The 54,046-nt window shown below is 51.3% G+C and carries 48 protein-coding genes and 1 tRNA gene (1 of these 49 running past the window's edge); 25 read left to right on the forward strand and 24 right to left on the reverse strand.

What is annotated here, in order from left to right:
* From IPG80_RS18370 to IPG80_RS18380, 3 genes are all read right to left on the reverse strand, one after another.
* Positions 1-258 carry the 5' portion of a CBS domain-containing protein gene (locus IPG80_RS18370; protein ID WP_345110010.1) on the reverse strand. Its footprint begins 180 nt before the window's first position, so the window shows 258 of its 438 coding nt (coding positions 1-258); the start codon lies at positions 256-258; its stop codon lies beyond the left edge, outside the window.
* 136 nt (positions 259-394) lie between these two features.
* Entirely contained in the window at positions 395-2,281 is a 1,887-nt protein-coding gene (locus IPG80_RS18375; RefSeq protein WP_345110013.1) for an ATP-binding protein, read from the reverse strand.
* A gap of 12 nt (positions 2,282-2,293) precedes the next feature.
* Positions 2,294-4,906, reverse strand: coding sequence for a chemotaxis protein CheB (locus IPG80_RS18380; protein WP_345110015.1), 2,613 nt, complete (start codon positions 4,904-4,906; stop codon positions 2,294-2,296).
* Positions 4,907-5,128: 222 nt separating this feature from the next.
* Between IPG80_RS18380 and IPG80_RS18385 the strand changes: the two genes are divergently transcribed.
* The 12 genes from IPG80_RS18385 to IPG80_RS18440 all read left to right on the forward strand — a co-directional run bounded on the left by IPG80_RS18385 (position 5,129) and on the right by IPG80_RS18440 (position 22,591).
* A complete protein-coding gene (locus IPG80_RS18385; protein ID WP_345110018.1) occupies positions 5,129-6,265 on the forward strand; it encodes a polysaccharide pyruvyl transferase family protein in 1,137 nt (378 codons plus the stop codon).
* Complete coding sequence (locus tag IPG80_RS18390; RefSeq protein WP_345110021.1) at positions 6,234-9,245, forward strand: hypothetical protein; 3,012 nt, start codon at positions 6,234-6,236, stop codon at positions 9,243-9,245. Before IPG80_RS18385 ends, IPG80_RS18390 begins: the two co-directional genes overlap by 32 nt.
* A 287-nt stretch (positions 9,246-9,532) precedes the next feature.
* Complete coding sequence (locus IPG80_RS18395) at positions 9,533-12,019, forward strand: hypothetical protein (RefSeq protein WP_345110024.1); 2,487 nt, start codon at positions 9,533-9,535, stop codon at positions 12,017-12,019.
* Complete coding sequence (locus IPG80_RS18400; RefSeq protein ID WP_345110027.1) at positions 12,016-13,182, forward strand: mannosyltransferase family protein; 1,167 nt, start codon at positions 12,016-12,018, stop codon at positions 13,180-13,182. The genes IPG80_RS18395 and IPG80_RS18400 overlap by 4 nt, the downstream gene beginning before the upstream one ends.
* Before the next feature lie 54 nt (positions 13,183-13,236).
* Entirely contained in the window at positions 13,237-14,001 is a 765-nt protein-coding gene (locus tag IPG80_RS18405; protein WP_345110029.1) for a dolichyl-phosphate beta-glucosyltransferase, read from the forward strand.
* A gap of 10 nt (positions 14,002-14,011) precedes the next feature.
* Positions 14,012-15,196, forward strand: a complete 1,185-nt coding sequence (locus IPG80_RS18410) for a glycosyltransferase (protein ID WP_345110032.1) — start codon at positions 14,012-14,014, stop codon at positions 15,194-15,196.
* 15 nt (positions 15,197-15,211) lie between these two features.
* Complete coding sequence (locus IPG80_RS18415; RefSeq protein ID WP_345110034.1) at positions 15,212-15,544, forward strand: STAS domain-containing protein; 333 nt, start codon at positions 15,212-15,214, stop codon at positions 15,542-15,544.
* Positions 15,544-17,466: a SpoIIE family protein phosphatase gene (locus IPG80_RS18420; RefSeq protein WP_345110037.1), complete on the forward strand. Its 1,923-nt coding sequence runs from the start codon at positions 15,544-15,546 to the stop codon at positions 17,464-17,466. Before IPG80_RS18415 ends, IPG80_RS18420 begins: the two co-directional genes overlap by 1 nt.
* 15 nt (positions 17,467-17,481) lie before the next feature.
* Positions 17,482-17,826: an STAS domain-containing protein gene (locus IPG80_RS18425; RefSeq protein ID WP_345110040.1), complete on the forward strand. Its 345-nt coding sequence runs from the start codon at positions 17,482-17,484 to the stop codon at positions 17,824-17,826.
* Positions 17,827-17,828: 2 nt separating this feature from the next.
* Positions 17,829-18,212: a response regulator gene (locus IPG80_RS18430; RefSeq protein ID WP_345110042.1), complete on the forward strand. Its 384-nt coding sequence runs from the start codon at positions 17,829-17,831 to the stop codon at positions 18,210-18,212.
* The gene (locus tag IPG80_RS18435; protein WP_345110045.1) at positions 18,199-19,479 is read left to right on the forward strand and encodes an oligosaccharide flippase family protein; all 1,281 of its coding nucleotides are present in this window, start codon (positions 18,199-18,201) and stop codon (positions 19,477-19,479) included. Before IPG80_RS18430 ends, IPG80_RS18435 begins: the two co-directional genes overlap by 14 nt.
* On the forward strand, positions 19,472-22,591 hold the full coding sequence (locus tag IPG80_RS18440; protein WP_345110047.1) for a PAS domain S-box protein: 3,120 nt from the start codon (positions 19,472-19,474) through the stop codon (positions 22,589-22,591). Before IPG80_RS18435 ends, IPG80_RS18440 begins: the two co-directional genes overlap by 8 nt.
* A gap of 25 nt (positions 22,592-22,616) precedes the next feature.
* Here the strand turns inward: IPG80_RS18440 and IPG80_RS18445 are convergent, their stop codons facing one another.
* From IPG80_RS18445 to IPG80_RS18525, 17 genes are all read right to left on the reverse strand, one after another.
* Positions 22,617-23,156, reverse strand: coding sequence for a hydrogenase 3 maturation endopeptidase HyCI (locus IPG80_RS18445; protein ID WP_345110050.1), 540 nt, complete (start codon positions 23,154-23,156; stop codon positions 22,617-22,619).
* Positions 23,095-23,520: a 4Fe-4S dicluster domain-containing protein gene (locus IPG80_RS18450; protein ID WP_345110053.1), complete on the reverse strand. Its 426-nt coding sequence runs from the start codon at positions 23,518-23,520 to the stop codon at positions 23,095-23,097. Before IPG80_RS18450 ends, IPG80_RS18445 begins: the two co-directional genes overlap by 62 nt.
* Positions 23,517-24,440, reverse strand: coding sequence for a complex I subunit 1 family protein (locus tag IPG80_RS18455; protein ID WP_345110056.1), 924 nt, complete (start codon positions 24,438-24,440; stop codon positions 23,517-23,519). The genes IPG80_RS18450 and IPG80_RS18455 overlap by 4 nt, the downstream gene beginning before the upstream one ends.
* Complete coding sequence (locus IPG80_RS18460) at positions 24,437-26,116, reverse strand: NADH-quinone oxidoreductase subunit C (RefSeq protein WP_345110059.1); 1,680 nt, start codon at positions 26,114-26,116, stop codon at positions 24,437-24,439. Before IPG80_RS18460 ends, IPG80_RS18455 begins: the two co-directional genes overlap by 4 nt.
* Positions 26,113-26,613, reverse strand: coding sequence for an NADH-quinone oxidoreductase subunit B family protein (locus tag IPG80_RS18465; protein ID WP_345110062.1), 501 nt, complete (start codon positions 26,611-26,613; stop codon positions 26,113-26,115). The genes IPG80_RS18460 and IPG80_RS18465 overlap by 4 nt, the downstream gene beginning before the upstream one ends.
* 13 nt (positions 26,614-26,626) lie before the next feature.
* Positions 26,627-26,941 (reverse strand): hypothetical protein, encoded by a 315-nt coding sequence (locus IPG80_RS18470; RefSeq protein WP_345110065.1) that lies wholly within the window; start codon positions 26,939-26,941, stop codon positions 26,627-26,629.
* Between the two features lie 11 nt (positions 26,942-26,952).
* Positions 26,953-28,476, reverse strand: a complete 1,524-nt coding sequence (locus tag IPG80_RS18475) for a proton-conducting transporter membrane subunit (protein WP_345110068.1) — start codon at positions 28,474-28,476, stop codon at positions 26,953-26,955.
* 1 nt (position 28,477) lies between these two features.
* The gene (locus IPG80_RS18480) at positions 28,478-30,226 is read right to left on the reverse strand and encodes an NADH-quinone oxidoreductase subunit L (RefSeq protein WP_345110070.1); all 1,749 of its coding nucleotides are present in this window, start codon (positions 30,224-30,226) and stop codon (positions 28,478-28,480) included.
* Between the two features lies 1 nt (position 30,227).
* The gene (locus tag IPG80_RS18485) at positions 30,228-31,073 is read right to left on the reverse strand and encodes an NADH-quinone oxidoreductase subunit K (RefSeq protein ID WP_345110073.1); all 846 of its coding nucleotides are present in this window, start codon (positions 31,071-31,073) and stop codon (positions 30,228-30,230) included.
* Positions 31,074-31,525: 452 nt separating this feature from the next.
* On the reverse strand, positions 31,526-32,002 hold the full coding sequence (locus tag IPG80_RS18490) for a hypothetical protein (RefSeq protein WP_345110076.1): 477 nt from the start codon (positions 32,000-32,002) through the stop codon (positions 31,526-31,528).
* 103 nt (positions 32,003-32,105) lie between these two features.
* Positions 32,106-32,179 (reverse strand) — tRNA-Pro (locus IPG80_RS18495).
* A gap of 65 nt (positions 32,180-32,244) precedes the next feature.
* Positions 32,245-33,171 carry a hypothetical protein gene (locus tag IPG80_RS18500; RefSeq protein ID WP_345110078.1) on the reverse strand — a complete coding sequence of 309 codons (927 nt, stop codon included), beginning with the start codon at positions 33,169-33,171 and terminating at the stop codon, positions 32,245-32,247.
* 54 nt (positions 33,172-33,225) lie between these two features.
* On the reverse strand, positions 33,226-34,722 hold the full coding sequence (locus IPG80_RS18505; protein ID WP_345110080.1) for a carboxypeptidase M32: 1,497 nt from the start codon (positions 34,720-34,722) through the stop codon (positions 33,226-33,228).
* A gap of 143 nt (positions 34,723-34,865) precedes the next feature.
* Positions 34,866-35,582 carry a hypothetical protein gene (locus tag IPG80_RS18510; RefSeq protein WP_345110083.1) on the reverse strand — a complete coding sequence of 239 codons (717 nt, stop codon included), beginning with the start codon at positions 35,580-35,582 and terminating at the stop codon, positions 34,866-34,868.
* 3 nt (positions 35,583-35,585) lie between these two features.
* Positions 35,586-36,848 (reverse strand): ABC transporter permease, encoded by a 1,263-nt coding sequence (locus IPG80_RS18515; RefSeq protein ID WP_345110085.1) that lies wholly within the window; start codon positions 36,846-36,848, stop codon positions 35,586-35,588.
* A gap of 1 nt (position 36,849) precedes the next feature.
* The gene (locus IPG80_RS18520; protein WP_345110088.1) at positions 36,850-37,542 is read right to left on the reverse strand and encodes an ABC transporter ATP-binding protein; all 693 of its coding nucleotides are present in this window, start codon (positions 37,540-37,542) and stop codon (positions 36,850-36,852) included.
* Between the two features lies 1 nt (position 37,543).
* Positions 37,544-38,806: an efflux RND transporter periplasmic adaptor subunit gene (locus tag IPG80_RS18525; protein ID WP_345110090.1), complete on the reverse strand. Its 1,263-nt coding sequence runs from the start codon at positions 38,804-38,806 to the stop codon at positions 37,544-37,546.
* A gap of 284 nt (positions 38,807-39,090) precedes the next feature.
* Here IPG80_RS18525 and IPG80_RS18530 point away from each other — a divergent pair, with 284 nt between their 5' ends.
* The 10 genes from IPG80_RS18530 to IPG80_RS18575 all read left to right on the forward strand — a co-directional run bounded on the left by IPG80_RS18530 (position 39,091) and on the right by IPG80_RS18575 (position 48,072).
* Positions 39,091-40,530, forward strand: coding sequence for an NAD(P)-dependent oxidoreductase (locus IPG80_RS18530; RefSeq protein WP_345110093.1), 1,440 nt, complete (start codon positions 39,091-39,093; stop codon positions 40,528-40,530).
* A gap of 181 nt (positions 40,531-40,711) precedes the next feature.
* A complete protein-coding gene (locus IPG80_RS18535; protein ID WP_345110095.1) occupies positions 40,712-40,969 on the forward strand; it encodes a hypothetical protein in 258 nt (85 codons plus the stop codon).
* A gap of 43 nt (positions 40,970-41,012) precedes the next feature.
* The gene (locus IPG80_RS18540; protein ID WP_345110098.1) at positions 41,013-41,435 is read left to right on the forward strand and encodes a nitroreductase/quinone reductase family protein; all 423 of its coding nucleotides are present in this window, start codon (positions 41,013-41,015) and stop codon (positions 41,433-41,435) included.
* Positions 41,432-42,172 carry a class I SAM-dependent methyltransferase gene (locus tag IPG80_RS18545; RefSeq protein ID WP_345110101.1) on the forward strand — a complete coding sequence of 247 codons (741 nt, stop codon included), beginning with the start codon at positions 41,432-41,434 and terminating at the stop codon, positions 42,170-42,172. Before IPG80_RS18540 ends, IPG80_RS18545 begins: the two co-directional genes overlap by 4 nt.
* Before the next feature lie 81 nt (positions 42,173-42,253).
* Positions 42,254-43,528, forward strand: coding sequence for a hypothetical protein (locus IPG80_RS18550; protein ID WP_345110103.1), 1,275 nt, complete (start codon positions 42,254-42,256; stop codon positions 43,526-43,528).
* Positions 43,528-44,763 (forward strand): peptidylprolyl isomerase, encoded by a 1,236-nt coding sequence (locus tag IPG80_RS18555; RefSeq protein ID WP_345110105.1) that lies wholly within the window; start codon positions 43,528-43,530, stop codon positions 44,761-44,763. Before IPG80_RS18550 ends, IPG80_RS18555 begins: the two co-directional genes overlap by 1 nt.
* Positions 44,763-46,010, forward strand: coding sequence for a PrsW family glutamic-type intramembrane protease (locus IPG80_RS18560; protein WP_345110107.1), 1,248 nt, complete (start codon positions 44,763-44,765; stop codon positions 46,008-46,010). The genes IPG80_RS18555 and IPG80_RS18560 overlap by 1 nt, the downstream gene beginning before the upstream one ends.
* Before the next feature lie 77 nt (positions 46,011-46,087).
* Positions 46,088-46,927, forward strand: a complete 840-nt coding sequence (locus tag IPG80_RS18565; protein WP_345110110.1) for a tRNA (adenine-N1)-methyltransferase — start codon at positions 46,088-46,090, stop codon at positions 46,925-46,927.
* 1 nt (position 46,928) lies between these two features.
* Positions 46,929-47,471, forward strand: a complete 543-nt coding sequence (locus tag IPG80_RS18570; RefSeq protein WP_345110113.1) for a hypothetical protein — start codon at positions 46,929-46,931, stop codon at positions 47,469-47,471.
* A 1-nt stretch (position 47,472) separates the two neighbouring features.
* Complete coding sequence (locus tag IPG80_RS18575) at positions 47,473-48,072, forward strand: CoA pyrophosphatase (protein WP_345110116.1); 600 nt, start codon at positions 47,473-47,475, stop codon at positions 48,070-48,072.
* A gap of 61 nt (positions 48,073-48,133) precedes the next feature.
* Here the strand turns inward: IPG80_RS18575 and IPG80_RS18580 are convergent, their stop codons facing one another.
* From IPG80_RS18580 to IPG80_RS18590, 3 genes are all read right to left on the reverse strand, one after another.
* Positions 48,134-48,781, reverse strand: coding sequence for a 50S ribosomal protein L25 (locus IPG80_RS18580; protein ID WP_345110119.1), 648 nt, complete (start codon positions 48,779-48,781; stop codon positions 48,134-48,136).
* 105 nt (positions 48,782-48,886) lie between these two features.
* Complete coding sequence (locus IPG80_RS18585; protein WP_345110122.1) at positions 48,887-49,405, reverse strand: hypothetical protein; 519 nt, start codon at positions 49,403-49,405, stop codon at positions 48,887-48,889.
* A 148-nt stretch (positions 49,406-49,553) separates the two neighbouring features.
* Positions 49,554-50,162 (reverse strand): FMN-binding negative transcriptional regulator, encoded by a 609-nt coding sequence (locus IPG80_RS18590; RefSeq protein ID WP_345110124.1) that lies wholly within the window; start codon positions 50,160-50,162, stop codon positions 49,554-49,556.
* Positions 50,163-50,586: 424 nt separating this feature from the next.
* Here IPG80_RS18590 and IPG80_RS18595 point away from each other — a divergent pair, with 424 nt between their 5' ends.
* The 3 genes from IPG80_RS18595 (at position 50,587) to IPG80_RS18605 (ending at position 52,973) form a co-directional block, all read left to right on the forward strand.
* On the forward strand, positions 50,587-51,228 hold the full coding sequence (locus IPG80_RS18595; protein ID WP_345110127.1) for a hemolysin III family protein: 642 nt from the start codon (positions 50,587-50,589) through the stop codon (positions 51,226-51,228).
* Between the two features lie 101 nt (positions 51,229-51,329).
* Entirely contained in the window at positions 51,330-52,715 is a 1,386-nt protein-coding gene (locus IPG80_RS18600; RefSeq protein WP_345110130.1) for a hypothetical protein, read from the forward strand.
* Positions 52,716-52,805: 90 nt separating this feature from the next.
* A complete protein-coding gene (locus IPG80_RS18605; RefSeq protein ID WP_345110133.1) occupies positions 52,806-52,973 on the forward strand; it encodes a hypothetical protein in 168 nt (55 codons plus the stop codon).
* Between the two features lie 4 nt (positions 52,974-52,977).
* On the opposite strand, the gene IPG80_RS18610 is transcribed toward IPG80_RS18605, so the two are convergent.
* On the reverse strand, positions 52,978-53,955 hold the full coding sequence (locus IPG80_RS18610) for an integron integrase (protein ID WP_345110136.1): 978 nt from the start codon (positions 53,953-53,955) through the stop codon (positions 52,978-52,980).
* Between the last annotated feature and the right edge of the window lie 91 nt (positions 53,956-54,046).

The following is a 54,046-nucleotide window of genomic DNA, read 5'->3' on the forward strand; positions in this document are numbered from 1 at the left end:
ACTTGCTTCCACGTAAATGACTTTGCTGGTCATGATCTCGCTGACCTTGGTGGTCTTTGGCGATCTGCCTTCAAGGTCCATTTTTCGCACGCAATCCCTTTCAGAAATAATACCTTCCACTTTTCCGTTTTGGACCACCATGAGAGCCCCGGAGTTGTGTTTTGCCATAATGGTCAACACATCATATACGGTCGCATCCGGTGCAATGGAGAACACTTCACTACCCTTCTTGCGGATCATATCGCGCACTGTGGACATTGTCATCTCCTTGGCGTGGTTTAAATTTCTCACAGTATAGACAAGAATTGTCAGAATGACAAGCACAAACAGAAGAGCGGTCTACCTTGCATGGATATGTCCTATGTGCGAAAAAATCAAATCTCCAAAACACGCTCTAATGCGCCAGGGGCAACGTTATGGAAAAACGACTGCCTACACCAAGGTCACTCTCTACTTCGATCCTGCCGTTATGAAGCTCAACAAAATGTTTTACCAGAGAGAGACCCAGCCCCGTACCGGCATATTCACGGGCGAGGCTCGTATCGATCTGGGTAAACGGCTTGAAAAGTTTCACAATATTCTCCGGGCTAATGCCAATGCCTTTATCCCAGACCATAATGATTACACTCTCATTCCCTGTGCCCATCTCCACATTCAATCCCAGATCTCCTGAAACAGGGGTAAATTTTATTGCATTGCTCAAAAGGTTCACCAACGCCTGCTTAAAACGCAGCGCATCGGCATGAATAAGAATCGGCTGGACAGGAAAGACAACATGCACATGCTGTTTCCTCTTTTCTGCCATGCCCTTCACCAATTTCAGACTGGCATTACAGATCTCTTCGAGTGAACACGGCGCCAGTCTTACCTCCATGGAACCGGCGTTCACCTTGGAAAGATCAAGAATGTCATTGATCAAATTCAATAAATGCTGTCCGCTCTCCTCGATCGAACGAATGACTTTGGATTGCCCTTCATTCAGTGTCTCGTAAGTATTCTCCTGTAAAGACTCGGAATATCCAAGGATGTCCGTCAGCGGTGTGCGTAATTCATGGCTCATGCTGGTAAGAAATTCATTTTTTGCACGGAGCGCCTTCACCAGATCCACGGTGCGTTCTTCCACCCGGGCGGCAAGCTGATTTTTTTCGTCGGCAAGAAGTTGTTCAACCCTCGCTCTTTCCTTTAGTTCTGTTTGAGCTATTTGAAAAAGCCTGGCATTTTCCAACACAGCCCCTGCCTGACTCGCCAGTGTGTAAACAAGACGCTCGTCATTTTCTGAAAAAGCGTTCGGTTTGCGGTTTTCAATGCTGATCACCCCGACCGAATTTTTTCCGGAGAGGATGGGAACATACAGTCCCGAGTGCATGCCCCTGAATTTTGCGATGTGCTGGGGTTCTTTTTCGAGTTGCCCGCTGCGAATGACCTGTTGAGATTGAAATGCCGCACGGCTGAGCCCCATCCCCGGCAGGGAGACCTTCATATTCAAAGTTTTCAACGCATCTGCGTCTATCGGGACTTCAATTGCATCAGCGTAGCGCACTTCCAGCACTTCGAACGAATCTTTCGAAGGCTCATACAACAGGATAAGAATATGGTGCCAGTCCATGCGCAGTTCCAGCAGATCAGCAATCCTTGCGCCGATCTTTTGTAGATCAAGCAGCCGATTCAGAACCAGCCCGCTCTCGTAAAGCAGTTCAAGTTCGGTTACCCGCTGGTGCAGGTTTTTTTCTGAATGCTTGTACCCATTAATATCCGTTAACGCAGCGCGGCTCGTTTCTCCACCTTCAAAACATGTGGCTTCCAACTGCACCCAAAAAGGTTCGCCGTTTCGATCCAGTGCCAATTCGCAGGATCGTTTCCCTTTTCCGGCATCCAGTTTTTCAAGGAAATTCCCAAACTCGAGCAGGTATTCCTGCTTTAGATAACCAAGAAAACGACTGCCCAGCAGTCTGGAACGCTCCACACCGAGCATTTTGGTCAGCGTCAGGTTGGCTTCCTTGATCATGCCATTATGAGTCATGGAAAAATAACCAACGGGCGCAAAATCATACAAGTCTGAATAACGATAGAGTGCCGCTTCCATTTCCGCCCGAGCCTGGATCAATTCTTCGTTCTGTAACTCCAACTCGATCTGATGCACCTCCAACTCGTGGATCAGGCTCAGATTATCGCTCATGCTGGCGGAGCGATTCGCGGTGTCCGTCTTCCGTTCGATCAATATCCCCTCTGCTTGGTGGCGCATACTGGTTTTATTCATCGAGTGTACGGAATTCGTTTTCATGGCGGGTACCTTCTATTCTTTTGGATCCGATTGGAAGGACGGTCTTTCTTCGGTCTTCTTCAGTTCTTCTTCCAGTTTCTTATAAGCGGTGATGTCTGAAAAAGTGACCACCACTCCATCGATCATATTCTCGAATGTGCGATACGGCAGAATGCGCGCCGCATACCAGCGTCCATTTTGAGTTGGAATCTGTTTTTCTACCTTGATCAAAGTCCGCAAGACTTCAAGGGCATCTTCCGCCAGCTCGGGGTAAAGCAGCGCGGAGGCAATGTCTGTAATCGGTCGCCCAATATCGCCGGAGATCAGCTTGGTGATCTTTCCGGTTTCGCTGGTAAAACGACGTACCCGCAAATTACCATCCAGAAACAAGGTGGCAATATCTGTGCTATCGAGCAAATTCTTCAAGTCGTTGTTCGCATGCGAAAGCTCATCCAGCCGGGCTTGCAGTTCCTGATTAACCGTGTGCATCTCTTCATTTATGGATTGCAGTTCTTCCTTCGAGGTCGTTAATTCTTCATTGGTAGATTGCAATTCCTCGTTCGTGGATTGCAGTTCTTCATTCGCAGATTTAAGTTCCTCCTGCGAGGTCTGCATCTCTTCCCGGATACTTTGCGTTTCCTGAAGCGCACGGTCGAGATCCTGTTCCAACTCCATGACGCGCTCGGTATCTTTGTGCAAACCGCGCGATTTTGCTTTTACTGCTTTGGGTTTCAAGAGAACATCGGAAAAAACGATCAAGACATTCTCTTTAAGATGACTCGCTCCTTTTATAGGTTGAATGGTGATATCTACGGTCTGTTTGCCTTCAGCCGTATCCACTTCCAAATTCTTGAGAACGACAGTCTCTTTTAAGTGAACTGCCTTTTGGAAGGCATTGGTCAGACCGTAGCGCAGTCCTTCCCGCACCATGACAAAAATATTCCAATTCGCCTTACCCGAGGCTGGTTCCAAATATCTCCCGGTGCGCCCATTAATAAACAAAATATCTCCGCCCTCATTGGTCAATATCGCTGCCGGGGAATAATTCTGCAGGATCAATTCTTCCGCTATTGATTGCAGGTTATTATTTAATCCGGGAAGTTTGGCAGGGGCATCTGCTTGAAGCAGGGAGAAGGCTGTAGGAAACTCGGGCAATCCGGAGGTCAGCTTTGATGCGCTGCGCTGATATAAGCGGTTCTTTCCAGTCAATGGAGAAAAAAGATGGGTGAATGAGCCTATCGTTTCAGCATTGCCTAAAAACAAAAAGCCGCCTGGCTTCAAGCTGTAATGAAAGAGAGGCAATAATTTCTTTTGCAGTTCGGGGGTCAGATAGATCAGCAAGTTACGACAACTGATCAGATCCAGCTTGGTAAAGGGCGGATCCATGATGATGTTTTGCGGTGCAAAAATGATCATCTCACGAATGGCTTTTACCACTTGATATCCGCGATCCACCTTGGTGAAATATCGTGACAGCCGTTTCGCCGAAACATCGGCGGCGATATTCGCGGGAAAAATCCCCTCGCGTCCTTTTTCGATCGCGTTCAGATCCAGGTCGGTCGCAAAGATCTGCAAAGTGATCTTCCGGGCAGGCTTGACCTGTTCCAGAACCTCTTTAAACAGAATTGCCAGTGAGTAAGCTTCTTCACCCGTGGAGCAGGCTGGCACCCAGGCACGCAACATTCGATTGGTATCTGCTCCGGCGATCAGCTTTGGCAGGATATCCTTTTTCAACTGCTCCCAGGCTTCCGGGTCGCGAAAGAAATTCGTCACCCCGATCAACAGCTCCTGAAACAGGATCTTTAATTCCTGCGGATTCTCGCGCAGAAAACGCACATACATTTCGATGCGAGTGATCTGATGCAGACCCATCCGCCGTTCAATGCGGCGCTGGATCGTGGTCTTTTTATAAAGTGAAAAATCATGTCCCGTCTGCGCCCGCAGCAGAATCACGACTTTCTCCAATGAACTATCCAGCTTCTCTTCTATTTTCCCTACGGGTTTAACCGGCAAGCCAGGGTGTCTTAAATAAGAAAGGATCCTGCCCGGCAGATCCGCTATCGGGGCAATGACATCTGCTACGCCAGCGTCAATTGCGCTTTGCGGCATTCCTTCAAACTTAGCCGAAAGCGGGTCTTGCACAAAAACAGCCCCCCCTTTTTCCTTGATGGCGCCCAACCCCAGCATCCCATCGGAACCCATTCCTGAAAGGATCACCCCAATACTGCGCTCCTGCTGATCATCTGCCAAAGCGCGAAAGAAAAAATCGATCGGATGACGCAACCCGCGCGGAGCCACCGGCTCCAGCAAATGGAGCGCACCATTCAAAATGGAAAGATCCCTGTCGGGCGGAATGATGTAAACACAATCCGGCTTTACTTTCATCCGGTCTTTGACTTGAACGACCGGCATGGGCGTTTCGCGCTGAAGCAATTCCGCCATCACCCCTTTATGAGTGGGGTCAAGATGTTGAATAATGACAAAAGCCAGTCCGCTTTTTTCGGGCACATTTGCCAGGAATACCCCCAATGCCTCCAACCCACCTGCCGATGCGCCAATGCCAACAATGGGAAAAACACTACGACGCACCGGTTTTCCGTTCGTCTTTTTTTCCTTACTGGCTTTGGGCTTGGATACGTTTGGCATGGTGAGGGTCCTTAATCAAAGAGGTACAAAACGCCCTCAAATAAATAAATCGTCTAAACCATTATATCGCTTTCACCCGTTAAAAACACGCGAAATTCGCCAGTCACCCAGAGTGTTCATACCGCATCCACTTTTCAATTACGCAAAATAAATTGTAACCTTCCTGTCAGGTGCTTTTTTAAATGAAGTGAGTATCATCAAGTCATAAAAAGGCTGACATCTATGAAAATCCTCTTCCTCGGCACACATGGACAATTCAATCTCGGCGACGAACTTCTGCTTGAGACCTTTCTCTCCCAACTAGGCGAAGAGCATACCTATGCCGTCAACTCCTACGACCCGGCATTCACCCAAAACGCCATGCGCCCCAAATTCAACGTGGAGTCTTTTCACACCACACGTGAACTGCCGCGCTTCCTCAAGTATCTTCTCACCAGTAAAGTCATCTTTTTTGGCGGCGGCAGTATCATCAAAGAACTTTATGCCAGCGTCGGGCGCAACCCCTACTCCACCCTGCTGATGATCCTCGCCACAGTCACTTTCGCAAAGCAGGTCGCTCGCAAAAAAGTAATCATGAGTAACATCGGCGTCGGTCCGTTGATGACTCCCCGCGGAGAAATGCTCGCTCGTTGGATATTAAGCCAGGTGGATTTCCTCTCCGTCCGCGACGAGAAATCGCATCGCACCACGCTCAAACTGGGTCTTTCTCCATTGAAAGTAAACCTCGTCCCGGATGCTGTTTTTGCCAACCCGCCCGAGGTCTTCATCTCAACCCCCAAGCCGCTGCCCCGATCAGACAAGATCCGCATTGCCCTAAACCTGAACTACGACATTGAAAAACCCGAAGCCTGGGAACCATTCCAGGCGAACCTTGCCGCCTCACTGAAAGAACTGCACGCAGCCACACCTCTGGAGATCCACGCCCTGCCCATGCAGAGCAAATTCAAAGCTCATGACGATCTTTCGATATTAAAGGAATTTTCCAAAAAGATTCCCGACATCCCATTCATCCTGCATGACCCGCAAACCGCACAGGAAGCCGCAGAGATCATCGCCAGTGTAGACATGGTTCTCGCTGAACGCCTGCATACACTGGTCATTTCATCGATCCTGGGGAAACCGTTCTACGGGCTGATCTACGATGTGAAGGTGCAAGAGTTGGTGGATTATCTCGGCATGAACACATACGCCCGAAACATCAACGACTCCTTCTGCTCAGAAGACCTGACAGCAGGGATTCGATCTGTCCTTTCCGCATACGATGAGATCGGCATGCATCTGATCGAACGCAGCACACTCCTGCGCATGAAACTGGGGAGATACTTCGATGACCTCAAAGCCAAGGCAATCCCGCGCTAAGCGGAAAACTGCCTCTCCCTCGATCAACGCTCTGGCGCTTCAACCGCCGGTTGTTGTTGAGGTTCCCAAACCTGCCGCCTGGGTACAGCGACTCTCCGCAACCCAGCGGATCGCGCTCATAGTGGGCGTGATCTATTTTTCACTCTCTTTCTTTACCTTTCGCCATGTCATTGCCAACATTCCACTGGTTTTGAATGGTGAAGCTGTCATCAACGGTGACGAGCTCGTGCCATTTTTTAACCCCAACAGTCAGTTGATCGACCAAGCCGCTGGCAAATTCAACCAGCTCACCAACGGATACGAGTTCCGCGTTCGATACTCGATCCTGACGACCTGGCTGCGCTACTACAAAGTCCTGCCGTTTGCGCTTGTGCTGGTCGTACCGGGGGTGACGTATCTCTCCTATCTATTTGTCGCCTTGCTTTTAGTACGCATCCTGCCGCAATACAAACCCGAAGCCGTGTATCAATTAACAGCAGCCCCTGTGTTGATGATCTTCATCATTATGGCGTATGCCAAGATCACGCATTTTTACACGCTTATCCTTGGTTTTTCGTTATGCCTTGTCTCGATCACACTGATGACATACGGCTTGATCTTCCCGCAAAAGAATCCATATAAACCGATCATCGCAGCGTGTGTCATCACACTCTTCAACCCCGCCGTTCATTATCTGATCCTTTTTGCGCTGTATATGGCATTTGCCGTGCTCACGCTCGTCGTCATGGACGGCATTGCAGTATTCAAAGACGGTTCATGGCGCAATATTTACCGTCCGCGCATGTGGTGGAACGGATGGCAAATCTTCAAAAAAGATTGGCGCAGGCTGTTCCGGGAAGTGCGTTTTTGGCGGTGCGTGGGCGCTTTTGCCATGCTCGGGTTGGGCACGCTGCTACCCTACGCTCTCTTTGTAAAATTCTACGCCTTGCGCGGCGTGCCGAATCTCTCCGAGACTGTACCCGGAGATTTTTACTTTATTCAAGATGCGTCCATTTCACTTGGGCATGTACTCGCCTTCGATATGGCAGGCATTATGGACAAGGAATTCACAGGCGATTATCTCGCCAAAGTGCCGCGCTATTCGAACATGATCTACATGCTGCTGCTCTTCATTCCGTTGTTCCTGAAGCGCGCACGGGATGAGATATTCCATACCGCCGAGCTAAAAGCCTTCATGAATGTGATGTACGTGGTCACATTCTTCACCATGTGGGCAACCCTGGGGTATTCCGGTCCGTCCTGGTTGCCGACCTTTCACCGAACAATGGCATTTATCAGCGTGATCGCGAACAAGCTCCAATCCGGCGTCGGTGACCTGGTCGTCAAACTCATGGGGACGATCGTACAAGTACTGCGATTCCCACATCGCTTTGAACTGGTCACCTTCATGGTGGCGACCATCCTGATCTCCATTTCCATCATCTGGCTGCACGATACCTTCATGAAAAAAGGCTTCGGCGAAGTCGTTTGGGTTCTAACGGGAAAACGAATCGGCGAAGCAAAAAGCAAACTGAAACAGAAGCAAACCGCAGTTAAGAAAGAAGCGGGGCGCTTCGTCCCGGTGATGATGGTTCTGTTGTTCATGGTACCGATCTTCTCGAACGAGTCATACCGCATCGTTTTTACATCGGGAGATTTTCACCACTTTCTCACACCTTACCCGGTGGGTCCTTTAAAGGAAGTGAAAGAGGCACTGTTGCAGCTGCCGCCCGGCAAGGTGGTGGTATTGCCGCCAACCGAGACCGCCAAGGTGATCGTGGATATCAACGGTGTGGAGCACAAGTTCATTGATAAGTTCCACATTTATTATCTTGACCTGCCAAGTTATTACTACGGACTGACCGGCGACTCGGATAATAAGCATGAGTTCTTTTTGATGCTGCGAGCGTTGTATTACCAGCAACCCTGGTGGATCAACATTGCCCGTGATCTCGATCTGAAATATATTGTGGTGAATAAAGAACTGGTGGCAAACACGGTGGGCGGACAGGAATATTTACGCGAGGTGGAACGCATTCTGATCCCTGAATTGGATTCGCGTGACGGGTACGTGAAGAAGTTGATGGAGAACGAAAGTTATGTGCTCTATGAATTCACCGATCTGCCTACTGCCGAGCGTGTGCCGCTCTATCTGGATGTGGACTGGAATTCGTTCATCCGCATTTTGTCATCCAACCTGGAGTTGACCCGTTATTACGACCTGCGCCATACGATGGTGGTGGGCGACCTGGAATCATTCGACTCGCTGACTCTAGTCACCGACGACGAACACGAATCGGCGCTGGACCTGTACCTGAAAGCCAACAAGACACAGTTCGCCCGCCCGAGCAGCGTCATCCTCCCCTTTGACCCGGAACAGATCTCCAGTTCGTACTACCTCTCACCCATGTTTCGGCTGTTTCAATTTTTCTCGGATAGCAAATACAACCGGTTGGATATGATCACACCCGGGCTGTGGGGCACCATCGAAGGCGGCTTCATTGGCGTGCCGCGTGAAGCACCCTTCCGTATTGATGTGACCCTGCCCGAAGCTGGCGAATATCACCTGTTGATGCGCGGCGCGATATCGGCTGTGGATATGGAAATGGAATCAAAGTTATTCGCCGAGCCGCTGCGTATTTCGCTCGCGTCAGACCCATCCAATCTGGCATTCTTCGACAAGCGTCTGGTCTTCTCTTCCAGCCGAACGCCCTTGGATGTAAGCCAGTACACGCTTAAAGAATTGGGGCAGCTCATTCCCACCGATGTGGTGGTGGTGAATTACCAATACCAATTCTTCGACCTTGGTGTGGTAACTGCCGGTAAGGGCAAGTACCCGATCTACTTTTCAAAGCTCAACGATGCTCCCATGCTGGTCGAGGGTATTTTGGTCATTCCAGAAGAGGCATATCAGAATCTGGCATTGCCCGCCAATGTGACGGTTGTTCAGCCAAACGAGTTGTGTTGCGGCTCGGTCATTATGCAGGGAGAAGAACCATAAATAACCCGAGTTGCTACCCACAACTCGTTATGTCATGCTGAGGGGCGTTTTTTTGCCCCGAAGCATCTCTACAGGGTTGTGCCAGAGACCCTTCGGTCGCGAAAACCGCGCTCCCTCAGGGTGACACAGCCTATTATTATGAAGGTAGCAACTTGAGTTAAATCAGACTATTAAAGTACAAAATTGCCGCCAACCAGAATTTGCAGAAAGGTAAGAATTTTGAGAACGAGAATGAAACGCGGCATACAAGCCATTCGTCATAAAATCTACTCAGGAAATCCCAAACCATGATGTCTTTCATAAAACCCTACATCGAAAAGATAAGACCTCTCATCACCCGTCTAAATGAGATGCTAAACAGACTGCGGACAAAGATCCCCGGACTGCCATCGAATCGCGTATTGATCTCTGCCGCAGCACTGGTGAGTGTAGCAGTGATGATCTTCGCAGCATTGCAGATCCTGGTGGCACCTGAACAACCCGTCACTACATACACTCTGCCTTATACCCAAACCTTTGACGATGTTAACCTCAAACGCTGGTTCTCGCCCTCTGGTGTGTGGACGCTTCGCACCGGAACGTTGATGCAAACTGTCGGCGGAGAAGAAGCCGGGCAGCTGCACATTCCGCTCAAGGTCCCTGAAGATGCGCCGTATCATGTCAGCGTATTCATCACCTTGAAAAAAGACACGAAGCAATCAGGGCTTTCCTTCAACGCGCAATATCCCGACTTGATCGCAAAACAACACAGGGCATATATCGATCGCATCAACGCGGAAACGCTGGAATTGGTTGCCGGGTACATGGACGAAACCGGGGCATTCGTCACACAGGCGCGAGTTCCACTCAGCATGAACACCACCGAATTCCGGTTGGATATCTATGTATACAGCAATTCCTATCTGGTGCAGGTCAATGGACAGCGCATGATCGAAAATCGCCCGCTCTTTTATAAGAACGGCATGCTCGGTTTTTATGCGCTGGGTTCCTCTGTATTTGATAATTACAAATTAACCACTGCTGATAATCAAAACCCCGGCGACATGGTCTACACCAGCGACTTTGACCAGGAACCGGGCGGCGCAGGCTGGGTTCCCATCAGCGGTTCGTGGCAGATCGCTTCGAAACAAATGCTGCAAAGCGACTCGACCTTCACCGATGCCGCGATCGGGTATGAAACCAGCACCTTTGAAAATTACACCCTGCGAGCTACTTTCAATCATCTCACCGGGCAAGGCGCGGGGGTGTTCTTTAACATGCCCTCGCCGTATTCCATTAATGGCGCTCACCTGGTGCGATATTCAGACGAGACCGATTCGATCATTTGGGGATACTACGACTCGAAAGGTGTTTTCACCCGCCAGGGCTTTGTAGACGCTTCACACCCGGGCAAAGAAGCTCACATCCTTCAGATCTTTTCAGGCACCGACAGTTACGACATCTTTCTTGACGAAGAAATGATCGCGCGCGATGTGCCACTTGTATCCATTCAAGGTGCTGTTGGTCTGGTCACTTCGCGCTCTTCGGCAGCCTTTTCGGATGTGGAAGTCTTCCCCTTATTCGGCACGACCTCGAATCCGGTCACGGCAAATCAACCTAGCGCCACGCCGCAACCGACCAAGGCAGCCACACAAACAACACCTACTACAGCAGCGCCTACAAAACAACCGACAAAGGCAGTTGGCGCAACGCCTACCCCAATCGCCTCAATCGGCGGCTCAGACGCTCCCTATCGCGGTGTCTTCGATGGAAAATTATCCGATGCGGGCTGGAAGATCCTCAATGGTGACTGGAAATTCGCGGATGGCAATTTTGTCCAAACCAAAGTGGATGGGTTCGACTTCGCCACGGTATATACAAAGACAGCTTTTCAAAACTTCAGCATTCAAACCGGCTTTGTGCATGTGGAAGGCAGTGGTGCAGGCATCCTTTTCAACATGCCGAGCACAGAGCGGCTTGCGGGCGGCTCAATGGTGCGCTATTCTGACAAGCGCGATAACGCCATTGTCTGGGGATATTTTGACGAGAATGGCGTATACCAAAACCAGGGCTACGCCGATGTACCTAACGCCGGAACAGATCGGCACACACTGCGCATCATCGGCAGTGAAAAAACCTACAGCATTTATCTCGACGACCGTTTGATCGTTCAGGCAGTTCCATATAAATCAGGACATAACGCCGGGTACTTTGGCTTGGTTACTTCACGCGCACACGTCACCTACGACGAAGTAGTTGTGGATGGTGTTGGAGCAGTATTCCAGGGTACCTACGACAGCATGGATGGCTTCACTGACCAACGCATCATCAGCGGCAAATGGACGATCGAAAATGCCAAAGCCATACAAACCGTCAGCGATGTTTCGGATTATGTCTGGAACACAGGTGTGCAGGCTTCAGAATACACCATCAGTGCAAAGATCAGCCTGCCCGCTGCAGACGATTCGGGCGGTGGCTTCATCATCCATATGGGCGAGCGCGGCTCAAAGAACAACTCATATATCGTCCGTTTCAAAGATGGCGGCAAAGCCATTTGGTGGGGTTCGATCAATGATGAAGGCAAGTTCAAAGGTCAAGGCTCAGCCCCCATTGAAAACTCAAGCGAAACCCTCACTCTTAAACTGGTGGTCAAGCTCGACACCCTCAGCATCTTCGTCAATGACGCGGAGGTCGCAAAAGAGATCACCATCTCATCTCAAGAAGGCTGGATCGGGTTACTTGCCTACGGTGGACCGGTCACTTTTGAAGATGTCAAACTGGAAGTGGAAAAATGAAACGACTTCCTGATTGGCTCACCATTCCATTGCTCGCGTTCACACTCAGCCGCCTGCTCATCTTCGGCGCTGGCATCCTGGGCGACACCATGCTGCCCACCGAAGAAGGTCATTGGGTCGCGGATGAGAGCAGCCCCTTCCTTTCCATGTGGGCAAAATGGGACAGCCAATATTACGTAGACATTGCCACCAACGGCTATTGGTTTCGACCGGGTCAGCAAAGCAACGTCGCTTTCTTTCCACTCTACCCAATGACTGTGCAGGTACTTTCCAAACTATTTGACGGCAAAATAATCCTGACAGGATTCCTTGTCAGCAATCTGGCATTTTTCGGCGCATTGATATTTTTCTACCTGCTGACCGAATTGGAACTCGGCTCAGACTCCGCCAAACGGGCGGTGTACTACCTGGCGTTTTTCCCAACTTCGTTCTTTTTCTCTTCGGTATACACCGAGAGCATGTTCGTCCTTCTTTCCATAGCCACCATGTACTTCGCCCGCAAACATCAATGGGCGTGGGCTGCCGTGTTCGGCATCCTGACGGCCGCCACACGCAACCTCGGCATTCTGATGTGGGCGCTCGTGTTATGGGAGTGGCTGCGCGCGCAAGGCTGGGCGTTCTTCGCCATGCACAAAAAACAGACCTGGCTGGATCTGTGGAGTGGATTTAAAAAGAACTGGTTCGAGATCATTATCATCTCACTCATTCCATTAGGCATGTTGGTCTTTATCTACTTCCTCAAGGTCAACTTTGACCGTCCGCTGGCGTTCATTGAAGTGCAAGCCGCTTGGGGAAGAGAGAATATCGGTCCGCTGGCGGTTTTACAGAAAAACATCATAGGCTTGCTGGAAGGCGAAGTGAACAAAGGGTGGCTGACGCGTTTTTGGAATGTCTCGTTCTACCTGTTCTTCCTGGCAATGGTCCCATTCATTTGGCACAAACTTGGTGAAGGGTACGCCATCTTTGTGCTCATCATGCTCTTCGTCCCATCTGCAAGTGCGATCGGCAGCATCATCCGTTATCTACTGACACAATTCCCAGCATTCATGATGATGGCATGGTGGGGGCGCGATGATCGGATAGACCGGATATTTAATTACACGTTCACCATCCTGCTGGGTGTGTTCGTGGTCATTTTTGTCAATTGGGTCTTTGTTGCGTGACCAAGCACTCTGTTGAGATAAAACTCCAACAGGGCAAAAAAATAAGGAGTCGTTATGCCTTACGAAAATTATGCAAAATGGAAAACTGACGAGATCACGGGAGAACCCAAACTCTCCATCGTCATTCCGGCGTACAACGAACGCGAACGCATCGTTGCCACCATTGGCGCGATCGCTTCACACGTTTCAGATCTGGGCTTTCCGTGGGAATTGCTCATCGCCGACGATGGCTCCAAGGATGACACCGTGGTGTTATGCGAAGACCTGCACCTCGTAAATATGCGCGTGTTGAAAGCGCCGAAGAATGGCGGCAAGGGCAGCGCCGTCCAGCGCGGAATGCTGGCGGCTCGCGGCAGGTATGTCCTCTTTGCAGATGCTGATAATTCCACACCCATCGAAGAAGTAAGCAAGCTGCTCAATCAATTGGAAAAAGGCGGTTTTGACGTGGCTGTCGGCTCGCGGGCGGCAGACGGTGCCGAAGAAGGCAAAAAATCCCTGCTGCGAAAAGTGCTCAGCGGCGGGCTGCGTTGGATGGTGAAATACATCTTCTTCATTCCTGTGAAAGACACACAATGCGGATTCAAAATGTACACGCATGACGCCGCCCAAAAACTGCACACCAAGCAGACCATCATGGGGTTTTCGTTCGATCTGGAGATCCTGTATCTGGCTTCGAAATACGGCTACAAGATCGCAGAAGTCCCCGTCTCTTGGATTGACGCGCCCGGCTCTAAAGTGGATACACGCAAGGAAGTCCAACGATTTTTACGTGACCTGATGAAGGTCAAGATGAATGACCTGAAAGGTGTTTACCGATAGGAGATAGCCCATGCGAATTGCAATTGTCACTGCCTACCCCCCATCTAAAAGCTCGCTTAACGAATACGCGTTTCACTTCATCCGCTTTTTAAAGACCAAAGTTGAGAATGTAAGCGAGATCGTGCTGTTAGTGGACGAACTGCCTGAGGGTCAGGAATATTCCCAGGAACAAGAGCCAGGTCAGGTCCCGATGCGAAGCGTGCCTTGTTGGAAGTTCAACGCCATGAACAATGTCTCGCGCATCCGAAAGGCTGTCCGCGAAGCAGATCCCGACATTGTTCTATTCAACATTCAATTCGCCTCCTTCGGTGATAAGAAAGTGCCTGCCACTTTGGGTTTGCTCACGCCGTGGACGTTAAAACGCGACGGACACAAAGTTGTTGTTTTGCTCCACAACATCATGGAAACGGTTAACTTAAAATCGGCAGGCTTTGGCAGCAACCCTGTCCTCGAAGCCGTCATTCGTTTGTTTGGCAATATCGTCACGCGTTTCATCCTCACCGCCGACTGGGTGGCTGTGACCATCCCAAAATATGTGGAGATCCTCGAAAAGAATTACGGTGCAAAAAATGTATTACTTGCACCTCACGGTTCATTTGAAGAGCCCACGAACACCGAACCCAGCACCTTGCCAGGCGGCAACCCCACGGTGATGACCTTTGGGAAGTTCGGCACCTACAAAACCGTTGATCTTTTGGTGGAAGCCCATGCAGAGTTATTAAAGAAACATCCTGATATGCGCCTTGTCATCGCCGGGACAGACAGCCCAAATTCAGCCGGGTACCTGCAAGGCGTACGTAATAAATACGCCCAAGTGCCCAATGTGGAATATACAGGTTATGTTGCCGAAGAGGACGTGCCACGTATTTTTGGTGAAGCGTGGGTGGTGGCATTCCCTTACACATCCACCACAGGCAGTTCAGGGGTGCTGCATCAGGCAGGCGGATATGGCAAAGCCGTTGTGCTGCCCAACCTCGGTGACTTTGCCGAACTTGTATTGGAAGAAGGTTACGACGCAGAATTTTTTGAACCGACCAGCGCAGCCAGCCTGGCGGCATCGATCGCCAAGGTGATCGATAATCCTGAACGTCAGAAAGAAATCGGTTTGCGTAATTACACCGCAGCAAACGGATTGCCCATCACGGAAGTGGTGGATTGGTACCTGATCCATTTTGAGGAATTGTTAAAGAAGTAATTCATAAGGAGATGTATGGAAATCATCAAATCAACCCGGAACAACCTGCCCGTCCTGCAATTGAAAGGACGCTTTGATGCCCACGAAGTGGAACCTGTTAACACGTGGCTGGTGGAGCAATCCAAGGCGGGCAATATCAAGCTTATTGTCAATCTGGAAGGCGTCAACTTCATAGACTCAACCGCCCTCTCTGCTCTTGTGCGCGGATTGAAACTTTGCCGCGAACAGAATGGCGACCTGCATGTCTGTTCGTTACTACAGCCGGTACGTGTGATCTTCGAATTAACTCGACTGGACAAAGCCTTTGATATTTTCCAGACCGAGGAAGAAGCCGCGAAAGGATTCTAGTGGTCCCTGAAATTACAGACAAACATCGCGAGATATTTAAATCCCTCGCCTCCGGCTGGATGCGCATCGGCGCGACCTGTGTGCAACTAACCCAGGGTAATGAAGTACTGATCGGTTGCCCGAATTCGGTCTCGAGTTCGATGCCAGCCCTTTCGGCATCTTCGCGCACCTCGGGTTTATCCTTACAGGTTTACGGTGTTGCCGATCTACGCTGGGCACCCAGTGCAGAATCCATGCTGGACGTGTTTGTTAGTCTGCTTACAGCAGACAGCGACCTCGATAGTTTGACCGCTGCTCTGGTTGAAACTCAGGACAGATTGGTGGCTTTATACGAACTTACCCAAGCCACCCGCCGCACACTGGATGTGCCTCATCTGCTTGATCTGCTCATCAAACAATCCAAACATCTTATGGATGTGGACGGCGGCTTTGTGGTCCTAAAAGAATCCGGCAAGACCGCCATCATTCATCAGGTATCAGAAACACCTCTCCACCCTGCTCACATGGAAGCAGCGGCGACCCTGTATCAACGGGATCCCAACCGACACATCTTTAAAGACTCAGAAACCCTGCCTGGCGGCATCCGCAATGTCATGATGGTCTCCCTGCCGGTGCGAGACGAGATCACGGCAGCCGTTGGTTTGTTCAACAAGACTGGCAATTTCACCACACCGGATATCAAACTGGCAAAAGCGATCGCTGGGCACATCGGCGCACAATTGGAAAATGCCCTGCTCCACAAGGAAGCCGTGGAGCGCACCCGCCTCGAAACCGAAATGGATATTGCCCGCCAGGTGCAAACCGCCATTCTGCCGCAAAGCATTCCACAGGTAAAAGGATTGGATGTGTACGCCGAATCTACGCCTGCCCTTGAGGTCGGCGGCGATTTCTTCGATGTGCTCGAACGCTCGCAAGACTCGCTGGTCTTTGCATTAGGCGATGTGACCGGAAAAGGCATGCCCGCCGCACTGTTGATGAGCATGACCCATACCATCATCAAATCTGCCTCGCGCAACATGCCGTTCGACCGACCGCATCAGGTACTTAATCGGCTCAACCACGACATGTCTGCAGATTTCTCCAGTGTCAGTATGTTCACCACCGTCATCCTTGGCTTACTGGATTGCCAAACCGGCACACTTCATTTCAGCAATGCGGGGCAAAGCCCGATCTATTATGTCCCTGCCCAAGGTGAGCCGGTTCTACTCGAAGCACAGGACATCCCTGTGGGGATTCTCGACACGTACGAATATTCAACACAAACTTTGCACCTCTCGCAAGGCGACCTATTCATCGCCGCATCCGACGGCTTTCCAGAATCTCGAAACCCGGCAGGTGAAATGTACGGCTACGAACGCATGAAATACGTCTTGCAGGCTGCACGCCAGTTACCGACAAAACAAATGGCGGAAGCTTTACAGGCAGATGTTAATGCCTTCTGCGGAACACATCCGCAAGACGACGACCGCACGATCGTCATCATCAAATTCACAAAGCCAAATGAGACAATTAAAATGCCCAATGAAAAAGTCACGGTAAATGCCAACTATAAGGATATTCGCATCCCAAGCGAAAAGCTGCGCGCCATGCTTAAACGCGCCAATGTCTCAGAAGATATTACCGGACTGTGCGAACTTGCCTTACATGAATTATTAACCAACCTGGTAGACCACGCCTACGAAGGGGTTTCGAACGGTCTGATCGAAGTGCAACTTTCCTGCACCAGCGACAGCATCATTATGCAAACACAAGATAGCGGCACTCCCGCAAACGTGAATTTGGATCGGGTTCACATGCCAGACCCCGCCGACCTTGCAGAAGGCGGCTATGGGATGGCGATCATCCGTTCCCTGATGGATGATGTCAAATATAGAACTTCACAGGGAAAGAATATCTGGCAACTCATTAAGCATTTGAAATAAAAGAAAGAGGTCCCCATGTCACTAGAAATCAATGCCACTGAACAGGTCATTAAGATCGCTGCCATCGCCCTTAAAGGCAGGCTGGATGCATTTGAAGCTCCTGCCTTGCGAAAAATGTGCGATATCTATATTGCCGATAAATATACACATTTCGTCTTCGACTTGACCGATGTCTCCATGCTCGACTCCGCCGGGCTGGCAGTATTGGTCAGTGTACTCAAGCGCACGCGCATGAAAAACGGCGATGTCCGCCTTGTCTGGCCGCGCGAAGAGGCTGCCTCACGCATCCTCAAACTGACCAAGTTCGATCAGGTGTTTGTCTCCATCGACAAATCCGAGATCATCCCAAGAGGCTTTTAACCATGAGCAAAACCAGGATCCTCGTCGTTGACGACGAACCGAACAACCAACGTATTCTCAACTACACCCTCAACAAAGCCGGGTACGAAACCCTTACTGCCGGAACCGGTGAAGCGGCACTGGAAATGCTCAAGGAAGAAAGCGCCGATCTGGCGATCCTCGATGTTGCCATGCCCGGCATGGACGGCATCACCCTGCTGCAACACATCCGTACCATTCAAAAATACAAACATCTACCCGTGATCATTCTTACCGGCAGCGGCGATGACGCCGAACGCATCCGTGCGGAAGAAGCCGGTGTACAAAGCTTCCTTACCAAACCTGCCAGTTCCAGGATGATCCTTGATACTGTGACCCAATTGCTTGACCTCAATGCAAAAGATTAAAGAACTCCTCCGCTCAAAGATCGCCTCTGCCAGCGCCCTGCTCATGCTAAGCATGACCGTCGTCAATGCGGGCAATTACGTCTACAACCTCATCATGGGGCGATGGCTGGGTCCATCACTTTTTGCAGACCTCTCTCTGATCGTCACCCTTCTATTGGTCGTAACCTTCCTGACGGCACCGATCCAGATGACTGCCGCACGGTATTCTGCCATTCACACCGCAGATGGAGACAACCAAACCCTCGCCTCGATCCGACGTTTTATCTGGTTCGTTGCCCTGAGTCTTGGTCTACTGCTGACGGTCTTCTTCGCCGCACTTGCGCCCCTCTTGCAAAAATTCTTCCATACACAATCCTTTCTGTCATTTATCATCTTTGGCGCGGCAATGCCATTCGCCATGCTTCAGTCCGTGGAGCGGGGAATGCTTCAGGGGCGCACCAACTTTAAGATATTGGCGATCAGCTACCAGGTTGAAATGTGGAGCCGGTTACTCATCAGTATTGGGCTAGTGGCTCTGGGACTCTCCGTCGATGGCGCGGTGACCGGCATCAGTCTATCCTTTTTTTTCACATGGCTGGTGGCAAGGTCTGCCGTCCATGGATTGGGAACGAAGGAGTCCATCACCAAAGAAACCCGCCAGGACCTGTTGACTTTCGCCGCCCCTGTGCTCGTTTCACAGCTGGGGCAGATCCTCATCAATAATAGTGATGTTATTTTAGTAAAACGTTTTTTTGAAACCACCGAAGCCGGGCAATATGCCGCGCTGGCGTTGATCGGACGTATTGTATTTTTTGCCACCTGGTCGGTCGTCACCACCATGTTCCCGATCGTGGCGCAAAAGCAAAAGATGGGCGAACCGCACGGGCACTTGCTTTGGATCTCGCTGGGTATCGTACTGGGAGTCTCCACGCCTGTCGTTTTACTGACCCTGGCTGCACCTGAGTTTGTTGTAACGATTCTCTTTGGTGAAAAATATATCGGCGTAGCGTCTTTACTATGGTTGTATGCACTGGCTACCTCACTGTATGCCATGGCAAACGTGGTCATTAATTACCGCCTATCATTGGGCATGGGAAAAGAGACCGGGTTTGCGATTGCCGCAGGCATTGCGCAGGTGGCAGGGATAATCCTATTCCACCGCTCACTGGAACAGGTTGTGTTTGTACAAGTTGCTGTAATGGCAGGTTTGTTCCTTAGCCTGCTCTGGAAAAATTTCCTTCACAAACATGTGGTTGCCTTCATTAAAATGGGTTTAAACCATGCTTGAGTTGTTAATGTCCATGTCTACCAGCGCCATTCTGGTATTCGATGAAACCGGGAATGTGCTGTTATCCAATTCCGCCGCAACCGATATGTTAGGTTATTCAGAGGTGGAATTTAAAAAACTGCGGCTGCGCTCACTCATACCACAGGAGTACGTAAAAAAACACGCCAATTTATTCAAGGCGTTCATAAACAGCAATGAAACCTTAAGAAAGATGGGGGAATATCGCGAAGTTTCTGCAAGGCGTAAAGATGGCGTAGTCGTTCCTGTTCACGCATCCATTGGGCAAGCAAACTTGGATGGCAGGAAAACGCTCGTCGCAGTGCTTCGAGATCTCACTGCTGAAAAAAAGGCGGAAGAAAATATTCGATCATTGGCTCTGCTGCCGCAAGAGAATCCCAACCCTGTCTTGCGCATTAATGCCACTGGTGAGATCTTATACGCCAATACCAGTGCAATCAATTTCCTAAAAGACATAGGCATACCCGAAGCAGATCACGCCCATCCCGCCTGGCAAGGTTATCTGGCAGAAACACTCCAGAGTGGGTCGCAGATGACCAGATTCATCCGACACGGCGAACGTATCTACTCCTGTGTCTTTGCGCCCGTAAGCGAAATGGCGTATATCAACCTTTATGCATTGGATGTGACCGAACGCGAAATCGAAAAATCGAGGCTTGACCTATCAGATAATATTTTGAATTCAATCGGGAATCTTGTATTGGTGGCTAATAGTAATGCAGAAATTATTTACGTCAGTCCATCGGTACAAAAAATCATCGGCTACACCCCTGAAGAGATTCTCGGCGGCGGCTGGTGGGAAATGGAGCGTATTTCGGGCGGCGACGTAGAAGCCGAAAAAGAATACATCCGCAATGCTGCATCGGGAAAGACACATGTGGACGGCACTCCCTACGAACACCGCGTCCGGCACAAAGACGGTTCCTGGCGTTGGTTAATGCTGGCAGATACCAAGGGTCCGAACGATATGCTTATCGGCATCGGCACAGATATCACCAACATCAAACAGGCGGAAGAAGAACTGGTGCGTCAAAACGAGTTTGCCCAAATGTTAATGGAACAAATGGGGCAAGGGTTGACCGTTACAAACAAGGATGGGCAATTCACTTTCGTCAACCCGTCCTACGCGAAAATGCTCGGCTACGAACCGGAAGAATTGCTGGGAAAAACCCCATTCGATGTCACATTTCAGGAAGACCACATCACCCTGCACAATGCGCAGATGACGCGCGCCTCGGGGCAGATCAATAGTTACGAAACCCGGTTGCGCAGAAAGAACGGAGAAGAGGCATACACCCTTATAACCGGTTCACCCCGCGTAAAAAATGGTGAATTCGAAGGGGCAGTGACGGTCATCACCGACCTGACCGAACGCATGCAAATGGAAAAAAACCTGCGTGAGAGCGAGGGATTCATCCGTGCCTTGTACGATATCGTCGCCGCCAAGGATAGCTTTGAACAAAAAGTTCACGGTTTGCTGGAATTGGGAACACAGCGCTTCAGCCTTCCGATCGGCATTTTTTCAAAAATCACAGGGGAGGATTACACGGTAGTCGAAACGATTTCGACAGACCTGTCCATCCATACAGGCGCTGTTTTTGAATTGCATGATACATATTGCGTAGAGACTATTCACTCCCTTGTCCCAATAAGTTTTCGACAGGCAAAGGGCAGCAATTGGGCTGTTCATCCGTGCTATCAGTCGTTTAAACTGGAATCCTATCTGGGCATGCCTGTATACCGCGGCGGACAGATCTATGGAACTCTGAATTTCTCCAGCACAACACCACTGACAAAAGACATTTCAGAAGCCGATAAGAACATCCTCAAAGTGATGGCGCAATGGATAGGGGATGAATTAGACCGCCTGTATGCCGCAGAACAGCTCCGCACGTATGCAGAGGAGATCAATAAAAACAACATTGAACTTTCCGAAGCCCGCGACAACGCCCTGGAAGCAGCTTATTTAAAAGGTGCCTTCCTCGCCACCATGAGTCATGAGATCCGTACACCGATGAACGCCATTATGGGGATGAACGAATTATTGCTGGATACAGAATTAAATGCGGAGCAGCGCGAGTTTGCTGAGACCATTGAAACATCAACCCGCAACTTATTGGCGATCCTGAACGATATTCTGGATTTCTCAAAGATCGAAGCAGGGAAATTATCGATCATTCCGTCACCATTCAAGCCCGACACATTGGTCCGTGAAACCGTAAAGTTATTCATGCCGAAGGCACAACAAAAGAGCATCCTCCTTTCGGTGATGGTCACATCCAACATTCCTGATGCGGCCATGGGGGACTCAGGCAGAATCCGCCAGATACTAAGCAATCTGATCAGCAACGCGATCAAGTTCACCCCGGAAGGCGGATTGGTCTTCGTCAACCTTTCGGGAACTCAGATCAACGAAGAAAACCTTATAGTGACTTTTACCGTCCAGGATACCGGGCAGGGCATCTCAGAATCGATGAAGAAAAAACTTTTTGAACCTTTCACCCAGGCAGACGCCTCGCATACCCGCAAACACGGCGGGACCGGGCTGGGACTGGCTATTTCCAAACGCCTGGTGGACCTAATGCATGGCGAGATCGGTTTTGACTCTATGGAAGGAACGGGGTCCACGTTTTGGTTCAGCCTGCCGCTTGGCACGAATATCCCCAAACACCCGAAAATCAAGAAAGCACCTGAAGCAAGGTGGAAAGATTTCTCAAACCAGCGCCCAATATTGATCGTAGAAGACAATCTGGTTAACCGCGATCTGCTCTCGATGCAGTTGCGCGAATTCGGCATCACCAGCCGTCATGCCGGGAACGGACGGGAAGCCGTGGAACTCCTGCAAGTAGACCCGGATGCCTTTTCGCTGGTCCTTATGGATCTGAACATGCCGGATATGGACGGTCTGACTGCAGCACGCAAGATCCGCGAACACGAAAAGGTGAACCAAAAACACACCATTATCGTGGCAGTTACCGCTAACGCTATGCAAGGCATCAAGGACTCATGTTTACAAGCGGGCATGAATGATTTCATTAATAAACCAGTGTCTTTGAAAGATATTGAAAACTTGCTTTCGAAATGGTTGAACTAAGAAATAGAGAACTGTAACTTTTTTATTACCCCATAGATACATTCAGAAATATTCTGGTCATCTCTTTCACGATTTCGTCCATTGCAAAACGAACAGGTGCGCTAAGCACGGTGTCGACTGCATTATGCATAGGTTGAATCCCCAACACGAAAACATCACACCCCATTTCTGATGCAAGGTAACTCGCAAGCATGGAAAGCGGCAGTGAATGGGAAGACGCACTCATCCCGTCGATCGAGTCAAGAGGGATCCATTGGACCGTACCGGGAATTTCGTCCATATGTGCAGCATCGATCAGGATGACGATCTCCGGGTGGAAGGTACGCAAGCGCCCGGTGACATTCTCTGGGGCAGGTCCACCTTCTACAACCAGAAGATGAGCTGGGGAGTCAGTAGTTTGAAGGTGCGAAAGGAGAGTACGCGCCACCATGAGCCCGACAGAGTCGTCTCCGCGTAGATCATTGCCAACTCCGATGAGGCAGGTTCGAGGGAGGCTGAAGCGGTTATTTTTTTGTGTCCGGGATAGATTCCGGATGAGCAAGTCTGTCCATGAGGTCGGCAACATCGTCTTCTTTTCCATAATATGCGGTAAATCTTTCCTTACTCAGGGCGGCAAGCTCCCAATCATTATTGGGCATGGTGATGCATTTGAATTTACAGGATTGAATGCATTGCCCGCAGTAGGCGCATTTATCAATATTGTAGCGGGCAACATAGCGCTTCGCGGCACGATCGAGAATAACGATATCGAGCGCCTCAGCAGGACAGTCTTTGCTGCATAGATTGCAACCTGTGCATTTGACAGGGTCAAAATGCAGACGTCCACGGAAACGCTCTGCGGTCTTCGGTTTTTTAACGGGGTAATTTTCAGTGGCTGGCGGGCTGAAAAAAGATCTAACAATGTCTTTGAACATGGATCCGAAATTCATGACAGCCATCCTTTCAATAATACAATGACCAGGATCTGCAAGAGAGCCAGCAAGGCGCCAAAACGCCACCACATCCCCACCGTCTGATCGATCCGCAAGCGGGTCAGCATGGATTGCAAGATCGCCATGAAGAGCAATATGATGAGCGTTTTTAACAAGAAGATCAATGGGTTGCCGATGCCGCCCAGATAAAAAGCGGTGACAAGGCTGATGGCGACAACCAACTCTACTGACTTGCCAATGTGAAAGAGTGCCAACCCACGACCGGAATATTCGGTGAGCGCTCCGGCGACGATCTCGGTTTCTGCTTCGGGGGCATCAAAGGGAGGAAGCTCCAGTTTTCCCATTAAGCCGATCAAAGCAATAACGAAGCCGACGGGCTGCGAGATGATCATCCAATGCGTACCTGCGTAGGCACTAATGTCTTTGATGACCCATGTGCCGGCGGCCATGGCAGGACCCAGCAACGCCAATAAAAATGGAGCTTCGTATGCGAACAGTTGAGTGAGCGAACGTGTAGCACCAATCAGTGAAAAACGACTCGAACCGTTCCAGCCGGCAAGTCCGGTACACATGGTCAATAACGAAAGAAGATAGAGCGTTACGATCAGATCTCCCTGGAAGGAATATATGGGGGCAAATCCAAGGATCGGTGTGTAAAGCGCGGCGGTCAATGCGCCAGTCAACGCAACGATGGGCAAGCCATGGAAGAGCAGGTCGATCACTCCTTGCGGCTGGATCTCTTCTTTGGATATCAATTTGATGGTATCCGCCAGCGGCTGGAACCAGCGCGGACCAATGCGATTTTGAAAACGCGCTACCAGTTTTCGATCAGCCCATTCATATAACATGCCGCTCAAAATAAGGCTGACACCAGCCGGGAAGAACATAATAGAGAAGAGCGACGCCAGAATACTCATTTTGTCTCCCGTTGGGTTGAATATTTCTGAATGCCGTACTCCCGCAATTGGCTCCAGGTAAGGGTTTGCGAGCTATCCTGTTTGCGTACGGTGACCATGCGGTCATTGCAAGAAAAGCATGGATCCATGCCCGCGATCAACATGGGAATGTCTGCCAGTTGATGCCCAACCGCTTTGTTTAAAACAGAAGTCCAATTGCAAATACTGGGCGTGCGAATCTTTATACGGGCGGGGTTCTCACCGCCGTTACTTTTTATATAATAGAAGGCTTCGCCGCGCGGAGCTTCCACCCGGCTGATGGTTTCACCTGCAGGGATCTTGCGCGGAAAACGGGTTGTGATCTCACCGGCTGGGAGGTTATCCACAATGATGCGGATGGTGACGCAACTAACCAATAATTCTTTCATACGGACAGCAAAGCGTGCTTCGAGATCGCCGCGATCGTCGGTGGTAAGGCTGATGGGAAAATAGCGGTAAGCGCCATACGGTGAGTCGATGCGGACATCACGCTTCAAACCAGACGCCCGTGCGGTTGGACCAAGGGCGCCAAAGTGTTTCGCTTCTTCCAGGGTCATGGTTCCAATACCGCGTGTACGCTGCAGGAAAGATGTATCCGTTGTAACGATGTGAAGGTAGTAGCGAATACGTTCTTCAAGGTAATCGAGGGCAGTGTGAATGGATCGGGAAAGTTCGGCATCGAGATCATGCTTAACGCCACCCAAGACGATGATCGAGTAATTCACACGATTTCCGGTCAGTTTTTCGAGCAGGTCCATCACGGTTTCGCGGTCGCGCCAGGAATACATGAAAAGCGTATCAAAGCCTGCTTCATGAGCGGAGACTCCCAGCCAGAGCAGGTGGCTATGGATGCGCTCCAAACCGGCAATGATCTCACGGATCGCCTGGGCACGAGCGGGAACTTCCACCTGCGCCAGTTTTTCAACACCCATGGCATAGGCACTGGTATGAGTATGGGAGCAGATCCCACAGATGCGTTCAAGCAAATATAAGTTCTGGATCCAATTGCGTTGCTCGGTGGCTTTTTCGATGCCGCGATGGACATAGCCCAAACGCATGCGCGCGCCGGTGATGATCTCACCATCCACTGCAAATTCGAAATGTCCGGGCTCCTTCAGTGCGGGGTGCTGTGGTCCGATCGGGATGGTGAATTTGTTACCGATACGTCCCATTTCCGGAAAAGTTTCACGCGGTTCGACGGGTGCCGCTTTTTCAATGCTGAAATCTTCACGCAGTGGATACACCCCGTCGGGCCAATCGTCTGGGAGAAAAAGGCGTGACGGATCAGGTGTGCCCACCACATGCACACCCAGCATTTCACCAAGTTCACGTTCAAAGAAGGAAGCCACTGGGATCTGATCACTGATGGATGGAACATCCGGTTGATCTTCACGCGGCAAATGGATCCGCAGGCTGGTGATGGCTGCGCCTTCGCAAAAATGATAGATAAGTTCCAGTTTGTTAACTTCCCTGCCCAAATCTGTGGGTGTGATCGCGGAGAGATATCCCCATTCACTTCTGATCAACGCAGCGGTGGCTGCTGGCAGATCCGTGGCTTCGATGTTCACATCCAGGCGGTTGGCTTCAGGGGTTGTATCACCTTTGGAAAACGGCGCAAGGATCTCTTTAGCACGTTGGAGGGCGGCTTCAGTGGTCATTCTTTCTCCTGCAAAGCGAATTGGAGCGGCTCGGGACGGGTCCCATTTTGGAGATGGGTTAACAATTTAACAATGCCATCGATGATCGCTTCCGGGCGCGGCGGGCAGCCAGGGATGTAGGCATCCACAGGCAGAACCTCATCAATATGACCGACGATGTTGTAACAGCCTTGGAAAACCCCGCCGGAAATTCCGCAGGAACCAACCGCCACAACAAACTTCGGGGCAGGCATCTGCTCGTATGTGCGTAACAAGCGTTCGCGAGCCTGACGCGTCACAGGTCCGGTGCAGATCAAAATATCGGCATGGCGCGGGCTTCCCTTCAACTTGATGCCAAAGCGCTCAATGTCATAACGGGGCGTGAGTGTGGCAAGGATCTCGATATCGCAGCCATTACAGGAACCGCTATTAAAATGGATCGCCCACGGAGAATTAACGCGCGACCAAGTGGTCATTCTACCGATCAAGTGACTCGTATAGTTTTGAACAGTATTCATAAGAGACTCCGCACTACCCAAGGATCAATGCCAGCAAAGCCAGCATTAAACCGCCAATGTACACAATGGTGACCGGTTCCAATCTGCCGGTACCCAGCATAAGCACACCCAGATGTAGGATCGCAAAAAACAAAGCAACTACAAAAAACGGGCGATACCCGGGTGCAGCAGGTTCGAGGTCTTGCTTTTCGCCGCTGGCATATCCGCTCGTTTTGGATTTGCTGGCAGTGCCGCGCATGGCGATAGCCTTGCCGGTCATGTAAAGCGCACCAACCAAAACACCATAGATCGCAAATGCAAAAGGCGGGGTTAAGAGTAGTTCTGCCATATCGTTTCTCTCTACATACCAAAGATCATTAAGATCGCCTGACCCGCAGGTTCAGTCAGCCAACTCATCAGCGAAGGAACCAAACCGATCGCCAGAATGGATAATGCAAGCACGACCAGGGGAATATTCATCGCCAGCGGAATCGCTTCACCCTGCTGAACGATGTCACCCATTTTTTGGCGATACATCATGTTGACGACTGGCGCATAATACCCCAAGGACAACACGCTGTTCAACGCAGCAAAGATCACCAATCCCATCACCCAGCCATTGCCGCTTTGAAACCCAGCGACAAAGACCTGCCACTTGGACATAAATCCTGCCAGAGGAGGCAAGCCGCCCAACGCCAGCAATGCAATGCTGAGTGCGAGCGCCGCCAACGGATAATTATGTGCCGCACCTGCCAAATCTTCAATTACCAGCGAACGATGACTTCCTTTTTGATTCAACAACGCAAACATGAATGCGCCAACCGTCAAAAACGCCAGCCCCTTCATGAGCATATGGTTGAAAATATGAAACGCCGCGCCTTGCGCCCCTGCCAATTGCCCACTGGTCAACGTAATGCCAATACCCAGCAGGATGTACCCTATATGGCTCAAACTGGAATACGCCAACATGCGTTTAAGCTGCACCTGCTTCAGCGCCATTAAGTTACCAAAAAGCATGTTCACCGCGCCAAAACCAAGCAGGAGCGTGCCCCACGAAACGGACAACAAACCAAGCGTTGAAAGCGCGCGCAGCATGGCAAGCAATCCCGCTTCGATAACCACGCCCGAAAGCATGGCACTAATCCCGCTCGGCGCTTGTGAATGCGCATCGGGCAGCCAGGTGTGTAATGGAACGAGAGCCACTTTCACACCGAAACCAATTACGAAGAATGCGCCCGCCAAGGCAAGTCCGTTGTGAGGGGATGTGAATGCACCTGTCGCCAATCGGATCTTGTCCATGTCCAATGTGCCGGTTGCACCAAGCACCAACGCAACTCCCAGCAACACGAACACTGAGCCCACCGCACTCTGCACAAGATATTTAATTCCCGCTTCCAATGAAGCGGATTGTTCGCGATAAAAAGCCACCAACAAATACGATGAGACCGCCATTGCCTCAAACCACATCCAGAAGTTGAAGAGATCATTCGCACAACCCAAGCCAACGATCAATCCGATCATCGCCAACAACATCGCGTAATATTTTTCTTCACCAACTTCCCCCGCCATGTACGGACCCGAATAAAGCACTACGAACATCCCCAACCCCAATGTCACTGCCGCCAACAACAAACTCAATCCATCAGCTTGCAAACCGATCGTTTCAAAATAGAAAGTTAATCGCCCGCCTTGTGCAATGAATTGTCTCCAACTCATTACAAATGGGATCCATGCCAGCACCAGCGCCAGCAGTGCCAATCCGCGCACCAGCCATGAACGACCATTCCCTTCCACTTTCCGCAAGCCGAGCCGCCCCGCCAAATACACTAACGGCGAAGCACCCAGGGGCAACGCGATCATCCACGGAAAAATCGTCGAATTCATGTTATGCACTCCAAATTAAAAAGACCAGCACAATCAGCAATGCGCCTAAAATTCCGATCACATTCCAATTTAACTTGCCTGTCTGTGTTTCCTGCAATACGGTTGCAAATTTAAATGTGTTGAAAGTGACTTGCCGATTCAACCAATCGAAACCAAAGCTTTCGCGGCTGAGGATATCGAACCGCGCCTCTTTCCCCGCTGCGGACTGCTTCCTGACCAACCAAAAAATTCCCAATCCCAAGCCGATAACCGTCAATGCGATGTATGTAGAGGGAGCAGAGAAAATTTCTTCAACCAACTCCGGTGTGCTCAACTCATGAATTGAATGAAAAGGCAGCGTTGCATGGAACAGTCTGCTGAAAAGACCGGCTAATAACCAAGTAGATAATGTGCCAGCCACCAACAGACCAAACGACATCTTCATCGCGGAGCCTGCGCCATGCACATGCAAGGATGAGTCACGCGCTTCACCAAAGAAGACCAGCCATGTCATGCGTAAGGTGTAAAAAGCCGTCATGCCTGCGCCGAGCAACATTCCAACATATGCCCAGATGGGTCCATCCGCGAGACCGACTTCAAGGATTAATTCCTTGCTCCAAAAGCCGTTCAAGATGGGCAAACCCGCCAACGCCAACGCGCCGAGGATAAAGACATTCCGCACGAATGGCATTTGTTTGCCAAGCGCACCCATGCGACGCATATCGCGAGTCCCAACACTGTGAATGACCGAACCCGCCGCAAGGAACAACAACGCCTTGAAAACTGCATGGCTCAACAAATGGAATTGACTGGCAAAGAAACCGCCCACGCCAATGGCGTAAACCATGTATCCAAGTTGACTGACTGTTGAATACGCCAACGCGCGTTTCAGGTCAGTCGCAGTGAGTGCCATGAACGCTGTGATCAATGCAGAAACCAAACCAACAATTGTGACGGACAATGCCCAACCGGGAACCTTCACAAAGGCAGGGTAAAAACGAGCCAACAGATACACGCCCGCATTCACCATCGTCGCGGCATGGATGAGCGCACTGATCGGGGTCGGCGCTTCCATTGCATCGGGCAGCCATGTGTGGAACGGGAACTGTGCCGATTTCGCAGCCGCTGCGATCAAAAAACCAAAGGCAACAAAGGCTAATAAATTAGCAGGGATCGTCCCTGCATTTTCAAGCAAGGCGGAGACTTGATACGTTCCGAGCGTAGCATAGGTTATCAACGCCCCCGCCAACAGCCCCACCCCACCAACCTGGGTAATGATCAACGCTTTGATGCCGCCCGCCACTGCTTTCGGGTCATCGTTATAAAAGGAAATAAGCGCATATGAGCAGAGCGCGGTGATCTCCCAGAAGAAGAACATGAAAAGCAAACTTCCGCTGAGGACGAGTCCTGCCATGGCACCGATGAAGAGTAACACGAAGGTGTAGTAACGGCTTAGCTGTGCTTCGCCCTTCATATAATCCACGGAGTAAACGACAGCCAGAGAACCGATCACACAGGCGATGGCGGTCAATGCGACGGCGAGTCCATCGGGGGTGAAGGTGAGGCTGCCGAAGAAGGCGCCCATCGGGATGTCCACTGCTGTTTCAGCGGAGGAGAAGAAGATCAATGCCAGGGATGCGCATCCTGCTGCGATGGAAAAAGCAACTGCCAGCGTATGTTGGAGGCGCGGATTTTCATCCTGAGTGCGCCAAAGAACGAGCGCTCCCAGCCAAGGGATGCCGATCACGAGTCCGATCAATGTTTCTGTCATCTCAGCCTCGCAATGAAGAAATCTTGGAAAGGTCCAATGTGCCTACACGAATACGCACTTGCACCGCAAGCGCAAGTGCTACTACAGCCACGATGGTGTCTGCCACGATAACGGTAGCCGCAATACTTTGACCAAGCCCAAGGTTTCCAGAATCTTTGCCTGCCAACACCAATGCAACCACAACCGCCTTGACCAATATTTGAAGTACAAGCACGATCTTGATCAGGTTACGTGTGATGAGTAGCCCATAAAACCCGACAGAAAGCAACAGAACCACTCCAATAAGAACAGCATTCAAAGGGTCAAAGTTCATCGATGCGACTCCTTTTCCATTTCGGCGCTGGCTGGAACGGTTTCCCTTTGCGATCTCGTTTTTTGTTCTTTTTCCGAAAGAAGACCCAGCACCCCCAAAACGCCCGAGAAGATCAACGCCACCTGCACCCACACATCCAATGCCCGCTGTTTCCAAAGCACCTGCGCCAGCATCACTTCGGAACTGGCAGACGGCGACGAGGTCAATGGGAACGTCATCCATGCAACCAAAATCGCAATGACTGTCACCAAGGCAAATGCGAGCGGTTTTGGGAATGATCGAGCTAGGGTCAAGATTATCATCCCCCACCACGCTCAAAACATACACCAACAACACTGTAACCAACCCGGCACCCACGCTCAACTCGATCACGGCAACTTCCTGCGCGCCAAGCAAATACAAGGTTACAGAAATTAAGGCGCTGACACATGCCAGGTAAAGCGTGGAAGGTAATAAATGTTTAGAAACCACGGCACGATATGCACAAAACGTCGCCCCCATACCAAGCAACAAATAGTAAATATATTCACTCATTTTGACGTACTCCACTCACTTTAAGTATGCACCTCTTCAAGGGATAAAGCATGTGCCCTTCCTCCCTATATTGTTGGAGATTCGTCAAATCACGATTATCTTGGTGAAATTGGGACTCTTGAGTGATTTTTGTAGTCCGAAATTCAAATTTCGAAAGCACCTTACTTGAGGGTTATTCTGTATCCAAGCATACTTTCCAATGTAATGAAAGGTGGACCCATGAAAAAACGATTGATATTTTGGGTTGAGGTGGGCGCCTGGTTTCGATCGCCTTCGACCGCGATATGGATCCTGCCCGTGTGGAAGATGCATTCACGCTTCTCGATACAAACCTTGAGCCTGTTTCCGGTATATTGAGTTGAGACAACGCCCGGACATCAACCTTCACTCTCGACTGGACAATAACGAAATCCTAATCGTCAGTCCTGAATTTTCAGCATCATACTAAAAGTCTAACCGGCAGTACCTCTTTGAAAATCGTTAATCTCCCCATGTTCGGAGCGCAATTCCTCAAGTAATTCATCGTGGATTCGATAGATCGCCTGGGAATTTTCCATTTCACCAAGCCAAAGGAGTGCTTCATCAAGGGTGGAAAATGCCTGATGAAGTTCAACATCATCATCCACGATCAACTCTAAAGACCTAATGAAGATCGCCAGCCCTTTCTTTGTGGTCAAAAATGCAGCAGGCTCCAACTGGAAGCCGGTCTTTTTTAGTTCTTTCATGCTTTTAACAAAGAACTTCATCCCCTCTTCATCCGTTTCGAGATCCCCAAGCCTGCTATCGATGATGAACTTCACCCGGGGACGTACACCGGGTTTAAGTTCCGGCTTCAATGAAGGGCTGAACAAATCACTAAATGTACAATGTCCGTAGACTAATTGGTAAAAAATTTTGATGTCAGTATCAAGACGATATGCAAAAGGCATAAAGCTCACTCCACGAATTAATAATTTCAAGGTTTGAAATTATTATAATGCTGAACATTAAACAAACACACCGCCTTCGGGTAAGGCGGTGTAAAAAATGCTGTCGGGGTGGAGAGATTTGAACTCTCGACCTCACGGACCCGAACCGTGCGCTCTACCGGTCTGAGCCACACCCCGATTTCATCCCCGCATGGGGAATAGCGGGCAGATTATACCATTGTGACTTATTTTGGCAAGGCAAATTACGGGTTCAGAATGACTTCCACCGTATACACATAGACCAGCTTGCCAAGCTCCGGGTCGCTGTAACCGACCAAGGGGTTATCCTGCCGGAAGGTCAGACGCGCCGCCGTCGGTTCGGTGACTTTATAAGGCAGGACAGTTTCGAAAGGTTGAGTATCAACACCATTCATGCGCAGAATACGAGTGGAGAGAACCTTTCCTTTCGTATCCACAAGCTCGACGGCGATCGGCTGGTCGTTATACGGCCAGATACGCCCTTTGAGAGCGACCTCGCCCGCGTAAAAATTCGACAATTCTTTAAATCCGTCCATCGCCACGCGTTCGTAGATAAAATTCCCAGGCGGGTTGATCTGAGGCGTCCCAACCGAATAGATAAGGATCGGCATGGTATTCAATGCCTGGATCCTGCCAAAATCATCCTTCGTGCTAATGCGGATGTACCCCGCCTCAGTGACTGCCCGGATCTCGTACTTAATGTCGAAACGTTGGAAAACGCCTAACGGATTGCGAGTTAGTTTTTTGATCTCGCGCTGCAACACACGTCCGTTTTCCCCGAGCAGATCTATCTGAATGGTGTTGCTCTCACCCGCAGCAATGATAGCTTGTAATATGAACGGCGACGTCAGGCTGGACATGGGACCCGGCGATACAAAACGGATCTGTGCAAACTCAGTAAAACCTGCAGCAAGTGTGGGTGTAGCGGTGGGTGGAATTTCCACCGGCTGTGAAATCGGGGGCAGAGGTGTTTCTGTGGCCGTAGCTGTAGGAGTCAGCGCGGCGGCGGTGGCAAAAGCCGCTTGCCCAGTCAACGCAACAACCGTTGGCAGATAATCTGGCGGCAGTGGCGTGGACGCAGGAGCTGATTGAGGCAAGCATGCCGCTAAAAGTCCGAAAAGAGAGGCGGAGAGGATAAGTCGAAGTTTCATAATTGGGAATAGAAGAGACGCCCTCTTCTAGGGCGTCTCTTGATTCGAAGCGGTTTACAGCCCGTACACTTCGCTGTACTTCTTCGTCAGATAACGTACATAGGCGGCAGAATCGATGGTACTGCCGGTGACTTTTTTGACGATATCCTGGGGGTCATACTTGTGACTATGAACATGGATCTTTGCGCGCAGCCATTCGCGCAATTCACCGAATTGACCCTTACGGATCTGCTCATCGAGGTCTTTGATCTCTTTGTTGATCTGTTCCCACAACTGCGCCGAAACGATGTTTCCAAGTGCATACGTCGAAAAATAGCCAATGGAACCGTACGACCAGTGGATATCCTGTAAAACACCCTGGCTGTCATTGGGTGGAGTGACGCCAAGATAATCGCGCATTTTAGCATTCCAGATCTCAGGCAGGTCTTTGACTTCCATGCTGCCATCCACCAAGCCGATCTCGATCTCGAGCCGCAGCATGATGTGCAGATTGTAGGTAGCTTCATCGGCATTAACACGGATGAACGAAGGTTCGACCTTATTAATGGCTCGATAGAAACTCTTAAGGCTGACACCATCCAACTGTGTCGGGAAGGTCTTTTTTAGTTCGGGATAAAAGTGCTCCCAAAACGGAAGGGAACGCCCAACCAGATTCTCCCACATACGGGACTGCGATTCATGCACTGCCAGCGAAGTGCCACCTGCAAGCGGCGTACGCTCATAAGCAGGGTTGCTGCCCAGCTCATACAAAGCATGACCGCATTCATGCATGGCACTGAAGAGTGTGGCAAGCGGCGCATTCTTTTCATAACGATTGGTAATGCGCACATCATTGACATTGAACGTTGTTTCAAAGGGATGCGGGGCTTTATCCTGTCTGCCACGGTTGAAGTCATAGCCGAATTTGGTGATGATCGCCTCGCCGAAATCCCACACCTTCTTTTCGTTATACGATTTGTTCAGAAATTCGCTTTTAACCTGTTTGGATTCGCTGATGGCTTTGATCAAGGCAACCTGCTTGGGGCGCAAATTACCAAAGATCTCACGCACCTCGGCAGTCTTCATACCCGGTTCATAGTCATCCAACAAAGTGTCGTAGGGATGATCAGCAGGCGGGAAGAAGGAAACATATTTTTTCACCAACTCCACATTCTTTTCGAGATGTGGACGGAAGATGGAAAAATCTGATTTGCTTTTCGCTTCTACCCAGGCTTCCACCCCTTTGGTCGCAGCGATCGCCTGCTCCGCTATGAATTCAGCAGGCACACTCTTGGCTTTTTCGTAGGTGCGCGCTGTTACGCGGATGAGCGCACCTTCATCAGTCTTCGGGTCTGTATATTCTTTTTTGAGATCTTCGAGCAGGCTGCCCACTTCATCAGAAGTGAATTTTTCCTGAGCGATCTTGCCCAGCGTAGCAAGCTGCTGACCACGCGCTTCGGCTCCGGCGGGCGGCATATTCACCTGTTGATCCCAACTCAAAATAGATCCGGCAGACCCAAGGTCTGACACTTCCCCAAGGATTTCCTTCAACTGAACCAATTTTTCAGACATAACAATTCTCCAGTTTTATTTGACACGAAGCGCCTCGAACTCGATCAGGGTTTGGATCCCGTTTCCCTGAACTTTTCCCTCGCTGCAATTGGCGTCGTTTCAGCCAGATTGTATCACTTTCGTAAAATGTACCCGCTTTACGCTCAGTTATTTTCGGGGCAGTTATGCTCTTCTTCCAATCCGTTCTTCGTCAGATAGATCATTTGACCTTCACGAATATCCAACACATCCACAAGAGGTTCATCAGGAAGAGAAACATCAAAGATTTCGTAACGCCCCGGGTCGATCTGGGATTGATTCTTATAGGTGCTGTTCGTCCAGAGCGAATACAGGTAAATTTCATTTGGCATGATGAGCAAATCATGCTCTGTGCAATTTTTGACATAAGATGCCTCGGCCCATTCTGTAAATGTGAATGCCGGAACATCAGACAGGTCACCGTCAATATGTGAATAAGGGGTTTGAAGAGAGATCCAGCCGGATTGTTCAGAATCAGGGATGATGACTTGCACCCATTTCGAAAGCATATCCTGCCCGATCACATCTGCACTGACACTGTTCATTAGATAACCAACGGTGTTATAGGCAGTGCCGGGTCCTCGGCGAATATAGAGATTGCCATTAACAGCAAGGATGCGTACAGAGGGCGCCGGAGTGAATGTCAGCGTGGGCAGCACCTCGGTGACAGGAACAGGCGTGGTCGTAGGAAGAGGCGCAGACGTAACTGTTGCCGTCGGCTCTTCAGTGGAAGTCTCCACAACTTGCACTGCGTCGCTTATTGGCGTTTGTCTCGCAGGCAGACACCCCCCCGCCACCAAAACAAGGAGCAGGGCAGAAACGATCTTTCGGGTATTGACCATAATTTATTCGTACCGCAAAGCTTCCACCGGCTCCAAGCTTGCGGCGCGGCTGGCTGGGTAAATGCCGAAGAAGAGACCGATGATCGCAGAAAAACCTGTCGAGAGTAGGATGGCATCCGTGCCGACAATGGGAATAAAGTTATTGCCGGTTGCCGTGGCAACCTGCTCAACAATGACCGCGATCAACCAGCCAAAAAATACGCCGATAATGCCGCCGATCAGACTTAATAAGGAAGACTCGGTTAGGAACTGCAAAAGAATATCGCGTTTACGCGCCCCAAGCGCTTTACGCAGCCCGATCTCTTTTGTACGCTCTGTAACAGAGACCAGCATAATGTTCATAATGCCAATACCGCCAACCAACAGGGAAATACCCGCAATGCCGCCAAGGAAGATGGTCAGCACACCTGTAATGGATTCAAAGATGCTAAGGAAGTCTTGCTGGGTGAAAACGGTAAAGTCGTCTGCACCGACAGGGGTTCGATGTCGCTGCCGGAGAATATTGGAAATCTCTTCGACCGCCTGCGGAACCGACTCAGCCGTTGTAGCTTGCACAAAAATGACGTCAACCTCATCGCGCGTACTGCGTTTAATGAGACGGGCTTGGGCGGTCGTAAAAGGAATATAAGCGGCGTTATCTTCGCTTCCAAATGCGCCGCCGCCACGTGCCACCAAAACGCCAATGATGCGGAAGGGTTGCCCTTCAATACGGATGACTTCGCCGACAATACCGTCGGCATGACCAAATAGAGCGATGGCAGTTTCAGGTCCGAGTATAACAACAGACATGCGCCCAAGGATATGTTCCTGATTGATAAATTCGCCTTCTGCCAGTTCAAGGTTACGAACAGTATAGTATTCAGGAGTGACGCCGGAGATAGAGGTGGTTGTCTTTTCGCTGGAGAACGTCAACAAGTTATTGCCCTGTATGGCAGGAGCAACCATTTCAACGGACGGCGCCGCATAAGTATCCAGTAAAGCGTTCGCATCACCCATTGTAAGCGGACGTTCATTGTTTCCATTACTACGCCCACCGCCCGAACCGGGAGGACCTTCTTGATTTGGCGCACCGCCAAAGACGAACAGTAAGTTGGTGCCGATGCTTGAAATGGAACCGGTAATGGATGCTTGTGCGCCGTTGCCAACCGCTAACATGGCAATGACCGCCGCAACACCGATGACAATGCCTAACACGGTCAGACCTGAACGCATTTTATTGCCGTTCAAGCTTTCGAGAGCTTCCAAAAGAGCCTGGGTAAATGTCATGTTAGCCCTCCTTCTCTGCAACACCAGTATCTAATTCGCCATCGCGCAGGCGAATGACGCGCTGGGTTTGTTCGGCGATCTTCGGATCATGAGTAACAATGATCAACGTTGTGCCAAGATCTTTGTTTAGATTCAGCAACAAACTCATAATCTCCTTGCCTACTTTCGAGTCAAGGTTACCTGTCGGTTCATCTGCCATGATGATGGCAGGGTTGTTAACCAGAGCACGGGCAACGGCTACACGCTGTTGTTGTCCGCCAGATAACTCGTAGGGACGATGCCCCATTCGGTTTTGAAGCCCAACCGCTTCAAGTGCGGCTTGTGCCTTGGCACGACGACCTTCGGTAAGCCCTGAATAGCGCAGGGGTAATTCCACATTTCCCAGCGCAGTGAGGCGTGAGAGCAAATTAAAGCTTTGAAAGACGAAGCCGATCTTGCGGTTGCGAACACTTGCCAACTGATCGTCATCCATCTGAGCAACTGATTCGCCATCCAAAATATATTCACCCGAGGTAGGGCGGTCGAGGCAGCCGATTGTGTTCATCATGGTGGATTTCCCTGAACCGGAAGGTCCCATAATGGAAACAACTTCGCCGCGTTCTACCGTAAACGAAACGCCGCGCAAGGCTTGCACTTCGATCTCGCCCATCACGTAGGTTTTTCTCAGGTCGCGTGCTTCAATGACCCAGTCCATGCTAGCCTCCACCGAAAGGACCCCCGTTGAACGCTGGCGGATTGAGGATGATCTCATCCCCTTCCTTAATATCACCGCTTGCAAGTACGCTCATCGTGTCTGAAGATGCGCCCAATGTGATCTTTATAGGTGTAGGCACACCATCACGCAGGATATAAACAACCCGGTCGCCATCTACAAGGCGCACAGCACGGTTCGGAACGAGGAGTGTGTCTTTCACTTCCTCAACAATGACGTTAACCGCTGCAGTCATGCCCGGTTTGACCTGTTCATCCGCATCGGTCAATTCCACGGTGACGGTGAAACTCACCACACCTTGAATAGTATCACCCGCCTGCCCCACCGCCACGACCTCGCCATTGTAGACTTTGCCTAAAATGGCATCAAACGAAAGGGTGGCAGTCTGACCAAGAGCAACACGATTGATATCCACTTCGGAGACCTGCACATCCACCAGTAAACTGGAGAGGTCATCCACGCGGAAGCCCACTTTGCCGGGCACGACCTGATCGCCGATAACAGAGCTCGCCTGGGTGATCGTTCCATTAAAAGGCGCAATAAGCTTTGAAAGATTCAGGGTGGCTTCGGCAGCAGCCACACGCGCACGAGCAGAGGCTACTTCATCTGAATCTGGCCCTTGTAAGAGGCGCTCATAGGCGCGGCGGGCATCTTCAAGCTTGGATTCGGCAAGGGCAAGATCACGCTCGGCATCTGCAATCGTTTCTTCGCTGGCCTTTCCTTTATATTCCTTGATCTTCAGGTTACCAAACTGGTCGTAATACGCTTCCTTAATATCGATCTTGCCATTAAGTTCGATGCGCCAGTTGTATGCTTTTTGATAACTTTCTTCGGCTTTATCAACCGCTTTTTCAGCTTCGTACAGGGCGGTATTCGATTGCAGCAGTTCGTCCAATGCTTTTTGCGCGCTGAAAAGGTCTGCTTCTGCCAAAATGATATTCTGGCTGAGAGTGGCTTTATCAAGGTTGGCAATGATAGTCCCTTGTTCAACACGTTCCCCGATCTCTGCATTCACATCACCAACGATGCCATTGGTTTGCCAGGTTAACGTAGCCGTCTGCTTGGCACGGACACTTCCTGTCGCGCCTACATACGCTGCCAGGTCACCGCGTTCCGCCAGAAGGGTCTGGAAAGTCACCTCTTCATTGGGGCGGGCAAATGAAATACCAACGAACAGAAGGATCACCGCAACCACACCGATGATGATCCACGTTCGCCGGGAAAATCTTGAGAAAAATTGACGCATAATAGAACTCCTCCAACAGGGTACAGTAAGCTTGCATTGCAGTTTTCTTACATTGATATAACACAAATCACCCAAAACCTTGTGGATAAATTGTGCAGATTTTAACTAATTGATTTTAATTCATTCATCCCGGCTTTTCCCCTTGCATTCAACTCCATTAATAAACATCTAATAAACAATATGACGATTGTCTCTGGGATTTGTGACATTTAAGTCTATGTCTATCCAATTTCATTGGTTATCATCCAAGGATACTTTATCTGTACGATTTTTTTGGAGGCAGAATGCAGGCAGTCCCCAGTGAATTTTTGGCAATCGATCGCAAGGAACGGGCAAACCGTCCCTTTTATGACCTTGATCTACGTCCGGCGGATGAACGAAAATGTGATTTCGGCGGTGTAGTGATCGAGTTCGACCCCGAGCGTGCCATGGTAGAAGCGGCACGCTGTATCCATTGCCCAGATCCGGCTCCTTGTATGGTTGCCTGCCCCACTGCCAATGACATTCCCTCCGCCATGTGGTTGATCGAACAGGGAAAGTTCGTGGAGGCAGCCGGTATTTATCATAAAACCAGCTCCCTTCCTGAGATCTGCGGACGCGTTTGTCCGCATGAAGCGTTATGTCAGGGTTCCTGTGTATTGAACAAACATCACACACCTGTATTGTGCGGTGAACTTGAAGCCTTTACAGTGGATTACGAACGCCGCACGCAAGGTCACCTCATTTCTCTTGCGGTTCCCAGCGGCAAAAAAGTTGCGGTGATCGGGGCAGGTCCGGCTGGGTTGGGCTGCGCAGACATCCTTCTTCAAAAAGGTCATGCTGTGACCGTCTTCGACTCCAAGCCTGCGCCCGGCGGTTTGTTGGTATATGGCATTCCCAATTTCAAGCTTTCAAAAGAAGTGTGGGAAGAGAAATGGGAAGAGTTCGAACGTGCCGGGGTGAAGTTCGTGCCAAACACTTACATCGGCAAGGACAAGACCATCGATCAGTTGTTCGCCGAAGGGTTTGATGCCGTGTTCATTGGCGTCGGCTCAGAGATCGACGCAAAAATGGAAGACACGCCCGGCACAGACCTGCCCGGCGTATATGAAGCGACAGATTTTCTCATCCGCGGCAATATTCCAATGGAACAGTTGCCGGAGAATATGAAGAAACCTTTGGAGCTTGGCAAGCGGGTGGTCGTGGTCGGCGGTGGCGATACAGCCTCCGACTGTCTGCGCACCGCATTGCGCCTTGGCTCTGAAGAAGTGACCTGTTTGTATCGCCGTACCGAAAAAGAAATGCCCGGCGGGAAGAAAGACCGCAAGATGGCACGCGACGAAGGTGCCAAGTACCGCTTCCTGACTCAGCCGGTCAAATTCATTGCCGGAGCAGACGGGAAACTCGCCGCTGTAGAATGTATTGAAATGAAACTCGGTGAGCCCGATGCAAAAGGACGCCGCAAACCTGTACCTGTAGAAGGCTCGAATTTCAGCGTGGCAGCCGATACAGCCATTCTGGCGCTCGGCTACTGGCCCGACCCGATCATCAGCAAGACCACCCCAGAACTTGAAACCTACAATTGGGGGCTGATCTCGGTCAAAGACAAAGCCACAGGTGCTACCAGCCGCGAGGGTGTATTCACCGGCGGCGACTGCGCCACCGGACCCGACCTTGTGGTCACAGCCATGGTCGGCGGACGTAAAGCCGGGCGGGCGATCGATCAGTATTTGAAAAGTAAATAGGATAAATTAAGAATTACCTGTTGAGGGCAGCAGGTCGTTAGCACGGCAGGGCACACCAGCCCTGCCGTGCGTCTTTTAAGCGCAAATTTACAACCCAACCTTTGGGTGCTTGACGGTTCTCCATGCAAGCCTTAACCTAAGAGATATTCTTCCCACCTGAGAGAAATACGAGGAGATCCTTATGTCAGCACCATTTATTTGCACGCAATGCGGAGGAAAACTTGAGGTCGAAAAAGCTCACGGCAATACCTCTGAAGGTAAAAATATCGTCTTGTCTGGGCAAGCCCTTAAATGCCCGCATTGCGGCACAGAATATTTACCAGAAGAAAATAGTGAGAACGGCACCGAAAACGCAACCATCTCGATCAAAGGATCCCTTGTAGAGGGGAATATCATTATTGGTAATGGAAACATCATTATAAATAGAAAAGAAGAGTGAGCCGTTGCCGAAAGAATCTTTTTACAGCAGTAGTCCAACATGAATGCAAAATATTCTGATCAAATGGTTCATGTCGGTCAATTCTCTGCTTATCCGCCTTAGCCGCGGGCGGGCAGGGAGCAAACTCGGCAAACAGACCATCCTCATCTTGCATACAGTTGGGCGCACATCCGGGCGGGAACGTGCCATCCCAATTGCCTACTTTATGCATGAAAACAGGTACTTGATCGTGGCATCGAATTGGGGAAGAGATAAGAACGCCGACTGGTATCTGAATTTAAAGAAAAACCCACATGCCCGTTTGGAAGTCAATGGCGATATCGTTGAAGTAACCTCACGAGAGGCGCAAGGGAGTGAATATGAGCACTACTGGAAATTCGTCACCGAGCGGCACCCGCCCTACCTGGATTACCAAAAGATGACCACCCGTCAGATCCCGATCATGATCTTCGAGCAAAACCAATGAAACTGGACGCACATTATGTTGACCCGCGCCTGGTGGCGCTTTACGACCGCGATAATCCACGTGGAAAGGATACAGATTTCTACCTCGCCCTGGCGGAAGAAACCCACGCCCGTCGCATCGTTGACCTGGGTTGCGGCACCGGGCTACTGACTTGCGAACTGGCAAGTGCCGGACGGCAAGTCATTGGTGTGGACCCTTCCGCAGCCATGCTTGCCATCGCCAAAGAAAAGCCCGGCGCAGGACAAGTTCAATGGGTTGAGGGCGCATCTGCAAACATGGGAAACCAGGAAGCAGACCTGGCAGTCATGACCGGCAATGTAGCACAGGTATTCCTCGACGATACCGAATGGGACGCAACCCTACACGCCCTATTCGAAACCCTGCGCCCGGGAGGCTATCTTGCATTTGAAAGCCGCAACCCGGAAGCGCGCGCCTGGGAAACATGGGTTCGCGAAAAAACCTACGAACAGTCCGAGACGACTTTTGGAAGCATGGAATGCTGGCTGGACTTGTTAAGTGTAAAAAATGGCATCGTACACTTCGAAGGGCATAATATCTTTAGCGACACAGGCGAAGATGTGGTGGTCAGCAGTGAATTACGCTTTCGCAGTCAAACCGAACTGACCGTATCTTTAACCAAGGCGGGCTTTCGTATCGAACACCTTTATGGAGATTGGAACCGTGAGCCTTTTACACCAGCGAGCCGCTTAATGATCTTCGTTGCGCAACGCAGCTAGATCAAGTCTGTTGCAGCTGCCGATCCGTTCTATAAACTCAAATTAAACATTCCAGAGAACGAAATAGGTATAATCCGCCGCATGATCCAACGCATTTTACGCGGGCTCGAGATCACGATCCTGCTCTTCATCCTAGCCGCAATGACCGGCTACAGCAACCCCTCACTCACGAACCCCATCGAAAAGGTGCGCGCCTACACCCGCAGCCTGGAATTCGATTACGTTGAGTGGATAGCAAATGCCGCCATCATAAAATTGCGCACCGCATCGCTCAACCTGCCATACACATTGGATAGCTCCGAGCAAAAACGGATCGTGATGGAATATTTCGCCATCACGCAAAGTATTCTCGAAAAAGAGAACGAGCTTTCCCGGCTGTATGCCGACGCATCCATTACCGATAAAGAAAAAGCCACAGAAGCGGTCCGTGAAGAACTTGAAAAATTGTACGAGCGCCAAAACAAGATCGCACCCCTGGCGGAAGCCATATTACAAGACCAGATCAGCCAGGTACTGGCAGAGATCCATCTCACTGCCGCCGGGCAGCCGATCCCGAACGTTTGGTATCACTCCACACCCCTGCCCATGGCAATGATCGTCTCACCGCGCGACCACATCGAACAGACCGCCAACATTTCCGTAGATACCGACTTGACCGTGGACGACCAGGTAAAACTGGAAGATGACATCACACAAGGCTTGAACGTCTCAACACTCATCGTGCAGATCGGCGGCATTGGCGTTTACCCCACCATGGTGATGCGCACCACAAATATGCCCTGGGTGCTCAACACCATCGCCCATGAATGGATCCACAACTATCTTACATTACGTCCGCTCGGGCTGTTATACAGTGAAACGCCGGAATTACGCACCATGAACGAAACTGCTGCCTCCATTGCAGGGGATGAGATCGGAGCGCTGGTGATCGAAAAGTTTTACCCGGAATTAAAACCCGCCGCCTTCCCCAACTTGAATTTGATCTCGCTTTCCTTTGACCGACCCGACCCCGCAACCTTAACCCGCCCGCCCTTTGACTTCCGCGCGCAAATGCATGAGACCCGCATCCACGCTGATGAACTGCTGGCCCAGGGGAAGATCGACGAAGCCGAAGCCTACATGGAAGCACGCCGACAGGTCTTCCTAAAGAATGGTTACCTGCTGCGCAAGATCAACCAGGCCTATTTCGCCTTTCACGGCGCCTACGCCGACTCGCCCGGCGGCGCCGCCGGTGAAGACCCGGTTGGACCCGCCGTGCGTACCTTGCGTGCGCAAAGTGACTCCCTCGCCGATTTCATCAAGACCATGGCATGGATGTGGTCCTTCGAACAATTACAGGAAGCGATAAGCCAATAATGAAAAAAATCTTATACGGGCTGCTTTTACTTTGTGCCGCCATTTTTTTAACTGCATGCGCCTCTTCGCAGGAAGCACCCCCAACACCCGCCCTGGTTTCCAACCCGGTCCTTCCGGTGACGGCAACCCCGCAATTCACCTGCAAAGTCATTGAGGCAATACCCACGCCGCTGCCAAATGAGCAGACACTGGTGCCCCTCATCACCGAAGCGGACTACTCCATCGGTCCGACAGATGCACCCGTTACCATTCTCGAATACTGCGACTTTCAATCGCAAGGCTGTCTCGCCGTAGCGCAGACGATCGCAGAGTTGATGCGCCACTATACGGGCGGCATTCGCTTTGTCTTCCGCCCCATGCCGCTGACGGATGCCCTCGACAAATCAGACGACGCAATCCTCGCTGCATTCGCTGCAGAAGAACAAGGCAAGTTCTGGGAAATGTACGACCTGCTTTTTGTGAATAACCTTGAATGGTCAAACATGAGCCCGGGAGAGTTCAAGGCATGGCTGCTGCGCACAGCTCCCAGTGCAGGGATCGATGTGGATCAGCTTACAGCGGCGATGAATGCCGATGAAGCGCAGAACAAGCTCAAGGCGGCGCAGGAGGCGGTGGCACAGCTGCCCATTCAGACCGCGCCGCTGGTCTTCATCAATGGTTCGCTGCAACAATATTTTCTTGACTATAAAAGTTTGAGTGAAACGGTGGGTCTCATTATGCTGGGGCAGAAACAGTTTAGCGATTGCCCGCCCTTTGATGTGGATGCCTCAAAACAATACATTGCAACCCTCGAAACCGAAAAAGGAAATATCGTCCTTCAACTTTTCCCAGACAAGGCGCCATTTGCGGTCAATTCGTTCATTTTTCTTGCGCGGCAGGGCTGGTACGACGGCGTGACCTTCCACCGTGTGATCCCCGGCTTTGTTGCCCAGGCAGGCGACCCCAGCGGCACGGGCAGGGGCAACCCAGGCTATTTTTTCGTCAATGAGCTCAGCGATCTAACTTTCACACGCCCCGGGATGGTAGGCATGGCAAATTCCGGACCCGATACGAACGGCAGTCAATTTTTCATCACCTATGCACCCGTCTCGCATTTAAACAAAAACTACACCATCTTTGGGCAAGTCATCAACGGACAGGATGTGGCAGAAAACCTGACTCCGCGCGACCCTTCGCAGGGTGGATATTTACCAGCAGGCGATATGATCCTGCATGTAAGCATTGAAGAGAAATAATGCAAACAAAGAAAACTCATTGGGCGTCTCTGTTGGTGCTGATCGTTTTTGGTTTCAGCTTATTGATCCTGGGGTTGATCGTTATCTTATTTGGTTTTACCTCATTCTTTGATCTATTCAGCGGCGGTGCTGACCCTGCAACAGGCATGATCAGCGCGTTTGCCTTTGGCTTCGTGAGCGTTCTGCTGCTGCTTTGTTCCTGGTTCGTGCTGCAAAAGACGCGCGGACTTGAACAAGCCGATCACTCGTTCAAATTTCCATTCGCGGGGTGGTTGTGGATCGTGATCCCTGTGGTGGTGTTCTTTAGCATCCTCATTGGTGGAGCGTTCACTATGGCAGAATTGCCCTGGTTGAACTGGCTGGTCCTGCCGGCATTGACGATTATGGTCATCGTGCCGCCGATCTGGCTGCTGTTTGGCACCGCCTCCAACGGCATTGAGCTGGGTCCGCGCTGGCGTTTCTTCTCCATCCTCGGGCTTGGGATGACGATAAGCCCCATGATCATGATCGTGCTGGAAATCGTGATCCTTGTAACTGTCGTTATTCTTGGTGTCATCTATGTTGCCGTAACCCAGCCCGCACTCATCAACCAATTGGAAACGCTGGCGAATATGGCAGACCAGTCCATGAGCGAAGACGCCATGCTCGCCGCAGTCACACCGTACCTGAGCAACCCCGCCGTGATCGCAGTCGGCATTGGGTACATTGCCCTGCTGGTGCCATTGATCGAAGAACTGCTCAAACCGCTGGCGCTTTGGTTCTTTGCCCGTCAGATCGAAACACCGGCGCAGGGATTTGCGCTGGGCGTGCTGAGCGGCGCGGCATTTGCGCTCTTTGAAAGCCTGAATGCCAGCGCAGACGGAAGTACCAGTTGGGCTTTCATCGTTGGTGCCCGCACCGGCACAAGCCTGCTTCACATGTTGACAAGCGGTCTGGTGGGCTGGGGCATCATTGCTGCGATTCAGGAAAAGCGTGCGCGGCGTTTCTTCGCTGCATACATTGGCGCCGTCCTCATTCACGGAATCTGGAATGCCTCTGCCGCTGGAATAGGACTCGCCATCCTTGGGGAGAGCATCGGCAAGCCGGAGTGGTTTTTCAATTTTGCGCCCGCCCTGCTGTGCGGATTAATGACAATGGGCATTGGGGTGGCTGTGCTATTACTCCAATTTAACCGCAGGCTGCGCAAGCCGCTAACAAGCCCAGTCGCTGCAGAGCCCCTGGAAAGCAACCCAAAAGAGATCGGCTAATTTTATGTTGCGGGCTTTGCTTCCGTAAATAAAAAGAACTTCAGTCTTTTCAATGAAGTAAAGGTAAAATCTCCGGCATGAATTATTCACTCAACGCACGCGAGGGCGACCTTGCCCAATTGGTCGGGCTCACGCACAAGCATTTCATTTTCATTCTGCAGCCCGGCGGTGATTTCCAGAGTCATCGCGGGGTCATCAAGCATGATGACCTGATCGGCAAACCCTGGGGCTCGCAAGTCTTCAGCCATACCGGCGCACCGTTCTTCCTGCTTCAGCCTTCGATGGCGGATATTTTGAACGAACTGCCGCGCACCACGCAAATCCTTTACCCCAAAGACATCGGCTACATCCTGATCCAGATGGGCATCTCAGAGGGGCAAACCGTCCTGGAAGCCGGGACAGGCTCCGGGTCCATGACGATCGCAATGGCGTCCGCCCTCGGACCTCAGGGTCGCGTCGTCTCATACGAACAAAAACCGGATACGCAAAACCTGGCGCGTAAAAACCTCGAACGGATCGGTCTCGCTTCACGCGTAGACTTCAAACTGCGCGACATCCAGGAAGGCTTCGATGAAACGGACGCCGATGCCTTCTTCCTCGACGTGCAAAACCCGTATGACTACATCCAACAGGTGCGCGCCGCCATCAAACCCGGCGGTTTCTTTGGCACACTCGTGCCAACCTATAACCAGGTCGAGAAGATCCTGTATGCTTTAAAGAAATACGACTTCGCCTTCGTGGAAGTCTGCGAGTTGATGCTGCGCTATTACAAGACCAATCCCGCACGCCTGCGCCCGACAGACCGCATGATCGCACACACCGGCTACCTTGTCTTTGCCCGCAAGATCGAACCCAGCGATGACCCGCGCGGCGCGGCGCTGGCAAAAGAAATTATCGGCATTGAGGAGGAGCGCTAATATGTTTCGACGCGCAAGAAGATTCTTAAGAGGCACCCCGCCCCCACCCGTGCCGCCCGCCCTGCAACGCGCCCGCCGCCTGATGGATGCCGGGGAGTACGCCGAAGCCGCGCTGACATTCCATGACCTGGCACAAAAAGCGGAAGAGCGTTTCCCTGAGCGGGCGCCCTTCCTTTATTTTGAAGCCGGTCACGCCGCCATTTTATGCGGTGACCACAAAAAAGCAGTCGCGCACTTTCGCAGCGGCTTGACCCTGCTTGCCAGCCAGCAACGCTTTCACCGGGTGCAAAAAGCCGGAGCGCGCATCACAGCAGAATTGCGGGAGCGCGGACTGCAAGCCGAAGCGGATGAGATCGAAGCGCTCATCAAAAACAACCTGCCCACTCAGCTGACAGCAGAATCTTCTTCACCCCAAAAACGCGCCATCCTGCCCACGCATTGTCCATCTTGCGGTGCGGCGGTCCGCCCGGATGAAGTGGAGTGGCTGGACGAGGTAACCGCCGAATGCGATTACTGTGGAAGCCCCGTTCGCGCTGAAGCCTAGCATGACCGAGATCACCGAAGCATTCATTCGAAATAAATTAGCCGAGCTGGATCGTTCTCACGCGGAATCAGACGGTTATGCAGAGATCCCCATCCACCCGGATGAGCATTTGAAATGTGCGGCAGTCCTCGTGCCGCTGGTGTTCTTCCAGAACGAATGGCATATCCTGTACACGCGGCGCACCGACCGGGTCGAATCACACAAGGGGCAAGTCTCTTTTCCGGGCGGCGCCTGTGACGAGGGCGAAACCACACCGGAAGAAACCGCCCTGCGCGAAGCCGATGAAGAGATCGGCATTCGACCAACCGATGTAAACATCCTTGGAACCCTGAGCCGCATGGTGACCATCAGCAAATTCAAAGTAACGCCCGTGGTGGGCATCATCCAATTTCCGTATGCGTTCAAAACCTCCGGCGCGGAAGTGGCGCGGGTCTTTACCATGCCGCTGTTGTGGCTCGCCAACCGCAATAACTACTGGGAATTTTCCCTGCCCGGCTCAGAGCGCAGCGTGATCTTTTATCATCCGTATGATGGCGAACTATTATGGGGCGCAACCGCAAGGATGACGGTTAATTTCCTGAAGATCCTTGGACTGTTATAAAAATAAAAAAAATCCGCCATCTTGCGATGGCGGATTTTTTTTATTGACTGCGTAGAAGAGATTACTCTTCGTCTTTCTTGCCGCGTTCCACACTGAGTTCGGGGGAGGCAGCTTCGGCGGCACCTTCGGCACCAGCCGCACCACCGGGAGTTTCTTCCTTGGTGATGGTAACGACCGCAATGGTCTCTTCGGGGTCAGCCAGAATGCGGACCTTGTCGGAGACAGCCAGGTCGCGCACGCGGATGATATCGCCGATCTGCTTGAGCATGGCAATATCCACGTTGATGCGCTCGGGAAGGTCGCCCGGCAAACATTCCACTTCGAGGCGTTCCAGGTTGTGAACGAGGATACCGTTGTAATCCTTCACTGCAGCGGAAACACCGACGAATGCAAGACCCACGCTGGTGCGGAGCTTTTCATTCATATCCACGGCGAGGAAATCGACATGGGTCAAAACACCCTTGATGTAATCGCGCTGGCGTTCGCGCACGAGGGCGGGATATTCCGTGCCATCCACATCAAGTGTCACCAGGCTGGAGGCGGAGACTTTTGCCAACGCCAACCCTGCACTGTGAGAGTCCAAGGCGATCGAGATCGGCTCAAGATGACGCCCGTAGATCACGCCCGGAAGTTTGCCTTCGCGGCGCATGGCTTTCACTTGCTTTCCGATCACATCACGTTTGGTTGCCTTCAAAACTATTTTTTCCATCGTACCTAACTCCTTGGGCGCCTCTCACGCGGCAACTCCGCCGCATTACCTTCGCCCGATCATAGAATTTCTGTAAAGCGGGTCTTGCCCGCCGAACATCCAAAATTATTTTTTGCCGAATACCATGCGCCCCAGCAGGAGCATGATGCCTGCAAACAAGCCGCCGACCAGCCCGGCAATGACCGCTCCGCGGGTATCGATCACTGTGGTTACATTGCCTGTCACGTTACGGGAAAGCAGGACGACCGACTCGATCTTCTCACCGCGGACTTCACGCGCCGCGACAACACCCGTATAGGCATTGCCAAACTCGACGCTTCCCGCCACGACCACACCGGCGCCGCCGTTAAGAGAGAGGGCACCCGCTCGAGCCGCCGCCACCGCCCCATGCTGGACGGTAACTTCATCTGCATGAACAACAGCCGCCGCGGATTCGTGCAGTTTCACGTTCACGGCATGCACCTGCGCCGCCGCGCTCATGTTCAACTCCACATCTTCGGAGTGGACCACGCTCGCAGAACTTTGATGCATACGCACCATTTCAGCGTTGACCGTTTCCACGTCCACTTGGGCGAGGTTGGTCACTTGTGAGATCGGGGCTGTGGGTTCGTTTGGTTCGATCATGTTTTTTTTGGCAGAAAATGCGCCTCCGCGAGGAGGCGCTTCATTGATAACGGCTTGGATTTTATCCGTTTGAGGGGGGTTCGTCAAGGAAGAGCCGCGCTTCGGCACTCGCACAGCGACAATTGACCCATAGATCAGCGAAAAACAGCTATTTTCGTCTGGCTTTCATCTCTTTGGCAATCTCTGCCGAGGCAGAGTCGCCGCGTTCTTGCAGGTGGCTGATAATGCTTGCGTAGGATTCATCGTCGCGGTTTTGGCTCAGTTTGGAGGCGGCTTCGAGGCGGGTGACATCGAGGGCAAAGCCTGCCACGCCGCGGGTCTCTTTTTCCACGAAGTCGGCGGGCAGGGCTTCCAGGCTGTAGCCGGTGCCGGTCTCGTGCATGGCGACCAAACCGCTGAGGAGCGAGGCGAGCGCATCGCCCTCTAACATGCGTACCCTGCCATAGACATGCACGTTTATGTAGTTCCAGGTGGGCACGTTGACATGGTTATACCAACGCGGCGAGATGTAGGTATGCGCGCCCTGAAAGATGAGCAGGACCTCCTGCCCGCCAAAGGTCTTCCATTGCGGGTTGGCGCGTGACATGTGCGCCAGCATGGTCAGCGAGCCATCGGCATGCTCAACGACTTCCACTGGCAGGTGTGTGGCGGTCAGTTTTTCGCCGTCGTGCGAAACAAGCGCGGGGAAGTTATTTGCCCTGAGAAAGGCAAGGATCTTTTCACGGTCTTCTTCACGATAAAGTTTTGGGATGTGCATGCGCGAACCTCTTTTATTAGACTTCTTGTAAAAGTTTGTTTTTCATCCTGCTCAAGGCGGCGCTCTCGCCCCCGGGGACTGCGGCGAGAGCACGTATGCAAGAGGGTTATTCCTTTAATAGATTAGACCTCTTGTATACGTGATTTGGATTCCTGAAATTTTACTTCAGGAAACGCTGTCGAAAGTAGAACTTTCGGAGTCCGTTTATATTATTTCCACTTCAGGTAATGCTGCCGAAAGTAGAACTTTCGGAGTCCTTTTATATTATTTCCACTTCAGGTAATGCTGCCGAAAGTAGAACTTTCGGAGTCCGTTTACATTTTTAAGACTTTCGCAAGGGGTCTATTATAGAATTATCAGACTTTTTTATTCAGGGGCAGACTTGGTTATAATCCGAAAGTTGATCTGACCTAAGGAAAATATTATGTTGAAAAAATTACGCGAACCTGTAAACAGTCTCACCCATTGGGGCGGCGCATTGCTGGCGCTGATCGGGCTGGTTGCCCTGCTCATTATAGGCTGGAGCACACCTGCCAAAGTGATCTCGCTGGTTATTTATGGCATCAGCTTGATCTTTATGTTCTCGGCAAGCGCCACGTATCACATGGTGCGGGTCAAGGACAAGGCGCTGGAGATCTTCCGCAAGGTCGACCATGCCGCCATTTATGTGCTGATCGCCGGGACGTACACCCCGTTCTGCATCAATGCCTTTGAAGGTTTCTGGAAATGGGGCATGCTCTCCATCATCTGGTCGCTGGCGGTGATCGGCATCATCGTTAAGATATTCTACATCCGCGCGCCGCGCTGGTTGAACGCGGGCATCTACATTGTGATGGGCTGGCTGAGCGTTGCTGCGGCTGGCGAGATGCTTGCCGCACTGCCCGCCTGGGTGTTGACCTGGATGATCGTGGGCGGTGTGATCTATACCCTCGGCGCCGTGGTGTATATGACGAAGATCTTCAACTTCAAGCCGGGCGTGTTCGGTTTTCATGAGGTCTGGCATATCTTTGTACTGCTTGCGGCAGCGGCGCATTTTGTGGCTGTATTGGGTGTGGCGCTCTCTTAGCTCAGCACAGTGTATGCAGATCATATTGCAGCCAAAGCAAAACTCGCCCCGAACCCGCTGGTTCGAGGGTGAGTTTGTTTTTAAGAGTTGAAAGGAATTGTATGCGTCCGCTTGAAATTTTGATCCCTGTTCTTTTGATCGTCTACCTAATTTGGAAACATCCCCGCCCGGTGTACATTCGGTTGATGCCCGTTTTAGCGGTTGTTGTGAATGTGATGCATCTTGCCGTGGAGGGGTATCGCTGGCAAATGATCCCGCTTTATATTCTTTCGCCGTTGATCGCCATCAGCAGCCTGACAAAAATATTCGGGGCAAAGGATTGGAAGCCGCGCGCTTCTTTCTTAAGTGTGGGTTTGGTTGCGCTCGCGACGGCTATCCCTATTCTGTTGCCGATTCCGCGCATCCCTGCTCCCAGTGGACCTTTTCAGGTGGGAACCCGAAGTTTTGAAATGGTGGATGAGGCTCGAAACGAAATTTATTCCGGCAAGGATGAGGCGCGGCGGTTCATGATCCAGGTTTGGTATCCGGCGGAGGTGAAGGAGACGGATGTGCGCGCGCCGTGGATGGAGAATGCGGCGGTGTTTGCGCCTGCGATCGCAACGTATATCGATCTGCCGTCTTTCTTCCTTGACCATTTGGTGCTGACGAGTATTCCGGCATATAAAGATGCCGAGGCGGCGGTGGTGAACGAAGAGGCGTTTCCGGTCATTTTCTTTTCGCACGGTTGGAATGGGTTCAGTGCGCAGAATGCGGGGCAGGCGTTGGAGCTGGCAAGCCACGGGTATGTGGTGGTGGGTATGCAGCATACGTATGGGGCTGTAACGACGGTGTTCCCGGATGGGAGTATTGCGCCGAATAATCCGGATGCGCTGCCGCGGGATGGCAAAGACCCGAACTATGAAGAGGTGGCGCGGGTTTTGGTGGATCAATGGGCTGGGGATATGTCTTTTGTGCTGGACCAGCTAACAGTTTGGAATGAGGCGGATGCGAATCCGTTCTTTGGCAGGCTGGATCTGAGTCGGGTTGGGGCGTATGGGCATTCGACGGGCGGCGGGGCGGTGATCCAATTCTGCGGTACGGATGCGCGTTGTAAGGCGGTGTTGGGAATGGATCCTTTTATGCGTCCGGTTTCGGCGGAGGTGATCGCTGCGGGGGTTTCGCAACCGGCTTTCTTTATGTTCTCGCAAGCCTGGGCTGATGATACGGGTACGCCGAGCAGTAAGTTGTTTGGGCAGTTCATTCCGAATGTGAAGAATGGTTTGGGGGTGGTGAGCATTGATGGGACGCGGCATTTTGATTTCAGCGACCTGCCGTTGTTTTCGCCGATCGCGCCGCAGTTGGGGTTGAAGGGTCCGTTGAATGGGAAGCGGGTGACGGTGATCGTGACTTCGTATCTGTTCGATTTTTTCGAGCTGACTCTGCGGGATGTGCCTTCTGCTCTTTTTGAGGGGGCGAGTCCTTTTGTGGAAGTGCGAGCGGTGAAGTAAGTTACCGTGGATAATGAATAAGCAGTTCTGTACACGGATTAGACGGATTACACGGTAAAACGCGGATTTTTTATTTTTTCGGAGGATGTGATGCGGACGACAAAGCAGAAGGTTTCAGGGGTGTTGCTGCTGTTGGGGATGGTGTTGTTGGTGGTGGGTATGAGCACAGACAACACGGCTTTTTCATGGGCGGCTGTGGTGTGCGTGCTGTTGTCTTTGTTGGTTGGCGGGCGGTGGCTGCGGCGGCGCAGGCGGTAGGGGTTTAGGGGTCGAGGGGTGATCTGACGGCGTTGGCTCCGCGCTGGAGGACGTGGGTGTAGATCATGGTGGTCTTTACGTCTTTGTGCCCAAGGAGTTCTTGAACGGTGCGGATGTCGTACCCGGCTTGGAGGAGGTGGGTTGCGAAGCTGTGGCGGAAGGTGTGCGGGGTTACGCGTTTTGTGATCTTGGCGGTGTTTGTGGCTTCACGGATGGCGCGTTGGAGGGCGGTTTCGTGGATGTGGTGGCGGTGCGGGGTTTGGTCTTCGTCGTTTGGTGCGGGTGGGGTTATGGTAGATGCGGGAAAGAGGAATTGCCAGTTGGTTTGTTTGTGTGCGGCTGGGTATTTTTTGCCGAGCCCGAATGGCATGATTACTGAGCCAAAACCGGCGGCGAGGTCTTTGTGGTGGAGGGCGGTTACACGGTCAATTTGTGTTTTTAGCAGGGGGATGACGGAATCGGGGAGCATGGTTACGCGGTCGTCGCCGCCTTTGCCGTCGAAGACGATGATGCGGTGGTTGTCGAAGTCTATGTCTTTGATGCGGAGCCGAAGGCATTCCATGATGCGGAGTCCGCTTCCGTATAGAATCTGAGCCATGAGTTTGTAAGGTCCGCTCATGTTGGATATGATGCTGCGGGCTTCTTCTTTGGAGAGGACGGTTGGTACGCGTTTGCCTTTTTTGGGTCGGACGAAGTTGAGGGTGGTTTCGTCCAGTTCGATGCGGAGTACGTTTTTGTAGAGGAATATGATGGCGCTGATGGCTTGGTTTTGGGTGGAGGCGGAGGCTTTGCGGTCTACTACGAGGTGGGTGATGAATTGGTTGATCTCGGTTATGTTCATTTCGCGTGGGTGGCGTTTGTTGTGGAAGAGGATATATTGCCGTACCCAGTGTATGTATGTTTTTTCGGTGCGTGGGGAGTATTGTTTGAGGCGGATGTGGTCGCGGTAGTGGTCGAGTAGTTTTTTGGGTTTTTGTTCCATGGCTTGCCCCCTCCTGTGGGTGATTGTATAATGGTTGTTATTGAATATAAGATATTATACAGCGAAATCGCTGTTATACACGCCAAAACGG

Origin of the sequence: Candidatus Villigracilis vicinus, assembly GCF_016702885.1 — a bacterium.
Lineage (GTDB): Bacteria > Chloroflexota > Anaerolineae > Anaerolineales > Villigracilaceae > Villigracilis > Villigracilis vicinus.

Excerpts from the sequence above, each read along its gene's own strand:
- IPG80_RS18460 (WP_345110059.1), bottom strand. The coding sequence starts at position 26,116 with ATGACCACTGAAGCCGCCCTCCAACGTGCTAAAGAGATCCTTGCGCCG.
- IPG80_RS18510 (WP_345110083.1), bottom strand. The coding sequence starts at position 35,582 with ATGGTCAATACCCGAAAGATCGTTTCTGCCCTGCTCCTTGTTTTGGTG.
- IPG80_RS18385 (WP_345110018.1), top strand. The coding sequence starts at position 5,129 with ATGAAAATCCTCTTCCTCGGCACACATGGACAATTCAATCTCGGCGAC.
- IPG80_RS18585 (WP_345110122.1), bottom strand. The coding sequence starts at position 49,405 with ATGATCGAACCAAACGAACCCACAGCCCCGATCTCACAAGTGACCAAC.
- IPG80_RS18540 (WP_345110098.1), top strand. The coding sequence starts at position 41,013 with ATGCAAAATATTCTGATCAAATGGTTCATGTCGGTCAATTCTCTGCTT.
- IPG80_RS18560 (WP_345110107.1), top strand. The coding sequence starts at position 44,763 with ATGCAAACAAAGAAAACTCATTGGGCGTCTCTGTTGGTGCTGATCGTT.
- IPG80_RS18555 (WP_345110105.1), top strand. The coding sequence starts at position 43,528 with ATGAAAAAAATCTTATACGGGCTGCTTTTACTTTGTGCCGCCATTTTT.
- IPG80_RS18415 (WP_345110034.1), top strand. The coding sequence starts at position 15,212 with ATGGAAATCATCAAATCAACCCGGAACAACCTGCCCGTCCTGCAATTG.
- IPG80_RS18565 (WP_345110110.1), top strand. The coding sequence starts at position 46,088 with ATGAATTATTCACTCAACGCACGCGAGGGCGACCTTGCCCAATTGGTC.
- IPG80_RS18375 (WP_345110013.1), bottom strand. The coding sequence starts at position 2,281 with ATGAAAACGAATTCCGTACACTCGATGAATAAAACCAGTATGCGCCAC.
- IPG80_RS18455 (WP_345110056.1), bottom strand. The coding sequence starts at position 24,440 with ATGAGTATTCTGGCGTCGCTCTTCTCTATTATGTTCTTCCCGGCTGGT.
- IPG80_RS18575 (WP_345110116.1), top strand. The coding sequence starts at position 47,473 with ATGACCGAGATCACCGAAGCATTCATTCGAAATAAATTAGCCGAGCTG.
- IPG80_RS18430 (WP_345110042.1), top strand. The coding sequence starts at position 17,829 with ATGAGCAAAACCAGGATCCTCGTCGTTGACGACGAACCGAACAACCAA.
- IPG80_RS18470 (WP_345110065.1), bottom strand. The coding sequence starts at position 26,941 with ATGGCAGAACTACTCTTAACCCCGCCTTTTGCATTTGCGATCTATGGT.
- IPG80_RS18425 (WP_345110040.1), top strand. The coding sequence starts at position 17,482 with ATGTCACTAGAAATCAATGCCACTGAACAGGTCATTAAGATCGCTGCC.
- IPG80_RS18550 (WP_345110103.1), top strand. The coding sequence starts at position 42,254 with ATGATCCAACGCATTTTACGCGGGCTCGAGATCACGATCCTGCTCTTC.
- IPG80_RS18410 (WP_345110032.1), top strand. The coding sequence starts at position 14,012 with ATGCGAATTGCAATTGTCACTGCCTACCCCCCATCTAAAAGCTCGCTT.
- IPG80_RS18445 (WP_345110050.1), bottom strand. The coding sequence starts at position 23,156 with ATGTTGCCGACCTCATGGACAGACTTGCTCATCCGGAATCTATCCCGG.
- IPG80_RS18605 (WP_345110133.1), top strand. The coding sequence starts at position 52,806 with ATGCGGACGACAAAGCAGAAGGTTTCAGGGGTGTTGCTGCTGTTGGGG.
- IPG80_RS18570 (WP_345110113.1), top strand. The coding sequence starts at position 46,929 with ATGTTTCGACGCGCAAGAAGATTCTTAAGAGGCACCCCGCCCCCACCC.
- IPG80_RS18505 (WP_345110080.1), bottom strand. The coding sequence starts at position 34,722 with ATGTCTGAAAAATTGGTTCAGTTGAAGGAAATCCTTGGGGAAGTGTCA.
- IPG80_RS18380 (WP_345110015.1), bottom strand. The coding sequence starts at position 4,906 with ATGCCAAACGTATCCAAGCCCAAAGCCAGTAAGGAAAAAAAGACGAAC.
- IPG80_RS18450 (WP_345110053.1), bottom strand. The coding sequence starts at position 23,520 with ATGAATTTCGGATCCATGTTCAAAGACATTGTTAGATCTTTTTTCAGC.
- IPG80_RS18390 (WP_345110021.1), top strand. The coding sequence starts at position 6,234 with ATGACCTCAAAGCCAAGGCAATCCCGCGCTAAGCGGAAAACTGCCTCT.
- IPG80_RS18595 (WP_345110127.1), top strand. The coding sequence starts at position 50,587 with ATGTTGAAAAAATTACGCGAACCTGTAAACAGTCTCACCCATTGGGGC.
- IPG80_RS18515 (WP_345110085.1), bottom strand. The coding sequence starts at position 36,848 with ATGACATTTACCCAGGCTCTTTTGGAAGCTCTCGAAAGCTTGAACGGC.
- IPG80_RS18535 (WP_345110095.1), top strand. The coding sequence starts at position 40,712 with ATGTCAGCACCATTTATTTGCACGCAATGCGGAGGAAAACTTGAGGTC.
- IPG80_RS18400 (WP_345110027.1), top strand. The coding sequence starts at position 12,016 with ATGAAACGACTTCCTGATTGGCTCACCATTCCATTGCTCGCGTTCACA.
- IPG80_RS18520 (WP_345110088.1), bottom strand. The coding sequence starts at position 37,542 with ATGGACTGGGTCATTGAAGCACGCGACCTGAGAAAAACCTACGTGATG.
- IPG80_RS18580 (WP_345110119.1), bottom strand. The coding sequence starts at position 48,781 with ATGGAAAAAATAGTTTTGAAGGCAACCAAACGTGATGTGATCGGAAAG.
- IPG80_RS18485 (WP_345110073.1), bottom strand. The coding sequence starts at position 31,073 with ATGAGTGAATATATTTACTATTTGTTGCTTGGTATGGGGGCGACGTTT.
- IPG80_RS18545 (WP_345110101.1), top strand. The coding sequence starts at position 41,432 with ATGAAACTGGACGCACATTATGTTGACCCGCGCCTGGTGGCGCTTTAC.
- IPG80_RS18395 (WP_345110024.1), top strand. The coding sequence starts at position 9,533 with ATGATGTCTTTCATAAAACCCTACATCGAAAAGATAAGACCTCTCATC.
- IPG80_RS18490 (WP_345110076.1), bottom strand. The coding sequence starts at position 32,002 with ATGCCTTTTGCATATCGTCTTGATACTGACATCAAAATTTTTTACCAA.
- IPG80_RS18435 (WP_345110045.1), top strand. The coding sequence starts at position 18,199 with ATGCAAAAGATTAAAGAACTCCTCCGCTCAAAGATCGCCTCTGCCAGC.
- IPG80_RS18530 (WP_345110093.1), top strand. The coding sequence starts at position 39,091 with ATGCAGGCAGTCCCCAGTGAATTTTTGGCAATCGATCGCAAGGAACGG.
- IPG80_RS18600 (WP_345110130.1), top strand. The coding sequence starts at position 51,330 with ATGCGTCCGCTTGAAATTTTGATCCCTGTTCTTTTGATCGTCTACCTA.
- IPG80_RS18405 (WP_345110029.1), top strand. The coding sequence starts at position 13,237 with ATGCCTTACGAAAATTATGCAAAATGGAAAACTGACGAGATCACGGGA.
- IPG80_RS18500 (WP_345110078.1), bottom strand. The coding sequence starts at position 33,171 with ATGAAACTTCGACTTATCCTCTCCGCCTCTCTTTTCGGACTTTTAGCG.
- IPG80_RS18475 (WP_345110068.1), bottom strand. The coding sequence starts at position 28,476 with ATGAATTCGACGATTTTTCCGTGGATGATCGCGTTGCCCCTGGGTGCT.
- IPG80_RS18465 (WP_345110062.1), bottom strand. The coding sequence starts at position 26,613 with ATGAATACTGTTCAAAACTATACGAGTCACTTGATCGGTAGAATGACC.
- IPG80_RS18610 (WP_345110136.1), bottom strand. The coding sequence starts at position 53,955 with ATGGAACAAAAACCCAAAAAACTACTCGACCACTACCGCGACCACATC.
- IPG80_RS18480 (WP_345110070.1), bottom strand. The coding sequence starts at position 30,226 with ATGACAGAAACATTGATCGGACTCGTGATCGGCATCCCTTGGCTGGGA.
- IPG80_RS18440 (WP_345110047.1), top strand. The coding sequence starts at position 19,472 with ATGCTTGAGTTGTTAATGTCCATGTCTACCAGCGCCATTCTGGTATTC.
- IPG80_RS18590 (WP_345110124.1), bottom strand. The coding sequence starts at position 50,162 with ATGCACATCCCAAAACTTTATCGTGAAGAAGACCGTGAAAAGATCCTT.
- IPG80_RS18525 (WP_345110090.1), bottom strand. The coding sequence starts at position 38,806 with ATGCGTCAATTTTTCTCAAGATTTTCCCGGCGAACGTGGATCATCATC.